Source organism: Tengunoibacter tsumagoiensis (genome assembly GCF_003967535.1).
In the GTDB taxonomy this organism is placed as follows: Bacteria; Chloroflexota; Ktedonobacteria; order Ktedonobacterales; family Ktedonobacteraceae; genus Tengunoibacter; species Tengunoibacter tsumagoiensis.
This window is the reverse complement of record NZ_BIFR01000001.1, coordinates 4,422,447-4,480,117: the sequence shown is the minus strand read 5'-3', so window position 1 is coordinate 4,480,117 and position 57,671 is coordinate 4,422,447. Positions and strand designations below refer to the sequence as shown.

Here is a 57,671-nt window from a genome sequence, read left to right as displayed (position 1 = left end):
AGCGGTCGAATTACCAAAGGAGCACATGGAAGCACCTTTGGTGGAAATCCGCTGGCCTGTGCCGCCTCTCTTGCGACCATTGACATCTTTGAGCGAGAGCAACTGGCTCCGCGAGCAGCAGCTCTGAGCACTCAGGTGTTTGAGCGCCTTCGCTCATGGCGCTCACCGCTTATTCGCGAAGTGCGCGGTCAGGGTCTCCTGATCGGTATTGAGCTCACCAAACGGGTTCAGCCCTATTTAGAGGCGCTCTGCGAGCGTGGAGTCTTAGCCTTACCAGCCGGACCTACCGTTCTGCGCCTGCTTCCCCCTCTGGTTATTAGTGAGGAGCAGATCAACCGAGCTCTAGATATCGTCGCCGACGTGCTGGGAATTCAAGAGACAGTAGAGACCACTCAGATTGATAATCCTGAGAGCGAGAGCATTACCCCCGAGGTCGCGCTTCTACAGAGTATGTTGACGATCTCCAGCCTCTCTGGTCAGGAGCACTCATTGGCCCACTACCTGGCCGAACAGGCTCGTAGTATGGGGTTACATGCCTCCGTCGACGAGGTTGGAAACTTCGTGGCGAGCACGCATGAGGACAGTACGAACACACAACCGGTTGTGCTATTAGGCCATATGGATACCGTCCCTGGTAACATTCCAGTGCGAATTGAGAATGGCATCCTGCATGGACGAGGCGCAGTTGATGCAAAGGGACCATTGGCAGCCTTCATCTGTGCCACGGCCCGGCTTGCTCAACATGGTCTACCTGAGCGACCAGTAGTTGTCGTTGGCGCTGTCGAGGAGGAGGCGGCGACCTCGAAAGGTGCGCGTGGCGTCGTCAATCGTTATCAGCCGAGCGCCTGCATCATTGGCGAGCCCAGTAGTAGCGAGGGAGTCACAATTGGTTATAAAGGTCGCCTGCTCGTTGAGGGCTGCGTCAGTCTCCCTTCGAGCCACAGCGCAGGCCCCGAGCGCAGTAGTAACGAGATCGCCGCGCATTTCTGGGAACAGGTGCGCCAGCACGCAGCCACATGGAATGCTGAGCATGCTGGTAACTCGGCCTTTGCCTCGCTCCAGCCCTCTCTGCGCAGCATCAATAGTACGCAAGATGGCATGGAGAATCAGACCCACTTTCTGATTGGCTATCGGCTGCCGCCCGGCATAGAGATTGCCGAACTACGGCACCAGCTTCAGGCCTGGGCTTACGCCGACGAGATCACACTGACGATCTACGGAGAAGAGCAACCTTTTCAGAGTAATCGAAGCACACCCGTGGCTCGAGCCTTTATGAAAGCCATCCGTGGAACTGGTGGCAAGGTCACCTTTAAAAATAAGACCGGTACTTCCGATATGAACGTGGTGGGACCAGTGTGGGGAGAGAACATCGTCGCTTACGGACCAGGAGACTCGCGCCTGGATCACACACCAGAAGAACAGATCAGCGTCGCCGAGTATACTCACGCTATCGAAGTCCTTGAAGTAGTGTTGAGCGAACTGACAGCGCAAAGGGAGATCACGTTATGAGAAAGCTAGATATTCTGGACTCGACTTTGCGCGAGGGGGAGCAATATATTAAAACCTACTTCACTCAGGAGCAGCGTTTAATGATTGCTCGCCTGTTAGATGCGCTAGGGGTCGCCTTTATTGAAGTTCCATCGCCGATTGCGTCTCCGGAGACACATGAGGCCGTTGAAGCCATCTGTGCACTGAACCTGCGTTCAAAGATTGTGGCTCATGTCCGCTGTGTTGAGGCTGATGTGCAGGCCGCCCTGGAGACCCCAGTCTATGGGCTTAATCTCTTCTACGGAACATCAAGCGAGCTGCGCTCATTCAGTCATGGCCGTCGCATTGACCAGATCAAGCAGGATGCCGTCCCTTTGATCCACGCCATTCGCGCGGCAGGACGGTATGTGCGGTTCTCGGCTGAGGATGCCTTCCGCAGCGATCTTGTTGATCTCCTGACCGTCTTTGACGCAGTTGTAGAAGCGGGTGTTGATCGGATCGGCCTTCCTGATACGGTTGGCATTGCCACTCCACGTCAGGTTGAGAGGCTGCTCCATCTCATCTCCAGCCGCTATCCACATGTGGGCATTGAGTTTCATGGCCACAACGACACCGGCTGTGCAATTGCCAACACTATTGGCGCCTTCGAAGGCGGAGCCGATTGTCTGGATGTCACCGTTCTGGGCATTGGAGAGCGGAACGGCATTGCATCCCTGAGTGGAATTATTGCGCAACTATATATTCACTATCCTGACCTGTTGGCTGGTTATGATCTGACACGCTTAGCTGAGATTGATGAATACGTCTCACAAACATTAGGAGTGCCAATCCCCTTTAACATGCCCATCACGGCTCCTAATGCCTTTACGCATCGAGCAGGCGTGCATACCAAAGCGGTCCTTCAGAATCCGCGCGCTTATGAAGTCCTCGATCCTGATGACTTTGGGCTGACGCGGCATGTAGATGTGGGATCGCGCTATACAGGTCGGCATGCGGTTGGTCATCGAGCCAGTACCCTGGGACTCCAACTTACAAACGAAGAACTTGTACAGTTGACTCAGGCCCTGAAAAAGCATGCCGAACGTGGGGCATTAAAAAGTGAAGAAGTTGATATGTTTATTCATACATGGTACCAAGAGAAAGGATCACTGGTATGGGAACGCTAGCTGAAGAGATTTTTAGTCACAAATTGGGGCGTCCAGTCAAGGCAGGTGATACAGTCGTTGTCGAAGTTGATCATGTGATGAGCCACGATACCACGACTCCGCTTGCTATTCAAGCCTTCCGCAAACTGGCGCAGAAGAATGGCGGCAAGGTCTTTGATCGCTCGCGTGCTCATCTGGTCTTCGACCATATCGTACCAGCTTCAACGATTGCTGCTGCCAGCCTTCAGCGCGAGGTACGGACTTTCGCCAAAGAGCAGGACCTGCCAATCTTACAAGAGGGCATCTGCCATCAGGTTATGCCAGAGAAAGGCTTTGTGCTTCCAGGTACCGTCATCGTTGGAGCCGATAGCCACTCCTGTACCTACGGAGCCTTTGGGGCCTTTGGAACAGGGATGGGCTCGACAGACATCGCCGTTGCTTATGCCACAGGTCGCAGCTGGTTCCGCATTCCTGAGACCATCAATGTTCACCTGACGGGAACCTTGCAACCAGGTGTGTATGCCAAAGACGTCTCTTTGGAGATTGTCCGCCGCCTGGGTGTCGATGGAGCCAACTATCGGGCGATCGAATACACAGGAGAAGTCATCGAACGGTTCTCAATGAGCGAACGTATGACCTTCAGCAATATGGCGATCGAGATGGGAGGCAAAGCTGGTCTGATTGCTGCCGATGAGACCACACGTGAATGGTTGCGTGGCCGTACCGATAAAGAGTACACCATTGTTAAAGCCCACAATCCACGTTATGAGCAGGTGCTTGAGATTGATGTCACAGACCTGAAACCGCTTGTTGCCTGCCCACCCGATGTGAATATCGTCCATCCAGCTGAAGAGGTTGAGAACATTCAGATCGATCAGGTTTTCCTGGGAACCTGCACCAATGGTCGTCTGGACGATCTAGAGATTGCAGCCAATATGTTGCGTGGACGAAAGATCAGCCCGAATCTGCGTATGGTCGTTATTCCGGCCTCGCGTGAGATCTATCTTGAAGCGATGCGCCGTGGCTATCTGGAGATCTTTGCTGAGGCTGGCGCTTCCGTAGGTACTCCTGGCTGTGGACCCTGCATTGGCCGCCACTTTGGTGTGCTGGCTCCTGGTGAGCGTGCTTTGACAACCATGAACCGCAACTTTACCGGTCGCATGGGCGATCCTACGGCTGAGATCTATCTGGGAAGCCCTGCCACTGTGACCGCTACTGCGTTGACTGGTCATATCACCGATCCTCGTACGATCCTCCAGTCTGAACTGGTATTGAGCGAAGCAAACTAACGAGATACGTGTGAGGAACCTGCACAACGAGGTTCCTCTCTACGATAAGCAAGTATTGAAAGGACCAGAACGACCATGGGACGTGTTTGGAAACTTGGCGATAATATCAACACTGATGTCATTATTCCTGGACGCTACAATGTCACAACCGATCGAACGCAGCTTGCAAAATATTGTCTGTGCGAGGTCTACCCTGATTTTTCCTCTCAGTCCAAGCCTGGGGATATCTTGATGGGTGGCCATAACTTTGGCTGTGGTTCATCACGTGAGCATGCGCCCTCCTCGATCCTTGGAAACGAAGTGAAAGTGGTGATTGCTCGGAGCTTTGCTCGTATCTTTTATCGCAATGCCGTCAACATTGGTCTCCCAGTGTTGATCTGCGAAGAGGCCGTCCTCAACACCGAGAGCGGTCAGGAGCTCGACGTCAATCTGGAGACAGGCGAGATCCGCAATCTGACGACTGGCCGGAGCTTCCAGTCCGAGCCTCTTGATCCCTTTATCGCAAAGATAGTAGCAGCCGGCGGCATCATTAATTATATCGAATCTCAGAATGGACAACTTGTTTACTAAACAGGTCAGATATTCAACACATCATAGTCGGTAACATCAAAAAAAGAGGCAGGCGACTGTCCCCGGTTGATGTTACCGCTCCCATTAAAACAAGCAGTAGAAGCTCGGCTTTTTGTCCTGATTGAGAGGGCTAAAAGCCGTTTTTGACTTTTATTCGCAACGAAAATTCGTGCGAAGATTCCAGAAGACTCCATAGGAAAGTACCAACAATGATAAGAAGAACATTCTCCACACAGCCAACGGTCTGCGTGATTCCTGGTGATGATGCAATGCCCGAAGTTATGGCCCCAACCGTCGCCCTTCTGCGTCGATTAGTGCCAGAGATTCGCTTTGTTGAAGCCATCTGTGGACGAGAGGCTCAGGCTCAGTATGGAACCCCATTCCCGGATGTGACGCGTGAGGCCATTGATAACGCCGATTGCACACTGTTTGGCGCGAGCGGTGGACCCAGCCGGCCAATCTTATGGTATCTCCGCTGGCACAAAGAGACCTTTATCAACGTTCGTCCAGTGCGCTGGTATCCTGGTTATAACAGCCCGCTACGCAATCCTGAACGTGTAGATTATGTCATTGCCCGCGATAACCTCGAAGGCATGTATCCTCCACGCGAGGGGGATATTGCCGAACTGTCAACCCTTGCCAGTAGCAGCTCCTGGTGGCTACCCGTACCAACCGATAAAGCAGGCGCTTATTCATTGAAGGTCAATACCGACGAGCAGATGGAGCGTGTCGCTAATTATGCATGTGAATTGGCTCTTCAGCGTAAGGCCGCTGGTTATCCAGGAAAGGTCACGTTAGGAGCGAAATATTCTATTCAACCGAAGACCGATGGCCGCCTGCGCACCCTGGTCAAAGCGGCTGTAGCGGCTCATCCCGGCCTTAGCTACGAAGAGTATTTGATTGACGATATGGCAAGGCGTCTGGTAGCGGCTCCAGAAGCATTGGATGTCGTACTTCTAGGCAACGAACATGGTGATATTCTGGCGGATGTCTCCAGTGGAACGATCGGTGGATTGGGACTTTCACCCAGTGGCTGCTATGGAGAGAAGTACGCCTACTTCGAGCCAGTGCATGGCTCGGCCCCCGATATTGCAGGCAAAGGGATTATCAATCCAACCGCCATGATCCTTACAGGAGGGTTGCTGCTTGATTACCTGGGGTATAATGAACAGGCAGAGACATTAGCTGGAGCTGTCGCGCAGGTGTATCGTGAGGGGCGTGTTCTCCCAGTTGATCAAGGTGGTCGAGCCAGCACCTCTGAATTTGTATTCGCAGTCCAGGATTACCTGCCAGCTTAAACGGAATCGTCACTATGTAGCAGCGACATCTATCTGAATAGAGATTGCAGCCGCCTCAAACCTGAGCCTTTCAGCCAGTTTGGGGCTATCTGGCTGATTGTTATATCTGTGGAAAGTATTGCTTACCACCTGTGTTATACAATGGAGGGTGGGCAATAGCGCTGACCTGACCTGACCTGACCGTTGCCAGAGCCGATTGCAGTAAAGACAGAACCTTGTTATCGTAGAGATGCGTCATTTTTCACGACAAGTGGGGAGCCCAATAGCAAATATTCCTTGATAGAAAGGACTATTGCCCGCCAAACTGGTACAATAAGCAACGAAATGCATAGACACTCTGCGAGCAATTTTTATTGGAGATTTGAAGATATGAAAGCTGATTGGGTAACAAAGATAGCCGACCGTGTAGAAGAGAATGTTCGACAGAATAAAGGTGAGAATGCCACGGTCGTCTGTGCTTCGGGCATCAGCCCCTCAGGTCCTATCCATCTGGGTAACTTGCGTGAGATTATGACTGTTCATCTGGTTGCTGAAGAGCTCCGTTCCCGTGGTTGGACCGTTGACCATATTCATTCCTGGGATGATTATGATCGCCTGCGGAAAGTACCAAAAGGAGTCTCAGAGGAGTATGCACAATATATTGGCTCACCCTATTCAGATATTCCTGACCCATTTGGGGAATACGATTCTTACGCGACACGCTATATCAGCGATCTTGTCGATAGCCTGACAAAATTAGGTATTCATCCTCGCTATATTCGCCAGTCTGAGGCCTATCGCCGAGGTGATTATGTTGAACAGATCAAGCAGGCCATGCGTAATCGCCTGGACATTTTTGATACGCTGGCCGAATATCAGAATCTCGAGGGGCAGAAACAGACGCTAGAAGAGCGCCGCAATGCGTATTATCCCTTCAAAGTCTATTGCGACCAATGCCATAAAGATATCACTCGCGTGACCGCTTATGAGGATGAGACCGCCCGTATTACCTACACCTGCGATAACTGTGGTCACAATGATTCCTATAGTCTTTATGATAAAGTAGAGGGAAAGCTGGTCTGGAAAGTGGACTGGCCGATGCGTTGGAGCTTTGAGAAGGTAGATTTCGAGCCTGGTGGTGAGGATCATTCTTCTCCGGGGAGTAGTTATACTGTTGGTCAGCGGATCGTGAAAGAGGTCTATGGCTGGCAGGCTCCTTACTTTGTTGGTTACGCCTTCGTTGGCATGGGTGGACGTTCAAAGATCTCGAGCTCAGCAGGGACAAGCGCCACCGTCTCTTCGGCTCTGGCGATTATCGAGCCTGCGATTCTGCGCTGGCTGTATGCTCGTCGTGCGAACAATCAGGCGTTTGATATCGATTATGGGCAGGGGCTGTTGCGTCTGTATGAAGAGTGGGATGGTCTGGTGCGGCAGATCAATAAAGGCGTAGCGAGTGAGGTCAACGCGAAGCTCTTCGAACGTGCCACGCATACGGTAAGCGAAGAGATCTCCTATGCCAAAAATACGATTCCTTTCCCTGTCCTGACCTCTGTATTGGATGTGACTCAGGCCAATGAGGAGCAGCTCCTGCGCATTGCTTCTCAGCAGTTAAATGCTGCCGAGGGTCAAGATGTGACGCGTGAGCAACTGGAGCCACGTTTCACCTGTGCGCTTAATTGGGTCACAAACTACCTGCCTGATGATGAGCGGACACACATCAATAGTGAATTCAATGACGAGGCCTTTGCCAATTTCAATGCAGAGGATCAGGCCAGTATTCAGATGCTGGCTGAGCGTCTTGAGAGTTCCTGGAATCTGGCAGCGATTACAGAATTGATGTACAGTATTCCAAAAATTGTTCGTGGACTTCCTGTAGATGCTGCTCCAACCAATGAACTGAAGCAGGCGCAGCGCTCTTTCTTCATTGCCATCTATATGCTCATCTGTGGTACAGATACAGGACCACGCATTCCCACGCTCCTCCTCTCAATTGGGAAAGAGCGTGCCAGGCTCCTGCTCACTCCTTCCAGGAATGGCGACAATGGTCAGAGTGCGTACGAGTTAACTGCGCACTAGCACATGTTGTCTGCCCTCCATGCAGGCTCTCCATTAGCCGTTGAAATGTTATCAGGGGATGGAGAGCCTGCATGGCGCTATTCAATACAGAGAACTGCCTTGCCTGTAATCTCTCGATTGAGCATCTTTTGAACGACCTCGCTGGTCTGAGTCCAGGAGGTTTCGATCGCAATTTGAGGGAGGAGACGACCATCATCAATCATGCGAGCCAGACTTGCAAGATCCTCAGCTCCAGGACGGCGTGCCAGTTCGTAAAAGATAATCAGTCCATAAAAGGTTGCCCCGCCGACAAGGAAAAACTTTCTGAGATCAAACGTGACCTCAGCTCCTTCAGATGCGCCGAAGTTTACACAGGTTCCACCTGGTGCTAACATACCGAGCGCCTGCCCCAATACCTTTCCTCCAACAGAATCGATAATTAAGTGATACGGACCAAATTGACTGGCAGAAAGAATCTGCTCCCCCACAACAACCTCATGGGCTCCAGCATCGAGCACAAAAGATTCCCCTTCAGGACGGCGAGCCACGCCTACGACACGAGCACCTGCGTGATGGGCTAACTGGACAGCGAGATGGCCTACTCCGCCAGTGGCACCAGTAATTAACACTTTTTTGTCCAGGAGATTGCCCCCTTTTTCTAATGCACGTAAAGCTGTCAGGCCAGCGATAGGAAGTGTAGCTGCCTTGCCAAAGCTCACCTTTTCAGGAATCTCTGCCAGATTCTGGGTTGGAACCGCAACCAGCTCGGCCCAGGCCCCTGAGCGGACCCATCCGACAACACGTTTCCCTGTTTGAGGGCCAGAGCCATCGGCTGCTGACTGTTCCACTACGCCAGATAGATCCCAGCCAGGGCAATAGCCAGCTTGCGCTGTTGTAATCCCACGAACCTCTCCAAGATTTAACGAAAAGGCTGCAACTCGCACGAGAGCTTCTGATGGAGATGGTGTAGGGGCGGAGATCTCTTTTAGTGCTAAACGTGCAGGGGCAGATGGATCAACCACGATGGCGCGAAGCGCATTCATAGACACTCCTTTATATACTACATTTATATATCACCTTACTCGAAGTACTTCTGTAACCTGTTGTTTCTTTCATCTTAATGCTATGATACTACTAGGGACAATGCGTAAGCTGATCCCTAAGAGGGACAGATGCGAATTAATACTGGATATCTATCCAGTCGTTTATGACGGTTACAGACGACAAAAAGGCAGAAGTGAACATAGAAGAAGAGCATAATTGGGAGGATATGAGAGTGAGTCGTGTGTTTGTGAAACGGGATCGTATCGTTCATGCTAGCCCGAATGAGGTCTATAGCATTCTGGCCGATTATAAAAATAAGCGTCCACTAATGTTAACCCCTAATTTTCAAGCATATATGGTTGAGAAGGGAGGGAAAGGCGCAGGAACTGTGGTGCGCTATACTTTGCACGCGGCCAATCGCGTACGCCCTTATCGTCTCACTATTGAAGAGGCGGTTCCTGGAAAGGTTCTCCGTGAGAGAGACAGTAATTCTTCCTTAGTGACCACCTGGACAGTGGCTCCTAAGCAGGATGGGCAGCAGACCCTGGTTCGTATCGCGACCGAGTGGGAGGGTAGCAAAGGGATCGGTGGCTTTTTTGAGCGCACCTTTGCTCCGCTTGGTCTGAGCCGCATCTATGATACTATGTTAGATCTGTTGGGCCGTATTGTTAGTGCTCAAGAGAGCGAGAGGAGTAGCAACGTGGAGGAAGATAGTACCCCCAGTGAACGAGCAGGTGTGTTTTTTCTCATTTTGGGCATTGTTCTGGCCGTAGCCTTTGGTCTGAGCTACCTGCAAAAGCAGAGCCGTCGATAGCCAGTGATGCAACGCGATGGTCGTCATACTATATATCTATGACAACCATCGCGTTAAAACCTTGCTCAAGAATGCAGCCAGATATCTATGACGACCATCGTGTTGAAACCTTGCTCAGGAATGCAGCCAGTCTGCATGAAGCGTCTGCCCACGTAAGCCTGAGACGTGTAAGCGTCTGGGTTGATCTGGGAAGAGATCAAGCATGTTATCGCTCCAGAGGAGATCAGGATTCTGCTCAGCCGTCAGCCAGACACCTTTGGTTGGGCGTTCCACCTGAACGCTAACCGTCTGCTGGCTTACAATCCCTTGTCGATACCCAACTGATCAAGAGAGAATCGGTTATTCCTCATATCTCCTAAATGTTCTTGAGGCGAAGCGGCCTGTCAAGCTACACGGCTACAAGCTTGCTATTTCTTGCCTTTCCTTTTACCCTATAGAGGAAAGTCCCTTTTTGGTGTTGCCCTCTTATGGGAAGAGTGAGCGATAAAAAAAGAAGGAGCCGTTATATGAGCGCATTGGCTGGTCGGAGTGCTCTGGTGACTGGAGCAGGCATTGGCATTGGTCAAGCAATTGCAATTGAATTAGCCCGGCAAGGAGCGGCTGTTGCCCTACACTATGCAAGTAGCGCACAGGGTGCTCAGGAAGCAGTGGCCGAGATCGAACGTTTTGGGGGGAAGGCGATCGCCGTCTCCGGTAAACTGGGAGAAGTCAGTACATGCCGTCGTATTGTTGATGAGGCTGCTGAAGCCTTTGGTGGACTGGATATCCTGGTGAATAATGCGGGTATTACTCATGCAATGAGTTTTTTGAAAACGAGCGAAGAGATCTACAACGAAGTGTTTGATCTCAATATGCGAGGGTATTATTTTTGCACGCAGCAAGCGGTAACCTATATGCTCAAGAGAGGCAGAGGCTCTATCGTCAATATCACTTCTGTTCATGGTGCAGCAGGCTTTCCACGTCATTCTGCCTATGCAGCAACCAAAGGTGCAATTATTGCCTTCACCCGCGAGCTGGCGGTCGAACTTGCGGGTCAGCATATTCGGGTGAACGCGGTTGGTCCAGGTCTGATCGAAGTGCCGCGTTATTTTGATATCCCTGGCTATACCAATGAATTTGGCGGATCGCTGGTCCCCTATGGAAGGGCGGGTCAACCGCAAGATATTGCGCCAGCCGTAGCATTTCTTGCCTCCGATGCCGCCGATTTTATTACTGGTCAGGTACTCTACATCGACGGAGGGACCACAGCAAAAATGGCCCTGGACTGGGACGAAACCGCCCAGGGTGAATAGCAAGCATGAGGATTGCAGCGTCAATCAACCATGAAATGAGCCACTTTCATCTCCATACATTTAAGAGATTGCAACTAATGACGCTTAGTTGCAATCTCTTTTTTGCATGCTAGAGATAGGCTCCTCGTTCGTTACATAAAGTAGATGCTCGTGACATAAAGGAGATCTTCAGGGTTCATTATCTTTTCTGTATTGTCTAAGGTTAGCAACTATCAGCACCAATATATTTTCTTATGCTGAGAAATGAGTGTGTTTTATGCAGCCATCAGCTCTTATCGACCATCTTCGGCAGCCAGAAGCGCTCTGGGAACGGACGATTAAACCCCTGTTCGCTATCTTCGTTGCTGCCAATGCCCCTTTATCATCCAATGCTTTACAACATCTTCTGGCTAACGATCCAACGGTTGAAATTGATGATTATGAATTAGCACTGGCCCTCAATCGTCTGGAGGCACTGCTGGCAGTTGATGCACACCATCGGTATGCTCTCCTCTCGCCCCAGGTGAACGATTATCTCCTGAGCTCTCTCCTGACAGGTGACGAGCTGACTGCTGCTCATCAACATCTGGCAAGGTGGTGTCACGTGGGAGCGGAACAGGAGATCTGGCAAGATCTCGCCAGTGATCCGTTTGAACAAGAACGTCGGGAGTATGCTCGCCGATATTATGTTGCTCACCTGGCTGCACTCCCTGATAAGCAAGCACTCTTTAGCGTTTTAGATGAAGGCTCCTATGGTCGTGAGAAATTACAGTTTGATCCCAGTGCTCATGCCTATATGCTGGATCTGGATCGTGGACGTGAGGCTGTCGCGACCAGTTGTTGTACCGATAGCTCATTGGTAACGTCTCTCTCTCGTTTGTGGTCGTATACGCTGCTCCGGTGTAATCTGGTTGACTATGTCAATAAGTATCCAGAGGAGGCCTTTGCTCTGCTCCTCCAATCAGGTGAGGTTGATAGAGCGTTGACTCTGGCTGAAGCACTGAGCGACGAACTGAAGAAGATTCCGGTCTTTTTGCAGCTGGCAGTCTACTTTGGGCAGCACGAGCGTGTCGCTGAGTCTGCACAGTTGCTGACTCGTGCAGAGGAGCTGGCGGATGCGATTGATAATCAATATATCTGTGACGAAGCCCTTGCCAGCGTCGCCATGGCCCTGATCGAGGTGAAAAACTGGTCAGAAGCTGAGCGGGTCATTGGGAAGATCTCTCTGCCGGATGTACAATCTCTTCCCTATCGCAATCTTGCATCCGGCTTATGTCAGGATCAGCAGTGGGCTGAAGCTGAGCGGATCAGCGTCTGGATTGATGGACCCGATGACCAGGCTCAGGCCTATTATCAACTGGCATCCGGTCTTAGTCAGACGCAACAACAGCGATTCTGGCAAGAGACAGAACGCGTGATTGGAGAGATCTTTGATCCTGTGCTTCAGGCGCAGGCCTATCATCAATTGGCAACGTACTTTCTGGATGCTCACCAAACAGGCGAAGCTGAGCGTATCTGGCAGGTGGCGGTCCAGCGGATCAGCGAACTGCGCGATTCTGAGCAGCAGGTCAAAGTGTATCGCGTGCTTGCAGAAGCTCTTGAGCAGGTGGGTCAACAGGAGAATGCGCAGCTCCTCTGGAAGGCCCTGGAGTCTGTTGCGCGTGAGCTGGCCTCCGAACCGGCCATCCAGGCCCAGGCCTATAGCTGGCTGGCCCGACGTGCACAACAGCAGAAAAAGTGGGCCGTGGCAGAGAAGCTCATTACAGAGATGTCAGACCCTTCTGAGCAAGCCAGCGCTTTTCTGGAACTTGCCGAAGCCTTTCAGCAGGACCAGCAGGCCACTGAAGCAAAGCGTGTGTGGAGCGAAGCCGAGCGCGTTAGTGCCGCGATCCCAGATCCTTTTCAGAAGGCAACGGCCTATGGTCGTCTCGCGCAGAGTCTGAGTCGTTCTCAGCAGGAAGCGGGCCCGATCTGGAGCCAGGTTGAGAGTCTCGTCAGTGAGATTGAAGCACCGGAGTCACAAGTTCAGGTCTACCGCTGGCTCGTTGAAGGGTCAGTTCAAGGGCGACAGTGGCAAGAGGCAGAATGGTTAATTGGGAAGATGAGTGATCCGTTCTGGCAAACCTGGATGTATAGTGATCTTGCTGTAGCTCTTCATCAAAATCAGCAGACAGACGAAGCACAGCGTATCTGGCGGCGAGGGGAGCAGGTTGTTGCGACCATTCCTTCCACTGAGACCAGTTCCCTCTGGCAAGCCAACGCCTATCACCAACTTATTGAAGGTTTATGTCATGAGAAGCAACTGGCTATGGCAGAAAGGCTGATTGGCAAGACCCCATATCCTATTATCGCCGAGCGGCTCACAATAACTGAGGAGCTCACCCAGGAGCTGAGCTGGGATGAAGTCGAGCTCGCTATGAAGTTATTAGCGGACCCGATCGAACCCGTTGAAGTACTGAACCCTTTTGTCACTGGTCTGACGTCTGAGCAAGAGGTGCAAGATTATCTAAAGATTCTGCTCAAGTACTGGCTCAAAGTCGAACGGAAAGAGCAGGCGCGTCGCGTTTTTCAGCTTCATCGACCCTTTATTGCGCTCTATCCTGAATTGAAGGCGGCCCTGTTAGAGGCTTCTACGCACGTTGAAACAGCGTTGCGTAGCTCTTATGCGGGCTAACGCTATGTAGTTCTGGGACATATAGAAACTATGGGAAAGGACCTTCTTTTCATGAAGTTGTCATTGGCGAGGGCGAAGAGACCAGCCAGAATTGTCATGGGCTTCCTTTTTATGGTTGCATCTGTTTTTCATTTTACCGCCTCTGAGGTTGAGCTCAGGCTTATTCCGCCTTTCCTCCCCTGGCGGCGGGCGGCGCTCTACATCACAGGGGTCCTTGAATTTGTAGGAGGCCTGGGTCTTCTTCTCCCGCGCTTTCAAGAAGTAGCTGGTCGAGGTGTGGCTGCTCTGCTCGTAGCTATTTTTCCGGCCAATGTCTACCAGACGTTTACGCGCAAACAATTCACTGGTTTGACCAGTACGCCGCTCTATCATATTGTACGCTGGCCTTTGCAGGGGGTCCTCATCTGGTGGGCATTGTGGTGTAGCAAGAAAAGCTAAATGCGTTTTTCATTAGAGTCGAGAAGCCTTTGCTCTGACCTGAGCAGAGAGTATATACTGGTGTGTAGAGTTGGTAGCGCGTAAATACAGTATAAAAGGAATAGAATATGTCTTTAGAGCTGAATCCACACGTCACAGAGCGATTGCGCTCAGATGAGATTGCCTGGTTGAATACGGTCCGCCCCGATGGGCGGCCACACAGTATTCCCGTCTGGTTCCTCTGGGAGGAAGAGAGTATTCTCATTTTTAGCAAGCCCGATAATCAGAAGATTCGTAACTTGCGCCAGAATCACTTCGTAACTCTGACGCTGGATAATACCAGAGGCGGGGGAGATGTCGTGATTCTTGAAGGGACTGCCGAGCTATTGGAAGTAGGCGCTGCTAACGCATCGATTCCTACATATAACGAGAAATATAGTGATGGGTTGAAACGTATTGGTGTGAGCCCGGAGAATTTTACCAAACTCTATTCACAGCCGATTCGTATCGCCATTACTCGTCTGGTTGGATAGCCAGTCGGGGCTAGCTTTTGTATTTTGTGTTTGCAATTGCTAACACTATCCCACTTCCGATGCAGCCAACCGAAAGGAAGATTGTAAGGAAAATAGTCAATCGAGCAATAACTGTATCGGTATTATGAGGAAGTGTACTTACGAATGAGCAGAGCAGTAGAGCACCAACAACAATAAGGCCAAAAGCTAGAAAATTACGCATGGGAAACCTCCCTCCCTCCATAACTTTGATGAACAGAAGCACCTGCAGCGTTTCCGATTCTAAGAGAAACGCCGCAGGTGCTTCTCGCATTTCCTGCCAGGTATAGGCACCTTTCGGTCAGGTGGAAGGTGCAAGACCAAGTTGTTGGAGTATGCCTAACTGGTCTGAACTGCCCCAGCGCTCAACCAACTTTCCATCGGCAAACTTGCTAATCTGCATGCCCCTTACATTTATTTTTTTGCCTGTAGGTGCAAAGCCCAGCAACTTACCCTGGTGTGTACCCGTCAGGGTATAGGCAAAGGCGATATTGTCGTCATCCATCAGCAGATGTTCGACATTTACTTTCATATCGGGGAAGGCAGCTCGGAGTGAGCTAAAGAATTGATGGTAGCCTTCCGGTCCAGGGCCCTGGCCGGGGGCTGGATCGTGATCGATAGCATTTGGAGCGACTACCTCATTAAAGAGGTTATAGTTTCCTGTATTGACGGCCTCGGCAAATCGGAGCTGGGCAGCCATATTGCTTTCACGAGACATAGACCTCTCCCTGAAATTGACATCCCATCGATAGGTGCTCTAGACTCCTTGTAATACGCTTGCTTTAAAGAGAAGGTAACAGGCGGTCTCTCCCTGCATGCGACTGTGCACCTTCTGTGTTGTAGAATAAGAATATAACATTGTTTCTGAGAAATTCACCAGTAATAACGAAAGGGAACACAAATGGAGCTCAAGAACAAGGGGGTTCTGGTCACAGGCGGAGCCTCAGGACTGGGAGCGGCCTGTGTACGTTTGCTGGCAGAGCAGGGCGCGAAAGTGGTTATCGCCGATCTGAATAGCGAGAGTGGGGAGCGTCTGGCCGCAGAATTGCGTGCCAGTGGAGCGAGCGTCTCCTTTGCGCAAACGGATGTCACCAGCGAAGCATCGCTGCAGGCGGCCATTCAGGTTGCTGGCGAACTCCATATTTTGATTAATTGCGCGGGCATTGCCATCGCTGAGAAAGTCATTGGAAAAAGCACTATCCATAGTCTGGAGAGCTTTCAGAAAGTTATAAACATTAATCTTGTTGGAACATTTAACGCTATCCGTCTGGCATTGGTGGCTATGGCTAAGAATGAGCCAACCTCAGGTGGTGAGCGTGGCGTCATTATTAACACCGCCTCGGTTGCTGCCTTTGAAGGACAGATTGGTCAGGCAGCTTACTCTGCCTCAAAGGGCGGTATCGTTGGGATGACGCTGCCCATTGCTCGCGAAGTTGCACGCCTGGGTATCCGTGTTGTTGCCATTGCCCCAGGAATTTTTGAGACCCCTCTGTTGGGGGCGCTTCCGAAACAAGCACAAGACTCCCTTGGTCAACAAGTTCCTTTTCCTCCACGCCTGGGTCGGCCCTCAGAATATGCCGCATTGGCAAAGCATATTATTGAAAATGAAATGTTAAATGGGGAAGTGATCAGACTAGATGGAGCTCTGAGAATGAGTGCAAAGTAACCATTGAGAGAGACGTGGAATAGCTCTTATTCGTCTGTATTGACGCTCCATGCCTGACATATGTTATTAGTTCGTCTACTGGCTCATAACATATAACCGGCATGGAGCGTCAATGTAAGGACCACTACCTCAACGCTCAACTCTCAAAGCATATAGCTCTAATATGCCATGCGCACAACTGCAATGAAAATAGCCAGGCCCATTCTCTCGAAAGTCCGGTCGCATTGGAAAGATAAGTGACAGGCAGGATAGAATGTACAGGAGAAGAGATGGTTCTGACCGGTCAAAAAGAATATCTGGCGTAAGGCAGTGACCCCAAACGAACGGGGACGCATCGCCATTCGCCATTGACCCCTCGTTTCGCCTGGGGAATACGGAGATCCACCCCAAAAAATAGCAAATATATGCGTCGTCTTCATCGGGTGGACGGCTATAAATATGAACAAAGAAAAGGAGGGGTGGCGCTTCCTCCCCTATGCATACCATGCAAGGGTACCCGCGCCACGAGACTCAGATGGAAGATAAGAGACAAGAACGAATACGTGTGTTGGAAGACCAGATTGCGCGTTTGCAACGACGGATAGCACTCTGGTTGCCGCAAAGTAACCGTTACTCATGGTTGCGTGTGGGGATATTTTTTGTGGGACTGGCCATAAGCGTAGTGGGCTTTATTGGTGTGGGCTGGTGGCTGGGCCTCTCGCTGTTTGCGGCTGCGATGATTGTTTTTGCTGTGCTGGCCCATTTCCAAGGCAAGTTGGATCACAGCATTGCCCGGCATACCCTCTGGTCATACATTCAATCTGCACACCTGGCGCGGATGAAGCTGGACTGGGAACATATTCCACACGTTGAGCTCCCTTCGACGCGAGAAGAGCATCCCTTTGAGTTTGATCTAGATATTACTGGTTCGCGTTCGTTATTGCGATTGGTCAATACCTCCGTCTCGCAGGAGGGGAGCCAGCGTCTGGAGAGATGGTTGCTAAATACCCATCCTGATCTGGCAACAGTACAGAGGCGGCAGGCCCTTGTGCAAGAGCTTACGCCATTGAGCCTGTTTCGCGATAAGCTGTTGCTAAAGTCGCTGATTGCTGCGGGAAAAGGGAAGGAGCAGTTGGAAGGGAAGAGACTGCTCAACTGGTTGAATAAACAGGGGCCAGCCCCTGCATTGCGCTGGCTACTCTGGCTCTCGCTTGGGATCAATCTTCTGACAGTTGTCCTGTTTGTGTTGGGTCTGGTTGTTCCAGGCTTTCCGCAGCTTGGATATTATTCGATTGCTGCCTCTGTCTTATTCTTTTTTAGTACAGGCAATCAGCGTGGAGATATTTTTGAAGATGCCACCTATCTCCGCTTTGGCTTTGCAACCCTGAGCTCTATTTTTACGTTTCTGGAGCGGTACCCCTATGGCCGACATCAGCAGCTTAAAGCGCTCTGTGCACCCTTCTGGGAAGATAAAGCCAATAGCCCTTCGAGCCTGCTCTCAAAAACCGCTCGAATCTCTTCGGCGGCGACGTTGAAGAACAATGGACTCCTCTGGCTGGTCGTGAACGCTTTTATTCCGTGGGATATGTATTGCGCATACCGACTCAATCAGTATAAAGAGCAGATTGCTCAGCGGCTGCCAACCTGGTTGGATACCTGGTATGAGATTGAAGCCACCTGTTCCCTGGCGACGTTTGCCTACCTCCATCCAGGCTATGTTATGCCAGAGGTTCACAGTTCTGGTGAGCGATCCCGTCAGAGTCAGACGATTTTTTCTGGTACAGACATGGGTCATCCACTTATTCCCGTGGAGAAGAAGGTGACGAACTCCTTTACGTTTTCAGCACTGGGCGAAGTCGTGATTCTTACCGGCTCGAATATGGCGGGCAAGAGTACCTTTTTGCGCACCTTAGGTGTGAATCTTTGTCTTGCCTATGCAGGCGCTCCTGTTAATGCCAGTACGTTTGAGACTGAGCTGTTCCGTCTCTTTACCTGTATTCGTGTCACCGATTCAGTCAATGATGGCTATTCGTATTTTTATGCAGAGGTTCGACGCTTACGAGCCCTGTTAACTGCGTTAGCTGAACCCGATCAACTGCCACTCTTCTTTATGGTGGACGAGATCTTTAAGGGCACAAATAACCGTGAGAGGCTGATTGGGAGCCGGTCTTTTGTACGTGCTCTGGTTGGAAAGAACTGTATTGGCCTGATCTCAACGCATGATCTTGAACTGGTCAAATTGGCTGAGATCCTTCCCCAGGTGAAGAATTACCATTTTCGCGAGCATGTGACAGCTGGTCAGCTGGTCTTTGATTATATCCTGCGTACAGGACCTTGTCCGACCACGAACGCTCTGAAGATCATGGAGATTGAGGGACTACCGATTGATGATGTGCTCGTTTAGATCATCTAATTCATCATGGCGATAAATCTGCGGATGGACTTGATCTGGTTGAGAATCTCATAGCGATCACTTGATTGTGGGCTTAATTCAAGATAGGTATTAAGATCGTGAAGGGCTCGTCCATAATGCTTTAATTGCAGATGGATATGCCCTCGATCGCGCAGCTCCAGTGCCGCATCGGGGATAAGCATCAAGATGAAATCGCTGATATTCAGCGCATGAGGAAAATCCTCACGATCGATATAGATCTTTTTCAGATTGTTCAGCAGGCGTAGAAGCAACTGCCGATGGGTTACTGGCTCAAACCAGCGCGGATGGATCTTAATACGGCGTTTGGCAAGGAGCCGAATGCGCTCTAAGCACTGTTGAGCCGTCAGGAAGCTGCTATCGGTATAAGGGTCGAGATAGATCATCTGATCAGGGAGCTTATAACCAACCATAAAGTGGTAAGGGAGTCCGATCCCCTCTAAGCGGATGCCAACACGTTTTCCCACTTCTATATAAAGAAGGGCCAGCGTGACCGGAATGCCAGTATGGTTCTCTAACACCTTATTGAGAAAGCTATTATCGGGCGTATAGTATTCTTCGGGGTTGCCATGAAAGCCCTCTTCTGAGCGAAGAACCTGATTCATGACGGCCAGTACATTGAGAGGATCGACATCAGCAGGAAGATCGGGGAGCTGGTCAGGGGAGGGAAGGGCCAGCATAATCCGTACTCGACGTGCAAGCGCGTCGAGTTGTGCCTGAATGTGTGTTATGTCCAAGCCAGGGTACTCGATGCTTGCAATGAGCAAGGCAGCTTGAGCCAGATCAATGGCTCCATCTTCACCTGCTATCAAGGATTGAAATGCTCGGTACGTACGCTGTTGGTCTGTGTCTTTTGAATATCCGTCTGCCATCCTTTCCGCATTTAATCATAAAACAGCGTTTATATGCAAGTAACAGAGCCGTTTTAGCCCATCTGTCTGCACGTGGGCGGGTTTCTTCGACCTGACACCTGATCTGGTCTGCTTACTGTGGCAACGTTGGATTGTCCGAGCTTTTGTGACGATAGATTGGATTAAGGTAGTGGTCCATGCTCATCCAGACGCTGCGGCTGTGCCAGTAAAAGAGAATGGGCAGGATAAAAGGGAATGGAGCCCCCCAGAGCAGCAAGGGGAGAATGGGGATCGCCTGATTGGCAGCCAGAGGTATCGCAAAGGCCGTTACAATCAGCTCACTCAACACAAGATTGATCGCCATAGCACTACTAAAGTAGCCCTCTTCACGTTCGAATTGAAAATTGCAGACGGGGCAACGTTCGTTCATCTTAAAAAATCCGCAGTACAGTTTGCCCTGTCCACAGACGGGACAACGCAAGAGCAGACCGCGTAATAACAGTTCCCAGAAGCTATGCATAAAATGAAGCGTCCTTAATAAAGCCGTAGCCCTCATGTTTGTATTCAGATACTCTTTTATTGTATCACGATTTTATCGTCGAACAAGTCTTAACAGAACATAGTGGGCGTAAGATTCAAGCCAACAAGTCTGCTACCAGAGTAGGTTGCTAGTCGTATGCTTAGTAAAGGCGATTCAGATAAGCACAAGCAATTTTTACAGAAGATTGGTTGTTTGAAATTGTCTCTTATAATTATTGAGAGGATGAGCAAGATATGAAAGTCGAAAAAAGTATTGTGATTGCCCGGCCAGTCGAGAAAGTATTTGCCTTTGTGACGCAGATGGAGAATGTGAAGCGTTGGCTTCCGGTGACGGAGGTGCAGGCATTATCCAATGGTCCATTGGGGGTGGGCTCGCGGTTTCGGCAGAGTGGCGAATTTATGGGACAACATTTTGAGGGGGCTATTGAAGTGACCCGTTATGAGCCTTCGCATGCATTTTCCTTCAAACTTGTTGATGGTCCATTTCCGTTGTCGAACGATATGACGTTTGACGCTGTCCCTGGTGGAACCCGTTTAACGCTGGTGGGAGAGGCCGATCCTGGCAGTAAACTGAAGTTCGCTGGCCCTTTCCTCATGCCAATGGTGCGCAAGCAATTAGATACGCAGGTAAATACCTTAAAGCGGGTCATTGAATCCGAATAAAGTTTTTATGGTGGAAGGTAGAATTGCTACCTTCCTGCTCAGGCCACTCAGCACAAGTTTCTACAAGGTTGTAGAAAGAAAGGTTGTAGGACTATGCCAGCCGCATTTGAATCTACGAGACCCTTGTGGCAACCTTCCATTATTCAGCAAGAAGCAGCCAATATAACAAAGTATCGTGCATGGTTAGCTCAAGAGAAAGGGCTGGTGTTTGCGAATCGTGAAGAGCTCTGGCTCTGGTCGGTTGAACAGATTGAAGCTTTTTGGGGCTCACTCTGGGATTTCTTTGCCATTCAGGCCTCGCGCCCCTATCAGACCGTTCTGGTGGAGCGCAAGATGCCCGGAGCCATCTGGTTTCCTGGCGCTCAACTAAATTATGCGGAGCATATCTTTCGTCAGACCTCTCCTGAGCGACCTGCGCTTCTGTTTCAGTCGGAAGGGCGACCATTGTGTGAATTGTCCTGGGCTGACCTCAAGAGGAAAGTGGCGGCGATTGCGCAGACATTCCGGACTCTGGGTGTGCAACGTGGTGATCGCGTGGTGGCATATCTCCCTAATATTCCGGAGGCTGTCATTGCCTTTCTGGCCTGCGCCAGCCTGGGTGCTATCTGGTCCAGTTGCTCGCCAGATTTTGGGGCCAGTAGCGTCATTGAACGCTTTCAGCAGATTGAGCCCAGGGTCCTGATTGCTGTTGATGGCTATTCCTATGCTGGTAAGATCTTTGATCGTCGTCCCATCCTGGTAGAGCTTCAGCAGCAACTCCCCACCCTCCAGAAAACGATTCTGATCCCCTATCTGGATACCACCGCGACCACTGCAACGGGCTCTGATCTGACGCAGCTTCTTTTCTGGCAGGAAGCGCTCTTGCCAGAAGCTGAACTCCATTTTGAGCAGGTGCCTTTTGCATACCCGCTCTGGGTGCTCTACTCATCGGGGACAACCGGGCTGCCAAAGGCTATCGTCCAGAGCCAGGGCGGCATCTTAATGGAGCATCTGAAGGTCCTGGCATTGGAATCAGACCTGAAGCCCGGAGACCGTTTCTTCTGGTTCTCGACCACAGGCTGGATGATGTGGAATTTATTGGTGGGGAGCCTTCTTGTGGGGGCAACGGCTTTGCTCTATGATGGCAGCCCCGGTTATCCAGATCTAAACGCCCTCTGGTCCTTTGCACATGAGAGCGGTATGACCTTCTTTGGCACCAGTGCCAGCTATCTTAGCTCCTGCCTCAAAGCTGAAATAGAGCCAGGGCAACGCTATGATCTCAGTCAGTTGCGGGCGCTCGGCTCGACTGGCTCGCCCCTTCCTCCAGAGGGCTTTCTCTGGGTCTATGAGCACGTAAAGAGCGATCTCTGGCTCTGCTCGATCAGTGGGGGGACTGATGTCTGTTCCGCCTTTGTGTGTGGAAGCATTGTCTTGCCAGTCTATGCTGGTGAGCTCCAATGCCGAAGTCTTGGGGCAAAGGTTGAAGCTTTTGATGAGAGCGGACAATCCTTCATTGATGAAGTGGGCGAGTTGGTTCTGACAGAGCCCATGCCGTCGATGCCGCTGTTCTTCTGGAATGACCCCAATAATCGACGCTATCTTGAAAGCTATTTTGCAGTCTATCCAGGGATCTGGCGGCATGGCGACTGGATTCGCATCACCCCGCGTGGTAGCGCAATCATTTATGGGCGTTCCGACTCCACCATTAATCGAATGGGGATTCGGATGGGGAGTAGCGAGATCTATCGTGTCGTGGAGAGCTTTCCCGAGATTGTGGATAGCCTCATCATTGGTGTGGAGCAGGCTCATGGAGGCTACTACCTGCCCCTGTTTGTCGTCCTGCGCCCAGGAGCGGAACTGGATGAAGACCTGAAGCAGCGATTGAGAACCGCCCTGCGCACCCGGATCTCTCCTCATCATATCCCCGATGAGATCCTCTCCATTGCAGAGGTTCCTCGCACACTGAGTGGGAAGAAACTGGAGGTCCCGATCAAAAAAATTCTGTTGGGCTTACCAGTCGAGAAAGCGATCAGTGTAGATGCGCTCAGCAATCCCCAAGCGATCCACTTTTTTCTCGAACTAGCTTCTAAACGTAAGCAAGCGGATGATAAAATAGGTGAAGAATGAAAGAGCCATTGTGCTCTCAATAAAGAGTTTTGAACGGATCTGTTAGCGAAGAAAGAACGATCTGTATGTCTGAAATCACATCTGTGGTTATCAATCAAGTAGCTATTGAAGAAGAAGAGGGGCTCCTGCCAGAGCTCATTCAGTTATTACAAGATACCGTCGAATCGGGGGCCTCGGTTGGCTTTCTGCCGCCCCTCAGCGCAGAAGAGGCTCAGCAGTATTGGCATACGGTCTTTCAGGCAGTAGCGCAGAAAGAATGTTTTCTCCTGGTTGCTCGTGAGGATGGGAAGGTTGTTGGATCGGTCCAGTTGGGTCTGGCGACCAGAGCCAATGCTCTGCATCGTGCCGAGGTCCAGAAGCTCTTTGTCTTGCAGAGTCAGCGGCGGCGTGGGACGGGGAAGCGTTTGATGGAAGCCATTGAAGCAATTGCGCGTGAGAATGGTCGGACCCTGCTCTTCCTGGATACGCGAGAGGGCGATGTCTCTGAGCTCCTGTATCAGAAGATTGGGTATCAGAAGGTGGGCGTTATCCCATTTTACGCACAAAGCGCAAGTGGTCAACTGGATGGCACCGTTTTTTATTATAAGCTGCTTGCATAGCTGAGAGCGTTTGACCAGAACTTTCCAACGATGGCATACACATGGGCCTTGCCGATTCGTATCTGAATGTCAAAAAAAACGACTTCTCTCTCCTTTTGAAGAAGAGGGCATAATTCATCCTTTTGATTCAACAAAGGGGATGAATTGTGCCCTCTTCCTGGTAAATCATGGGAAGAGGGAGTAGAAATAACCCGAAAGAAAGTTTACTGCTTATACTACCTTTAATCAGGAGACATTTGAATTGAAACGACCCATTTTACATCTCCTTCGGCAGTAACGGTAACGTAAACTTGTTCATCTTTTACAGGTGTCCATCGATTACTTTGCGCCTGCGGATCAGCAGTACAGGCACTTTTCTGGTCTCCTATGTTACCCAATGTAACCGTGATACTTCCTGTTCCTTGACAAACGTAGACGACCTGATAATTATGTTTCGTTTCAATGTATCCCTGTTGAGTAGCTCTCATCCCAGTGATATTTCCTAAACGCAAGACTTCTGGCCATCCTGTGGAGTTTGAAAGTGTTTCAAAAGGAAAGGGAGTGATTGTGGTTTCTGGCGTAAGCAGAGAATGTGAAGTTGGTGTGGCATGAGCCTTTTCATTCTGTTGAGGCGGGCTAGAACTCATGCAGGCACTTAATAGGATTAAAAAGAAAAGCAGCAGAAGCAAAGAACTTTTTTTGCCTCTACCTTCACCTTGACTTACATAGGTTAATCGCATAAAAAATCTCTTCCCTTTTGTATTAATTCTCCACTCATCTGGTCGTGTGGATAGCCTTGGCCTTCTTGATGGAGAGCTTAAAAAACCAGAAAATTAAACTCACTTAAAGTAGTTTCGATCATCTGATAAATTTTACCTTGTATGTTTGATAGAATTGTTCACATTGGAAAAGTTGTCAGATCCTATTTGACTAACTTTAAGTTGCGTTTTATCGAGAGCAATCCTATCAAACATATTCACATTATATTAACACTCCATTGGGCAGGAAGCCTAGCTTAGCCTAGCCAAGTCTTCCAGCCAGGATTCTCTGGAGCATAGACAGTTATGGTGCCTTGATCATAAGTTATGTTACAGGAGCTTGTTCGGTAGTAGTAATGTCCTGTCGTGGTTAGAGCCCAAACACCATATTGACCATATCCTGTTGTATAGGGTGGAATATTAATATTAATATTATTCCCTATTGTTGTTGACACGGACAATGAAATAGTAACACTAAAAGATGCTTTTAAGCTAGCAAAAATAGCATTAGCATCCACTGTAACTCCAGCGGTAGTTGATAAGGAAACAGTGCCTGTTGTAGATGCGCTCAACTGTGCTGATGCATTGGATGGAGTGCCATTATAGTCAGCATATGGAGGTGTGACTGGTATATGAGTATTCGCTTGCTGCGAGTAAATCACGTATTCCCAGCCAGGATCGCAATAATTTGACTGCGGTATGCCTCCTAGAGGAGAACTGGCAGCATGAGCAGAAGTAGTAGGGAAAAGAGTGACCAGCCCGATCACTATGATTGGGAATACTATCATGAATTTAAAAAGCGATGATGTTTTCATAACTCGAAAATCCTTTTCGTTAACATGCGTTTATTCGTATAAACGCACATGAGTAGTTTGATATCTAAATTTAGATACCAAAGAAAATTGAAGGAAAATGTTTGAATGATTTGGCCAGAGTGAGAACGTAAAAGTTTTGGTTAAATCTCCTTATACGTGCTCTTCACAAGATACATGACCAGTTGCAAAAGGTATTACCATAACTCTTAGAGAGAGATAATAGTGCAGCTTGTCAGAATACAGGTCACGGTACAATCACTTATGAGATATCCACTAACCTCTCTTGACAGCTCTGCTGCAATAAAATCGGCTACAGATTCCTTAGGCAATCCAGCGGCAACCAGAGCAACTTCAGGGTTTTTTGCGACTTGGGTTTGAAATTGGTATCGCTGCGAATATAATTGACAAGTTCGGCAGCTTTTTTACGAATCTGATTGGTTGCATCTGGCATGTTGAAATCCCCTTTACTGGACAAATAGGTACAACATACGTATTACCAGACTAAAAAGCTCTGCAATGAGAAGATCGAAATAGCGGTTTGAAGCAGACATTTTGGAAACTAGTCTGATCACTTACCGTAGATCTTTCTTGCTTTTCATAGGCAGGAATTTATCTTACGTGAGGAGTATAGAAGATTCTGAGGAGGAAAAGGTTACACCATTGTAACATCCTTGTATCATCTCTGCATCAGCTAAAAAGGTTCCTGTTATTGAAATTGACGTTTTTACGAAAATTCCTAAAAAAATCTTGAAGTTAGGCCACCTCCGTGAGGTTAAAGTAACTGTGACCTTGACCCACTTTTGTGGCTGTTGCTCATCTTCCGTGCAGGAAAATGTGGTATAATAAGAGAAATACTCTTTACGAATATCTCCAGTTTCCCAAGAAAAGAGTCCATGTTTCTCATCGCCTTACTCCCTGATCTTCCTGGTTGCTCCATAGAGCAGGTGAGCAGTACTCAGGAAACTATTGTCATTAATCTCAGCTCAACACGAGAAGGAGCCACCTTCCCTAACTGCGGTAAGTTCTCATCGCGTGTTCACAGTACTTACACCCGTTCGCCCAAGACACTGCCTTCGGGTGCCCGACCCGTTCGCCTTTTGCTCCAGGTGCGAAGGTTTCGCTGTTCTCAGCCAAACTGCCAGCGAAAAACGTTTGCAGAACCATTTCCTGCTATTGTTGCTCCCCATGCTCAACGGACATTTTCCATGCGATATCTCTTGCGGATCATTGGAGAGGCAATGGGGACGAGGCTTGAGCACCTCTGAGCCAGCGATTGGCCATGAAATGGAGTCATGCGACGAGTGTGCCAAAGCTTACTCTCTTCCTCGGCTCTTGTACGTGTCCTGGGAGGAGGTGAGTGGGCTTGGCGCAAAGGTCTGCACTACGGAATACGGAACGTTGCTTGTAGATCTGGAGCGTCATCTCTCTATTGATCTGCTATCCGATGCGACCTCCGAGTCTTTTGCGACGTGGCTTCAAGCTCATCCTTCCGTGGAATTGATCAGTTGCGACCGTGGCACTACCTTTGCTGATGGAGCTAACCGTGGGCCCCGCTGGCGCTTCAGATTGCAGACCGCTGGCACCTTCTGCACAATCTGGATGAGTCGCTGAAGAAAGTTCTCGCGAGGCATCATGCCGATCTAAAGTTGGTCTTCACTCCGTCGGAAGAACAGGGCCAGTTGACCGTAGCACTGTATCAGCAAGCTCTCACGAGCCTCAAGGCTCTGCCACAAGCTGAACAACTACGACAAGCCAGAAGAGAGCAATGCAAAGCGATTTTCATGCGCGTTCAGGAATTGTCTGAACAGGGGTGGCGTGGTGCTTCAATCGCTCGGATGCTTGGCATTCATAAAAAGACGGTTGTGAAATATGCGGTGGCTAAGCACTTTCTCGAACGTCGTGATCTCGGGCACAAGCTAGCTCTCTATCTGCCGTTTTTGCAAACCCAGTGGGCTGCTAGAGAACACAATACCACATCCCTTTACCAAACTATTCGCGATCAGGGGTATTCAGGTTTAGAAACCTGTGTGTGTCAGTACATCACTTTGCTGCGAAAACAAGTTGAACCAGCAAGACGACCACGACAGTAGTATCCTCTCGTCTCTGCAGAGAGTAAAAGAAAGCCTTACATAGCCGTTTCGAGTCGTCACAAGCTACCTGGTTAGTCTTGCGAAGATCTCAGGATCTTTCAGCAGTATTGGCGTACAGTCTTTCAGGCAGTCGCACAGAGAGAATGTTTTCTCCTGGTTGCTCGTGAGGATGGGAAGGTTGTGGGATCGGTCCAGTTGGGTCTGGCGACCAGAGCCAATGCCCTGCATCGTGCCGAGGTCCAGAAGCTCTTTGTCTTGCAGCGTCAGCGGCGACGTGGGACGGGGAAGCGTTTGATGGAAGCCATTGAAGCAATTGCGCGTGAGAACGGTCGAACCCTGCTCTTCCTGGATACGCGACAGGGTGATGTCTCTGAGCTCCTGTATCAGAAGATTGGGTATCAGAAGGCGGGCGTTATCCCATTTTACGCCCAAAGCGCAAGTGGTCAACTGGATGGCACTGTTTTTTATTATAAGGTGCTTGCATAGCTAAGCTCGTTCGGCCAGAACTTTCCAACGATGGCATACACATGGGGACTTGCCGATTCGTATCTGAATGTCAAATAAAACGACTTCTCTCTCCTTTTGAAGAAGAGGTCATCCCCCTCGCTTCAGCAAGGGGGATGAATTGTGCCCTCTTCCTGGTAAATCATGGGAAGAGGGAGTAGAACTAACCCGAAAGAAAGTTTGCTGCTTATACTACCTTTAATCAGGAGACATTTGAATTGAAACAATCCATTTTACATCTCCTTCGGCAGTAACGGTAACGTAAACTTGTTCATCTTTTACAGGTGTCCATCGATTACTTTGCGCCTGCGGATCAGCAGTACAGGCACTTTTCTGGTCTCCTATGTTACCCAATGTAACCGTGATACTTCCTGTTCCTTGACAAACGTAGACGACCTGATAATTATGTTTCGTTTCAATGTATCCCTGTTGAGTAGCTCTCATCCCAGTGATATTTCCTAAACGCAAGACTTCTGGCCATCCTGTGGCGGTTGAAAGTGTTTCAAAAGGAAAGGGAGTGATTGTGGTCTCTGGCGTAAGCAGAGAATGTGAAGTTGGTGTGGCATGAGCCTTTTCATTCTGTTGGGGCGGGCTAGAACTCATGCAGGCACTTAATAGGATTAAAAAGAAAAGCAGCAGAAGCAAAGAACTTTTTTTGCCTCTTCCTTTCCCTTGACTGACATAGGTTAATCGCATAAAAAAATTTCTCCCCTTTGTATCAATTCTCCACTCATCTGGTCGTGTGGATAGCATTGGCCTTCTTTCAGAAAACAAACTCACGTAAAGTATTTTCGATCATACTGGTATAAAAGCAGATTAGTCCTCGTTAAGACGTAGAGCAGTTGCCAGCTTCAGTCGCGAGATGCTAGACGTCAATAGTCCAACAATCAGAAGTGCCAGAATGAGCAATGTTCCTAAGACCAACACCAGATTCAGCGGCACGACTGTATGCACTGGAGGCGTATTCTGGAACGAGAAGAGATCCAGCGTTTGATGGCTACTCTCATTTGAGAAGAAATTGCCGCTGGCACCTGGAATATAGTCGCTCGGAATACTGCTCGTTAAGACCAGTGATGGAAGGGTCAGCAGAGACGTCAGGAGACCAAAGAGCGTCCCCAGGATAAGGCTTGTTCCATACAGAATGGTCTGTTCCCAACCAACCACTCGTGCAAGTTGGGTTGGAGTACTCCCCAGAGCACGTAAAATGCCAAACTGGAGACGGCGTTGGCGAGCCGTATTCCAGGATGAGAGCAGACAAGCGATCCATGTGAGAAGAAGAGGCAGCAGAGCCCCTAAAGCCAGAATGCCCACAAGGTTACGATTGAGTGGATCATGTTGGAGCGTTTCTGCGGTGGTACGGCGGTCATAGATCTCGCTCAAGCGTAAGGTACTAGAGCTCAGAGCCTGTCGGACACTGCTCAAACTTTGTGAATCATTTCTGGAATTGATCCAGGCATAATTCGGAGCTAATTGCGGCACCCGCTGGACAAAGGGGCCATAGCGTGGAGAGAGCGCCAGGCGTTGGAGCTCATAATTGTAGGCAATGGAATAGCTCTGATAGTCCACCAGCACTCCGTTGGAGACACTCGTGTCACTATTGTCCAGGACCTGAGTAGTATTATGGAGGCTTGGAATATGAGAGACCTTGCTCTGTGCAACCAGGAAGAGATCCCCAAAAAAGTTATGAATGACAAAACTTTTTCCTGGCGAAAGCTGGAGAGCATTCCAGGTCTGTTCATCCACGATCGCGGGCAACGAATATGTCACAGGAGGAGCATAGGGAGAAGCCGATTGTTGTGTCAGAGAGTGTTGCAATTGCGTGCGTTGATTCGTCAGACTCTCGATAAGCGTTTGTTTCTGCGCAGCGGTTGTGATCTCTGGCCAGGAGACCGTCTTCAGGAAGCTTTCTGGCTCAATGGCCACCAGTTGCGTCTCCTGTGCAGTTGTCGTATCGGTGATCGTTGTCAGATAGCCAGTAGTAGCTGAGGTAACTCCACGCACATGGATATAGTCGCTCTGTCCAGTTGGTGTGAGTGTAGGGGCTTGAGTAACAGCCAGTGGACCGCTAAAATCAGCCCCCGTCCAATAGCTAGCCACATCGGTAATATGCTGGTTTTGAGAAGCCGTAAAGATAGTAACAAAGACCACAAAGGTCACTGTAAAGACCAGCAGGAGCAGAATGCGCAGACTCTGGCGTGGCGAGCGAGACATCTGAGCCAGAGCCAGGAGCGGAGATGCATTATTATTGCGTGTTGCCAGAGAGGTACCTACCCGTAACAACCATGGAAAGATTCGCAAGAACAGAAACGTGCCTGCCAGAATCAGACAGATCGTCTCCACCAGAACAAGAGGTGATCTGACCACCACATTAACCTGCGGATTCAGAATTCCCGCATTGGTTAGATAGATTGAGAAACCATAGGCCAGGAGTGCCACCATGATTCCAACAACATCGAGATAAAAGCGTTGCCAGATGGGGCGGCTTGTTGAGCGAGCCTGCTCGCGACGAAAACTTAACAGATCGTTGCCCGTTGCCAGGTAGAGAGCCAGAAGCACCGTCGCAAAAGTAATTGCCAGACAGCCCAAAGGATAAAGAGCCTGTTGCCAGAGCGCCTGAAGCGGTTGCGCAAAGATCACATCGAGAGCCGTCTGATCAGTACTCACAAGCGTAAGATGAGTAAGCAGGTAGACAGCAGGGATGGCCAGCGCAATTCCAAGGAGAAATCCGAGTCCAGTGATGATAATGAGACGAGAGAGGAACGCCGGGAAGATCTGCCGCCTTGTCGCACCCCGACTGCGTAGAATCGCCATCGTGGCATTTTCTCGTTCCACCAGGAGCTCGACCATAAAACTTAAAAACACCAGGAGGAGCATAAAGATCAGCGCCCCCATCGTGACCAGAGGAATATTGGCGACCTGTACTCCAGATTGAAATTGAGTCAACGCCTCTAACGGAACCGAGCTTGAGCCCAGAGAAAAGCTATCGATATATGATCTGCCCCAATAACCCTGAAGCGTTGATAAGGCAGATTGAAAGCTCTCCAATTGGTTGCTATTCAGTTGTCCACTGGCGATAGGATAAGACCAGGTGAAGGACCCATCTAAGTGATAGCTATCAGCCGGTTGTGTCTGCATAAAGGCCTCAGTTGCAGCGATAAAGTCCTCGTTTGCAACCAGAGCGGTCACCAGACCTTTGTGTTTTTGTGCATTCTGGATAGTTAAGAATGAAGATTGTAAGAAAGGATCAGACGGGGACTGTGGTTGAAACAGCCCTACAACCTGAACAGGAAAAGGCGAGCCAGGCTGGATGGGAAGCGTATCTCCCACATGGACTCCCAGAAACGTCGCAGCCTCAGGCGTCAATAAAACCTGTAGCATCGCAGCTGAGTGAGGAAGTTGTCCCTGAAGCAGCGTCGTGTGGCTGGCCAGTGTCTCTCTCTGTAGACCATAGAAGTACAGGTTTGAACTGCTTTGCTGACTCGCTGTCTGGCCGGGTACAATATCTGTATTTTCAATGATAAGCTGAGGTTGGGTTTTAAAGTAGGTGGCGTACTGTTTGAGAAAGACAGGATCAAGCTGTTGACGAATGTCTTTGAGCTGTTTAGAGAGTTGCGTTGCAGATTGCGTCCCTCGTCCAGTACTGACCGTTACTGCTTGATTACCAGGCTGTTTGAAGACATCCTGAAGGCTGGCAGTGGCAGCTACCTGGCTATAGAGAGGGAGTAGGCAGGCAAGAAGAACTGCAATACAGATCCCACTTCCTGTAAGGAAGAGGGGAATCCAGGATTGGCGCAGCGGAGCCAGGGTACGCGTTATCATACCAGGCGTCAGGGAAGGGAACGCAAAGGAGATTGAGCGCCTCTTGCTCGGGGTATTTTTCTGTGTGTTGGCCTCTTTTTTCTCATCAGGACGAGCCACAAAGAGTGGGACCTCTTCTTGATAATCTTCGCCCAGGCGCAGTGTCTGTGCCAGAGAGGGTCGCGAAATGGTATACATGGTAATAGCAAGCACCAGTAAACAGAGCAGGAGTAGCGCTCCCAGCGCAATAAGCAAAGAGTTGGGAACGACGACATGGAGTGGTGGTACAGATTGGAGTAGAAAGATACTTTCAGAAGCGCTTGAACTCAATCCTCCATTTGTCGCAATCCCAGAAAAGATCAGACTGGAGAGTGTGAGGGCTGTAAAGAACGAACCAAAGAGCACCCCAAGCACAATCGCCATTAGATAGACAAGTCCTTGTTCCCACCCTAACAGTGCAGCCAGTTGTCCAGGTGGAGTCCCAAAGGCGCGGAGCACAGCGAGACTACGGAGACGATTGCGCACATTGAGCCAGGAAGACGTAATATTTCCCAGCAGAGCCAGCAGCACCGATAATCCGATCCCTAACGCCAGAGCGCACACCAGATTAAGATAGAGCGGATCATGTTGCAGGGATGAGAGGAGAGCCTGTCGATCAATAACATGACCATCGACGAGCGTACTGCTCAGCGTATGACGAATAGTCGTGAGCGTCGTCGTATCTTGCTGAGTATGAAGCCAGACGAAATGGCGACTGAGATCAGCATCAGCAGTATGTGCTATTTTGGGGTAGGTCTGTGTATAACTGGCGTAATCAACAATCATTCCAGGCGTACCAGTGCTATCAAGCGGAGCCAGATCGTTGAGGGCTGGAATGTGATTCACCTCACCAATCGCCACAAATTGCATCTTGCCACTTCCAGTATCCAGCAGAAATGGTTTGCCAATGCTTAGATGAAGAAGATTTTTTGTCGTCGTATCGACAATAGTGGGCATAGCCAGAGAGGCGAGATCGCTCGCGTTTGCGTTTGAGTTTGCGTTCGTAAAAATTTCGCGCTTTGCAATAAGTTGCTGCATAAACTGTTGATAGGTCTGGCTATTCTGATGTGCATCTTCCTGCGACCAGATCACTGAAGATGCATAGCTCTCGCTTTCAACGGCGAGCACCTCAATGGAATGAGATGCGTTGAGATACCCATTGGCTCCAAACGATCCTGAGATAACGCCAGGGATTTTGCGATAATTGGCAACCTGTTGTGCTGGTAGAAGATCGCCTTGCGTTGAAAGCTCGCCGCTAAAATCAGCCCCAACACGATAATCTGACAGATCGTACTCGCGTTGCGCTTGCGTCGCCAGTAAGACGAGAGAGAAGAGCGCAAACGTGATCGTAAAGACCAGCAGCAGAGCCGTTCGCATCGTCTGACGTGGAGAACGGGCCATAATCACCAGAGAGAGCAAAGGGACGACCCCACGACCACGGCTTGCTAAACGAGCTCCCCATTGCAACAAGATTGGAAAGCACCGCAGATAAAGCAACGTCCCACCCAGGGTCCAGATGGTTGCCGCTACCAGCATGGTTGGTCCGGCAAAGAGCACCTGGCGCTGTGCATCGATAGTTCCAGTGGTTGCTAGATAGCTATAGAAACCATAGACCAGTCCACCCAGGAGAAGCAGACCCAGATCGAGGTAGAAGCGCTGCCAGAACGGGCGATGTTGAGCGTTACTGCGCCCCAGTGTACTGCGACGTAATGTGCCCCAGACCGCCAGAACCATCGTGAGAATAGCGACTCCCACAGATGAGAATAGATACCAACGAACCGCCATTATGACATGCCATGGATTATCTGGTAAGGCATTGAGCGCCCCCAGATCAGAAGAAGGCAGAAATTGTTGGAGCAGACCCAGGGCCAGAGGTCTGAGCAAAAGAGGGCTAATTACAAGAGCAAGGAGCGCAATCAGGAGACTCTGAACGACGAACGTCAATACAATCTGGAAGAAACTGGCTCCTCGACTGCTGCTAAGGACAATGGCCTCTGCCTGACGATTGACGAGCAGCTCCGTCATAACCGTCAAGAAGAAGAGGCTCAGTCCAAGCATCAGCAGTGTAAGCAGAACCACCGAGATCTGTGAGGTAGAGTTCTGGTCCAATGCATCCTGAAGGACTGCGAGAAGACCATTATTATTGATAGAGACATTGTTCACGAAAGGAGTTTGTGTTACTTGATCGGGCAGGGTAGCAGAGATCGCATGAAGCTGTTCCTGAAAGGCTGCTGTATTGGCACTGACAATGGCATTCACATGAAGAGGATAATACCAGGACAGGCTTAATGTGAACGCCGTATGCTGATCAGGGTGCGACTTCTGCACACTGTCCAGCGTATTCAGCAGATCATCATTGGCAACCAGGGCATTATTGGCCGTGATGTTTGTGAGTGAATCAGTGGTGGAGGCAAAAGAAACACCATGCCAGAAAACATCAAATTCCGAGTTGACATCATAGATCCCTACAATGATCAGTGGAATAGTCAGTGGTTGACTGCCAGCAATTGGCGTTGTCTGAATGCTTAAAATAGCACCAGGATGTACATTAAGCATATTGGCATTATCGCTGGTCAGAGCTATCTCCAGACCCTGGCTATCTGGTTGAGGAAGTCGACCTTCGCGCAATTTCAGATGAGCATCGATGTGGGTAAAATCGAACCCATGGAGCTGCATAACATTCCTGGGAAGAGGCGTTCCGTTTTGATAGATGGTCAGACCACTGTTACTATGAAAGTAACGTTCAGGGGTACCTGCAAAATAAGAAGGATCGGCAATTGTCTGAAAGCCAGCAGTTAATTTTTGAGTCGCTTGCGTAATAGCCTGTTTTGATGGGATCTCTGTCTCGGCCTGTACCGAGGAATCCAAGAGTATATTGCTATTGTTGAATGTATTGCGAAGACCCGCCGTCTTTGTCACTTCAGAAAAAAGTGGAAGTGTGCAGACAAGTACAATTGCAACCAGCGCTCCAATAGTAATCAGCAGGAAGAGCCGCCAGACATGGCGGATCTGCCAGAGGGCCAGCGTCATAGAGGCTGCCAGAGGTGAGGTGCCGCGCTTACGTGTCTGCCTGGTTCGAACCGTCTCCATATAAATCCTTCTTTTCTATCATTGTCGATGATCATTTTCGCCCGTGAAAAAGATGCTGGAGGAGCTAGAGGTCAGAACGTTGTACGTTTAAACTCCTGCTTTAAGAGAGAAACAATATACGTATTTTCCTTCTTTTTGAGAAGTATTTGTATATTTAAAGGTAGCAGAAGCGTTTGTGAATGTCAAGAACAAGTTCCTCAAGAGCCAGGATATTCCTGTTTCGGGTTTGTTCTCTGAGGGGGTCGCATAAGGAGTCAGGATCAAAAAAAAGCAAAGAACCTTTTTTTGCCTCTTTCTTTACCTTGACTTAAATAATGTAATCGCAGACAGAACTCCTCTCTTTTTTATAAATTCTACACTCATCTGGTCGTAAGCGCGATGGACGTGTGTGTGTGCATGTTTATGAGCAATGGAGTAGGAAATAGGAGTAGAGTCGAGAAGGTTAAATGTATAATCAATAGGCCATGATAATGGTATAATACCAGGTAAACTTCTAAAAAATGAGTATGCATCTTTAATTTGAGAAGGTGGAGCATTAGAATGAGCAGATGGCTTGGGCAACAAGGGTGTTTAGGACGACATGCCATTGTTATTGGTGCAAGCATTACCGGGCTATTAGTCGGACAGTTGCTCTCTTCGTATTTTGAGCAGGTGACAATTATTGAGCGCGATAATCTAAGTCAGACGGCAAGTGGCCGAAAAGGCGTGCCTCAGGGCGCACATCCACACCTGTTACTCTACAAAGGAGTAACAATTGTCGAAGAGCTCTTTCCAGATCTTTTTCCTGCTCTGGTCGCGCAAGGAGCTCTTAAGATAGATCTGATGGAGAACCTGCACTGGTTCCAGAGTGGGCGTTGGAAGCTGCGCCAGCCCAGCCCGTTTAAAGGCTATCTTCAGAGCCGCCCCCTCTTTGAGTCTCAGATGAGAGCCTGTCTTCTCGCCAATGATACTGTCCAGATATTGGATAGCTGTAGTGTTATTGGCTTAAGGGCCTCAGAAGATGGGCAGGGTATCAATGGTGTGGTGGTGCAACGTACATCAGGAGATCGGGAGGCCAAACTCCTGGAGGCCGATCTGGTTGTCGATGCATCTGGACGGGGATCACAGGCACCGCGCTGGTTGAGTACGTTGGGATATGATCAGGTGAATGAGACAACTATTAAGATCGATCTAGGGTATACCACACGCATCTATCGCCGTCCGCCCACAGCCTCTCCTCATCGGATGCTGGTAATCTATCCAGACATTCCCACAAGTAAACGGGCAGGATATGTGATACCAATTGAGGGGGAGCGCTGGCTTGTGATGTTAGCTGGCTGGCTGAATGATCATGCCCCTGTGGATGAAGATGGTTTTCAGGCCTTTGCCCGCAGCTTGCCTGTGCCAGATCTTTCTCATGCGATTCAATCTACGACCCCGTTGAGTCAGCCAATGACCTATAAATTTTCTGCCAATCGTTGGCGGCATTATGAGAAACTTTCGCGTTGGCCTGCTGGTTTTCTTGTGTTGGGAGATGCCGTCTGTAGCTTTAATCCGGTCTATGGTCAGGGGATGACGGTGGCAGCTCTGGAAGTTCAATTGCTCCAAAAACTCTTACGGTCTGAGCGAGAGCGGAAGAAACCGGATCTACGGGCCGTGACAAAAACGTTTCATAAGGAAGTAGCAAAAGTCGTCAGTCTCCCCTGGCTCATGGCAACTGGCGAGGATCTGCAATATCCCGAAGTGCAGGGTGCGCGTTTTCCAGGCTTCTCCCTTTTCGGTTGGTATTTTGGCAAGGTCCTGGCCCTTACCTCCTCCAACTCAACCGTCTATCAACATTTTGGGGCTGTGCTCAATATGGAAGAGTCACCTCTGGGCCTGATCTCTCCCCCTGTTTTAATGAGAGTCTTATTTGGTAAAGTCCCTGAGCCAGCGAGCGATTCGATCTCTGTTAACGAGCCTGAAATGACGGCTCAGAGTGAAGGAGATGAAGCCAGCTCAACTGCTCATATCTAACAGGTGACCAGAAGGCAATAGAAGAGTCTATCGCCTTCTGAAACGGATCATTCAACCAGATCATGGCGATGATGGAAGCGTTGAATCTGTTCCCCATGTTCCTGAAGATGGCGGGCAAGTTTATTGAGTAGCTCCTCGAGGCTGATTTCAGTTTTGAACCAGGGTAAGGTTCCCGGTTGTTGAAGACTTGCAGGAGAGAACTGCTGTAACAGAGAGGTAACTTGTAGTTGTCCTTCTTGAAACTCATTCAGTACCTGTTGTGCAGTGTGGTAGCGCCGCGTTGCTACTGTCTCCTGATTAAATTCTTGAGAATTCACCTTGCCATCTGGCCGGAATAATTTTAAGACATATGGGCCGGGTTGAGAATCGTGAAAGGTCTTAAGGATATCAATTATGACCAGATCATAGGCAGCGAGATGGGCTACAATATCCTTTATGCTCCAATCTCCATCGGCTCCGGGGATCTCCCATTCTGATTCCGGGAGATCGTTAAGTGCTGTTAAGACGGATTGATGACCATTCTCTAATGCTTCTGCTGCTGACATAGAAAATTTTCCCCTTTCTTTTTATAATACTCTCTTACATGTGAACTCGTTTCCATGGAAAGAGGCCCGGGATCTCTGTCGTCAGCGTCTATCTACTGCATTGGGAATAGGTGAACCTATAGCGATTGTTCTTTTCTGTAGAGAAGTTATTCATGAGCAGAATGTCGAAAGGGGCTATAATATATGGCTATTGAAAAGGCAACATTTGCTGCGGGCTGTTTCTGGGGCGTCGAGGCGGCATTTCGGCAGATTAAAGGTGTGAAGGCTACCGCAGTTGGATATGAAGGTGGCAGTTATCCCGATCCAACCTATCGCGATGTATGCACTGATAAGACCGGGCATGCAGAGGTTGTAGAGGTAGAGTATGATCCTGCCGAGGTCTCCTATGAGCAGCTCTTACAAGTTTTCTGGGAGAACCACAATCCTACCACGCTCAATCGCCAGGGGTTTGATATTGGCACGCAGTATCGTTCGGGCATCTTTTATCATAGCCCCGAGCAGAAGGCGGTGGCAGAAGCCTCGAAAGCGACTTTGCAGAGTTCGGGCAAGTTCCGCAAACCAATTGTGACCGAGATTGTTCCCGCCAGCACATTTTATCGCGCCGAGGAGTACCACCAGCAATATCTGGAGAAGCGCGGCCAGTCAAGCTGTCACTTCTAAATGGTTCTCTTTGCCAGAGAGAAAAACAGGCGAGCTTGAAGAGGTTTCAGGCTCGCTTGATCTTTGTGTTTAGCTGGCGATATCTTTCTGGAAGAGGGCTTTTGTGAGCTTGATCTTTACCAGAAGTTCTCCAGCCACGCCATTGCGTTTGCCATACGCCTCTGCCTGATCCTCACCCATATAGCGACCACCGATTCTTGCAGCCCATTTCGTGAGCTGAGCCAGATCTTCGGAGAAAGTGGCCGTCCCCTCAAGGATTGCAAATGTGAATGGCGGTCTCTCGTCATCAACGCAGATGCAGACGCGGGCATCACGTTGCATATTGAGCGCTTTCACAGATGCATGCCAGGTGGTAAAGATGAGTGTGTCATCTTCGAGATCGAACCAGATGGGAACCACATGGGGCCGCCCATCTGCTCGTACCGTTGCAATCTTTCCTGTACGTGCCTGTGCTAAAAGAAAATCACGGCATTCGGGTGTAAGAATTGACATACATGCTCCTTGTTGGTCTGGTTTCTCTCTATTATATGCACCTCTTTCTGTGATAACAACCTGACGCGGCTACTATCTTTCCGTTTCACTTCTGCCCCGTCAGCTCTGTACGATCTGCCTCGATATCCGCGTATTCTGTGCATTCATCTGGATGTTCGGCATTCCACCAGGGAGCAGCATTGACATGTAAACGAATAAAAACACCTGCGGTAGGACATGCTGCTAAGATGCCGCGCACTTGACGTTGGGCCAGCGTGATATCGAGTGTGTCATCAGGAGCAAAGAGCTGTTCAAGCCACAGATCAACCTGAAAAAGCGTGACTCCCTGGTTAGCAAAGTGCTGGATATTGCGCTGAGGAATCTCTTCCCACGACCAGCGTCCGCCAGGGCAATCAGTGAGCGAATACAGCATTGGATAGAATGGTTGTTCATTGATCCAGAGGGTTGGTTTGCCAAGATGCTTACGCACCTCGGCCTTGAGGGGGGAGGGATACGTGATCGGCATAAGCTTTCCTTCTCTATTAAAAATGGTTGTCCAGATTGTTGGACGTCTATTGATAGAACCCTGAAAAAGAAAGATATGTTAGGGTCTCCCGCTTCTGCATACACTACTATACAATCAGAAACAATAAAGTTCCTGGTGCAAATTTACGCGTATACTTACTATTTTTTTATCGAACAGGTATTATGAAAATAGCTATAGAATGCAAATGGTATTGTGCGACAATAAACATTTTCCTATAGCTTTATGTGCTTTCTCGCTGTTATTTTGTGTGTATGTTGCCTGAGAGAAGGGAAGCAGAAGGAGTCATTGTGAAGACATACCCTCAATTTGCCCCGGTTGTGCTGCGGCTCATGCTCGCCATTATTTTTCTCGTCCATGGCGTGATGAAGTTTCAACATCTTGCGGGTACAGCTCAGTTTTTTGAGCACATTGGCATACCAGCTCCTGTGTTGATGGTACCAACGATCGGGCTCCTGGAGATTATTGGTGGTATTGCCTTATTACTGGGGATTGGGAGCCGGATCTTTGCCTTTCTCCTGGCTGTAGATATGCTCGTAGCTATCCTGACGGCTAAAATTCTGCTGGGATTTTATAACGGCTATGAATATGAAGTGCTCTTAATTGCCTGTCTGATCTCCCTTGTCTTAAGTGGCCCTGGAACTCTCTCACTCATCAAAAACAGAGATTCCCTGTTTGCTTAATGGCTAAAGGATGGTGCCTTCTCTTCTTTTTGGAACTGCAAATTGTCCTGTTGGGAGATAGAAGAGGAGACTGGCCCTGTGCACATTCAGGGCCAGTCTCCTCTCACCAGGCAGTACTGAAATTAGCAATACTGAAATTAGAAGAAGACGCTAATCTGATTATAGATAGACTGAATATTCTGGGGATTGCCATCATATTCCTGTCCGCCAGTAGCAGTTGCAATCTTCGTTAGATCGGCTTTATTGGCCTGATCGCCATAAGCAATGGTGAAAATTTTAATACTGGTTCCCGCATCTTCGCCTGTCGCGGCCACTTTTTGAATTAATTGATCGACACTTAGCTGACTGAGATTATCATCGCCATCGGTAAGTACAACTACGGCTTTGATATGTTTGGAAGGCAATGTCTGTAGCGCGGCTGTCTGTTTAGCAATGGTATCAAAGAGAAGCGTTCCGCCTTCAGCGACAATACTGTCAATGCGTGTCAGTGTATCCTGTCGTTTGGGGCCCAATTGGGAGATCGGCGTAATCTCATCGCTTGCATTGCTAAAGATAGTCAGGCCGAGCTGATCATCATCACTTAAGAGATTGACAAACTCTTTCAGCCCCTGTTTTGCGCCTTCAATCTTGGTTGTGCCACCAATGGGATCGTTCATACTGCCTGAACGGTCCAGGATAAGTTCTACATCAACGCGGCGGCGCTGTTGACCCCAGTTTGTAAGGATAGTCTGTATCACATCGGCATTAGGAACCTGAAGTAACGTCTGGGGTTGACTGGGATCGACACCATGATCACTATCAAAGGGGGTTGCTAACTTCGTCGTGACATTCGATGGTCTGAAGCCATACTGTTGGGCCTTACTCTGCTGAGGGGCAGCCAGCAAGAAATTACGAAAAGTCAGAGCGGCTGCTTTTTTCGCTGGCGTCATCCAACTACCATTGAGAACTGCAAAGGGATGATCACTATAAAAAGTTCCTTCTTTGGGATAGATCGCCACGACTGGATAGGCCAGATTGGGATACTTGATTTTATTGTTGGCTTCAATGACCAGGCTCTCATACATAACTGTCGCGCTGAGATAGCCTGGTCCATTGCTGAACATCTTATCGGCAAAGAACCCTGTGCTATCCCCATAATGAATGACAGAGCTCTCGACGCTAGAGACAAAATCTTTTGTCTTCTGATTATTCACATCATCAGTAGTGATTGTTCGTGTTTTGTTGACGGCGGCATAATTCATGGCGATCACCGCATCCAACCCTGAATTTGAATAATCTGGATGTGTATGACCGAACTTAAATGTGCCAAATTCGGGGTGACCATAGGCGGCCCAGCCCTTTGGATCTTGACTGAGTTGAGCAATGTCGGACCAGCCAATCGCTTTCTGGGGCCAGCCCAGCGCCTCCGCCTGTGGTTTCCACATTGCGATCACAACGGGGCTACTCACCAGCGAAGGTGTATCAGTAGCTCCAGTCCCAATCAGATTCTGGCCATTCTTATTCTGCCACTTCTGATTTAAGAGCGTTAACCAGACGCTACCAGCGGGGCTCCAGATATCTGGTTTAAGTGATCCATCAATAATCTGCTGCATTGATTGCCCGGAGCCCATAGGCGTGGCCGTCACAGTAATCGTGCCATCACAGGCACTCTGTTTCTGGCTATTGAAATCCTTGACAACATCTTCAATCCAGGCCTGTTTCTCACTGCCATAGGCAAAGGAGAGCGAGACAGGATTGGATGAGTGAGCTGCACATTGAAACGCGGTCCCACCAGGATTGGTTGGTGTTTGTGTAGTCGGCTTTGACGTTGTTTGATCGTTACAGGCGCTCAGAATAAGGACAAGGAGCAGGCTCCAGATCGCTGGCGAGAAGAGCCAGGCTCCTTTTGCATTATGCTTAGACAATACGTTCATAGACCTGTGATCCTTTATCAAGTGCCGGGGCCTGGGATAGAGCAGTTGCTGCGCTATTATACTTATCTGTCCAGAGTTTTAAAAGCGCGTCCACTACATCACCATTTGGCGGCTGAGCCTGATTGCTAATATCTGTTGGTACAGACACATCTTTATTCGTGAAAGGATTATTCGCGATGGAATCAGTTAATTTGATACTCTGGTTGGCCGGGCGGAAGCCACTAAGCAGGGCCTGACGCTGCTGATTATCCGACAGGAGGAAATCACGAAAGATCTTTGCCGCCTGTTTCTGCTCGTCAGTGACCCAATCGCCATTGAGAATAGCAAAGGGATGATCGCTAATGATATTGACATCAGGATAGAAGGGTTGTAGAAGTTGCCCCTGTAAGCTTTGAGATTGCTTTATATTGGTAATGACGAGATTTTCATAGATTGGAATGATATCGTAGACGGCTGGTCCTCTTTGAATGACCTCATTTTGTAGGTAGGTGCCACTACTCCGTCCAAAGCTCAGGACAGCATCCTCGATCTCCTGAAAATATTTGATGAAGCCCGGGTCTTGAATATTATCAGTGGTGAGCGAACGCGTGCGATTATAGTAGGAATAGGCAATTAAGGTAATGCTAAGGAGCCCACTATTGGACTGATCCGGGCGCGTCTGACCCAGCTTGACCTGTCCCCAACTGGTCTGTCCGCCATCGATACTCCCCCAACTTGGAAGCTGGAGAGCATCATGAATACTCTTCCAATCGAGAGAAGTGTATTTCCGCTTGAGCAACTGTGCTCGATCATGCCAGATGGCAAAGACAAGGGGGCTATAGACCAGCTGCCTTGGATAGTAATCTCCTGAGGAGATCGTAAGTTCATTTGTATGTTGCGTTTTCCAATGAAGATTGAGCTGATTGATCTCCAGGGTACTGGCTGGACTCCAGATGATTGGCTTGAGGCTCCCATTGAGAATCTGATTTTTTGCATCGCCAGAGCCCTGCTGATCCCCCATAATCTCGATAGTTTTGCCTTGCAACTGTGTATTACTTTGATTAAATGTCGTGATAGCCTGACTTATCCAGTCTTTTTTCTCCGTACTATACGTAAACTGAAGTTTTATTGTGGTTCCAGACCCATTTTGTGTCTGTTTGTTTTTACTATTTGCCAGATAGATGGCTGTTCCACCCACAGCAGCGGCTCCAACGACAACTGCACCGCCAATTAAGAATGCGCGGCGGCTTACAGATGAGCCTGTGGTTGAAGGAGGAGGGGCCATCATCTGACCCTGAGCGGGCCCGGTGACTTTCTGAGGCTGAGCCGATGGGCCAGAAGGAATATGAGAAGCCGTTGCCACCTGCGTACCCGTTGTTGTGCGTGTATTGCCAGCCAGGATCGTAGGCATATTGGGTCCAGTATTGCCGCGAGAGAGAAGCGTATGACTCGTTGTGGTGATGCCACTATCGGCAATAGCCTCATACATTTCAGCGGCTGATTGATAGCGATCCTGTGGATCTTCCGCCATAGCCTTCAACACAATTGCTTCAGTAGGTTGTGAGAGCTGTGGGTTAATCTGGCGTGGAGGCACAAAAAATGCTGGCTGAACGCGCCGTGAGGGGGAATCAGCCGGAACCTCTTTCGTTAAGAGATCGTAGAGGGTTGCGCCCAGGGCATAGATATCGGAGCGAGCATCGCTCTGTCCACGACCATATTGCTCTAGAGGAGCATAGCCCTGTGAACCCAGGAGGGTCGTATCCTTGGTGCCAGCCGCTTTAAAAATGCGAGCAATACCAAAGTCAATCAGCTTAATCTGCCCATCGTTTGTCACCATCACATTGGCAGGCTTCATATCGCGGAAAATGATGGGACGTGGTCGGGTATGGAGATAGTGCAACACGCCACAAAGTTGTAGAGCCCAGCCCATCACCAACTGCTCATTGAGTGGAGCATTTGCTTCTGCCTGCTTTGCCTCGAGGGTCTTGCCCTCGACAAACTCCATCACCAGATAGGCTTTGCCTGCCTCTTCAAAAAAGTCACTGACATTGGGCAGGTTTGGGTGATTGAGTTCGACCAGCAGTTCGGCCTCGTTCCGGAAATCTTGAATGGCTCTCGCTTTTTCGTTCGCACTAAGTTGGGCATCGCTCATCTCTTTGATGGCAACGACACGCTTCGACTGGAAACGCTCATCGCGAGCCTGATAGACCGCACCAAAGCCGCCTTTTCCAATCATCTGGACAACCCGATAGCGACCACCTAGCATATTTCCGGGCAAAAATGCACCGGTAATCCGCCGCCCACCACTGGCTCCACTATTGGAAGAAGTTGCTTGAATTGTGGGCTGGTTGAAAGGATTACTGGCGGGTCCCTGAATGGTTGGATAACTGGTTGGCACACTATCGAGTGCATAGCCGCAATTCGAGCAAAATTGATCTGCGGCTGCGTTACTTGTTCCACAGTTCCCACAAATGCGTGGGCCTCCTGCTTGTCCCATATTTTAATCTGCGGCAACATGGCGACTGACGCTCACATGCAAGCCGCCCTCCTTCCGATTAGAGGCTATTACGCCAACCTTATTATCAGGCAAAAAAGTTATAGTATTGTTAAGGATTTATTAAGAGCGTATTAAGACAATCTTTAAGATAAGATAGAATCACTCTACAAAGAGGTAAACGCTGATTGGTTTAAAAAATCAAACGTGGTTGTGGTCTGGTAGAGCTACCTGATGCTCGAGCCGTGGTCGTGATACATCACGACCACGAGACAGGGGGCCCTATGCTAATGGTGGTTGTGCTAAAGATGATCAGAACGGAAACGAGTCAGAGAAGCGACGTTATTGGCGTCCAGATGACAGGTACAATCCTGCTTTTCCCAACAGTCCACATGGCTGAGCATTGTCCGGTTGCAAGAGGTTGGCCGCTGTATTACTTATCAGCACACGAATCTCGTTCTCCCCGCCATGAAGCAGTCCACTCAGATCAAACTCGAACGGCCCCCAGGCGCGGACGCCCACACGCACACCATTCACCCATACCTCAGCAGTTTCTCGCAGAGCTTCAAAGGTGAGGGTATACGATTGCGGTTGCGGTCTCACCTCCTCTATATGGAAGAGGTGGTGATACTCCATAAACCCGATGTAGTGAGGGAATCCTTGCGTGTGCCAGCTCCCACTGGCAATTTCTGAAGAGAGTACTCTGAGCTTTCCCTCACTGAAGCGGAATGAACCATAAATCACCACTGGCTCCAGGGTCGCGTACGGAGGATGAAAACCACCCAGGTAGTCAGGCCAGCGTTGCTCAATGAGGAGATGATTGAGACCTGGGCGGACTCTGGCTGTAAGCCCATAGGCAATATTACTTTCATCCCACAGCCATTCCTTCAGTTCACTGCGTTCAAGCTCTTGCTCATTGAGCCAGACACGGAGATCTCGTTCTTGCTCCAGAACGAGCTGTAAATCAGTGGGAATAGACGTTCCTTCCCAGGTGAAGCTTGTTTTGAACTGGCAAAGGGCACCGGGGATCATTACTTCACGCACCAGTTGAGGCTTTGGCCAGAAGTCTCTAGTAACAGGGAAGGGGGTCCAATCTGAACCATTTTCGACCAGACGCGCCTCCCAGGTATCTGGAGCATACATATTGCCTCTGAGTGGTCTCACTGTCCATCCTTCACTCAGATCAACAATACGTTGCCGGTTTTCCAGACCACTTTTTAGCAGCGCTGGCGTCAGTGGCTCCTGGACTGTTTGAGCTGTTACAGGCCGAACGAAACAGCGAACCTCGCCAGCATAGAGCACCAGGTCAACTGCCTGTGGGCACGCACCTTGAGGCGGCAACGGAATCCGATACTGCTCACCATTCTCTGGATTCCACATTTCCCAGGCACCATCCTTCAGGAGTTCGATGCTCCCTTGCAGTCTGTGCTCACCGACATTGGCTATGTACACAAGTTCATAATCACTTCCCTGCCGATGCATCATAATACAATCCTCGCGCTGATCCGCTACGATTCTTGCTGGCAAAGGATGCGTTCTTTCCAGGAGATCTATCACTTGCTGAACCACACGGGGCCATTCATCAATAGGGGCGATGCACTGAACCTGGGTCTCTGAGAAGAGGAGCAATTCCTGCCCAAGAGCGATCATGCGCGGATCATTGACCTGTTCTTCTGAAGTAACAGGCCATGAGCCTATGAGCACAACGCGTCCTCCACTACGCGCATACGCGACGATGGCGGAAGCAACCTGGAGTGGCAGGGACTCCACAGGAGGAATCACCAGCAGCCGATAGGTCGCTCCTGGAGCGATCAATTGCCCATCTCGTATCTCTAGCAAGCCTTCTTTCCATTGTTCATCAAAGACAAAATCGAAATCATGCTGGTGTCGTAAAAAGGCGATTATCAAAGAGACAAAGCGTTGATGTTCTTCCTGTCTGGGATCACGTTGTTGTTGATCCAGGCTATAGCGCATCCACTGGTTGCCGAAAGAGTAGAGAATCGCAATATCGCCCTGGTAAGCTCCATACGTGGTTAACAAGCCTGTTCGATTGCAATACTGGCTAAACTGTTCATAATAGCGCCACCAGGGTTCATGCGGCGAGTGTGAGGGTGGGTAATCGCGCTTGCGCATGCCCTGGATTGACAGAAAATGCCCATGGGTGGAGAGTAAAGAGATACCCGTTGCCATAATCCAGTTCAGCGTCTTCCGACAGTCTGCCAATGAGGTTTGCCAGCCCGAGGCTCCGAAGATTTCACACATGACACGCTCTCTCCCCAAAGCGTGAGCAATACTCGATACGAGTTTGGCACTAAAATTCAACACCGGGAATTTATAGCCCGGCTGCTGGGCGAGAAAGTCATAGCCAGGAATCTGCATATCACGTAAATTGTTGAAGATACCAGTCTCGTAGCGAATCAACGTCTCAGGCGTCTCTTCCATATTCAGATGTCCAGTAAACGCGATGCCTTTCTCCTCACACCACCTGGCAATTGGCTGGAAGTAGGCTTCGCGGTACATCTCATTTGCCAGTTGCCAGAAAGCGTGACGTGTTTTTTTCGCAGCAGGCGCATCAAAAACAAGCTCTGGTAGATGCTCAACCAGCGTATAGCCATAGCGCTCTTGAAAGCGCTCCAGCAGATGCTGCGACCAGACAAATGAAGATTGCCTGACCGGCGCAAAAAAATCAAAGTGATTAGGAAATGCCCAGGCTGCTGGCTCGTCTGTGAAGATACCCACGATGGTGGTGCCAAAATACTCTCCGAGCCGCTCATAATAGGCTTCGTGTGTCATGTTGATAAACGTTTGCACGGCCTCAGGGTTCAGTTTGTCGATAAAACCTGCTTGCAAGGGAGTATGCTGGTGTGTCGTATGCGCCCAGCTGGTACGATTCATTTCAACGGAGAAGACGAGGATACGGCCTGGAGGGGTCGTGGTCACAAATTGTTGGCGATAGAGATTGTCAGGCTGGCCTCCAAAGACGGCGATTTCGGCGGCATTTTGCCCGGGGAAAAAGGCTTCTGACGCCGGACGAAAGTCTGTCTCTGGAGCCCCTTCTACCCTGGGTAGCACGTTGCCCTCGAGAGGACGATAGGTTCCGTTCTCTTCATCTAACAGGAACGCGGCTAAGAACTGGCCAGGGAAAGGGATCGTTACTTCTTGCTGAAACGCTACTGTCAGCGACTCGACATTTAACAGACGCATCATATACTGAGGATGGGCGGCTAATAATTGACCACCAACAGCACCTGAAGGCCAGTTAAACTCGTCGTAAAGCCAGACCTTCATACCACGTGCGGCGGCCTCTTTCACGGCAAAACTCACCCGTTCCCAGAAAAGATCCGAGAAATAGTCGACGCTCATCCCTGTACGAGGGTGAATCAGTACCTCACGTATGCCTTTGGCAAAGAGCTCATTAAGACTGGACAAAATAGATGTTTCTGAAAGGTCATTGTTCCAGAACCAGAATGGAATAGGACGGAAATCAGCGGTTCCTGCTTGAAATTGGTGTCGCAACTGGTCGTGCATTCTTTCTTACCCCTTTTTACCCCTGTATTAACAGCAAGGAATGTATAGCGTAATTTGCTCTTTTTTATCAACTGTTGTAAGCCTACCAGCAGGGCTTTTTGGTCGTCCCGAAAGTCCTGTGAGAGTAAAAAAAGAAGCTAAACCTTGCCGAAATAGAAAAATATTAAAGTACCTATGAAGACAAGGAATAGCGCAGATGTAGCTTACCATCTTGCCAGACCGAGCGCAAATCAGCGCTGAATACTCGAGCCGTGGTCGTGATACATCACGACCACGAGACAGGCGGGGCCCTATGCTAATGGTGGTTGTGCTAACCAGCGCGTGCGGGCCTGCACGACCAGGTAGGTTATCAATCCTCCACTGGTCAGGGCAACCGCTGTCCAGCTATAGACGCTACTATAGGTTGAGCTGGTTAATCCCAGCCCAAAAAGCGGAAACAGCACGATCATTGCCAGGCTAAAGAGCCCGGTCTCAAAAGACAGAACCGTTGCCCGTTGCTTCTCTGGAGCCCTTTCATTAATCTTTGTGCTTATCGTTGGATACAGAATGGCCGTTGAGGCCTGAAAAAGCACGAGAAAGCCAGACAGGTTCAGCGTTGACTGCGGAACAATCATCAGAAGCAGACCACTTAGCTGAGCGAGAAAGCAGATCGGCAGGAGGACTTTCCCTCGTATCCGGCGCAACAGATAGGGAGCGAGCGCTGTAAATCCAAACTGGCTCAGGCTGGCCAGGGCCATAATGATCCCGACGCTACTCAGAGAGAAGCCTGCATCGTGAAACTGCAACTGCACAAAGAAGTAGATGGTCGTGCCACAGCTCTCGGTCAGGCCCGAGATACAGATAAGTCCCAACAACTGGGGCGACTGCCAGACGATCTTTAGTCCGGCCAGCAGGTGAGTCAATGGATTTGGATGGTCATGTCTCTCCTGCTGGGGATCTGTAACCTGAACAGGAAGGAGCAGCAAGGGGATAATCGCGAGGAGACAGACCACGCCTCGACAGAGAAATGGTAGAACCTCCATCATCGTACCCAGATAGCCTCCCAGACTGGTGCCCAACATCTCAAAAACAATGCTGAACATCAGACTCAGACTAAAGAAGCGGCTATAAAGTGTCGTGTGTCGTTCAGGAGTTTCAGAGGTCGCATGACCTGTCAATGTCCAGAGAATGGCATCGCTGGCACCACCCAGGAAGGCATAAGAGATACCTGAGAGGGCAAAGCCACAGAAGAGGAGCGGAAGCGTAGGGTGCAGATAGACAAGTGTATCAATCGCACTCAGCAGACAGTACATCATCAGACTGCGCCGACGCCCCAGCAGATCAGCAAAGATCCCTGTAGGCACCTCAGCGGCAAATTTTGCAACATGGAACGTCATCTCCAATAAACCAATGGTAAATGGTGAATAGCCATGTTGCTTCAGATAGATCATCCAGATCGCGCTTGTGAATAACAGGCGCATCAATGAGGTATGGCAAAAAAAGGTTGCTAGCCATCTACGCCAGGGCTGGTGTACCTGTATAGATGAAGTCGTAGCTTCGCATAAAGAATCTTTCATGGTCGTGGCTCTTTCATAGTAAAGTCAGGCATAAACAGTGGATAATGCGTGAGGAAAGAGCCTGGCGTGAACACTGTCACAAGCGAGAAGTGGCGCAGGAGCAGTTCTTCTAAAACGATAACACCACGTTTTTATCCATGCCAAAGAACGCAGGCATGGTATGGTTGAGCCAGAAGAACGAAGAGAGGGGAGGAGGAAGCGAAGTCCCATACCAGATGCGACATGCCCTCTTTATCAGAAGCATGCCTCGAGTGGTATTCAGGTCCGCGCAACGATCCGCCGCACAAGCATTTCAGCGCCAGGCTGCTTATGCGGCAAAGGAATGTGACACACGAACCGGGTTCAGATAGTGATCGGCCATCCGTAGAATGGTAGTGATTGCCGATACATGTGTAAGCTGTAGCGTTGTCATAGTTATGATGATAATGGATCGCTAGAAGGTCTGTCAAGCCTGAAGGTCTTGTGCTCTACAGACCTCAAATGGGCATGAAGAGCTCTCCATCCGATGGAGAGCCCTTCGTGCTCATACGTTCAAGGAATCTTCACCCACCCGCTGATTTTTTTGAGTGAATCTTGAGAGTTCGCCCCCCTTCTCAGAACGTTTGTTGAGCAGAATTTCCTTATAGTTTTGTCTGATAAAACAATCTCAGACGCTCTGTTTCCCTTTTTTATCTTTGTTCGAGCAACAGAGCAGGAAAACAGACGAGAAAAGGATCTTCTGCTATGCAGTCCATGTCAGCTGTCACCAAAATGAAGAGGATGCAGAGCCACTCCTGGTCGCGCTATCTGTTTGAGAGCATATTGGCAATGTTGGGATCACTGGGGGTTACTGGGATTATCGTCATCTTTCACCTCTATCCGCGCATTCCCAATATCTCCATTATCTATCTACTCGTCGTCCTGACCTTTGCCGTTACGTGTGGACGTTATGCTGCCATCGTTACATCGCTGATAGCTTCACTCGCGTTTGATTTCTTTGTTGTACCCCCTTTCTTTACCTTTGTCATGTACGATCCCAGTGAATGGGTTGCACTCTTTATCTTTCTGGTGGTCGCTCTGGTGACGGCCCAGTTAGCCTCTTCATTGCGCGTACAGGTGCAGAGTACTGTATTGCAAGAACATGAGACACATGCCCTCTACGATCTCATCCGCGAGACCACGCGACCGGAGGCATTGCAGAAGCCATCGCAGGTGATCGTGCAAGCCATCGTGAAGGTCTTTGCTGCTCGAGGTGTGAGAGATTGTCTTCTCCTCCAACCTGATGAACAGGGAAGATTGCAGGTACAAGCCAGTGCCAGACAGGCTCTTCTTGATGTGCAGATAGCGGAGTCCGAGCTTATGCTGGCACATAAAGTTCTGCTGCAAGAGCAACGGTTATGCTGGCTAGAAACAGGTGAGAGCACAAAAAAATCTGGGACTCATCGTCTCTATGATCCTTTCATCGGACGCCATTCGGAGCGTATCTGCCCATCAATCTGCTGGCTCCCATTGAGGCTAGGTGAGCAGATCATCGGAGTTATACGGCTGCAAATTCAGAGCTCGGCCAGATCAAAGCCATTGGAAGATCTTTTGCGAGCAGATCCTCAGACCGGCAATCCATTTTTCTGGACCTTTCTGGATCAGGCCGCATCGCTCATTGAACGAGCTCGTCTGCAAAGTGAGAATCTGAGCATCGAGATCTTACAACGGACAGATGCCCTGCGTTCAACGCTCCTCTCCTCCGTCTCACACGATCTCCGTACCCCACTGACCGTCATTAAGGCAGCGGCAACAAGCCTGCTCCAGGAGGAGATTGAGTGGGGCGAACAGGAGCGTAGAAGCTTTATCCTTTCAATTGAGAAAGAGGCGGATCGTTTGAATCATCTCGTGGGAAACCTGTTAGATATGTCGAGAATTGAGCATGGAGCGATTCAGCCTGATAAAGATTGGTATAACATCAACGCGCTGATTGCAGATGTCGTAACGCGGCTCCAGCCACTGCTCAAAGAGCGAGAAGTGCATCTTTTTCTCCCGGAAGAAATTTCATTAGTAGAGCTTGATTACCTTCATATCGATCAAGTTGTCAGCAATCTCCTGGAGAATGCTGTGCGCTATACTCCTCCGGATTCGCCAATTGATGTGCGCGTTGAGGATCAGAAGCAGATGATACAGATCACCGTGGCAGATCGGGGGCCTGGTATCGCCCTTGAGGACCTTGAACATATCTTTGACAAATTCTATCGCGTCCTGACGCCACGTCCCGAGCAGCAAAATGAAGAGCAGTCCACTGGCTCTGGTCTTGGCCTGGCTGTCTGCAAAGGCCTGGTTGAAGCCCATCATGGACGTATCTGGGCGGAGCCACGGCCAGGTGGAGGCGTCATCTTTTTTGTGACCCTCCCCACCGGGACGTTTGATCCAGATACCTTATGAGTAAATGATGAGTAAATGGCATGGAGAGCACTATATGTACCAGCTGAAGAAGGAAATAATGCTCAAGAAGCGGATTGGGAATGGAGAAGAACTATGAATAAGCCTGGAGCCCACATTCTCGTGGTTGATGATGAAATTGAAATTTTACGGGCCCTTCGCCGCAGCCTGATGGCGCATGGGTATCGCGTGTTGACGGCTCGAACTGGCGAGGAGGCGCTTAAAATCACGTTTCAGCAGCGTCCAGATGTCATTCTCCTGGATCTTGTACTGCCGGGAATAAGTGGATTAGAGGTCTGTCGCCGTATTCGTGCTGAAGCAAATGTGGCAATCATCGTGCTGTCGGCCAAGGGGGCGGAGCGCGATAAAGTGGAGGCTCTCGATCTGGGTGCAGATGATTATATTCAGAAGCCCTTCGGCATTGAAGAGGTGCTGGCGCGTGTGCGTGCAGCTCTTCGGCATACAGCGGGGCTTCAAGCGGGAACGGACCCGACGCTTCAGATTGGACCATTGCGGGTGGATTTTGCGCGCCGCGATGTGCAGGTAGATAGTCAAGAGATTAATCTTACGCCGACCGAATACGACCTGCTCAAAGTCTTTCTCACCCATCGGGGAAAGATCTTAACGCGTCAGATGTTATTGCAACTGGTCTGGGGTCCAGAGGCCAGGTCGCGAACGCACAGTCTGCATGTCTATGTCGCGCAGGTGCGCCAGAAAATTGAGCCAGATCCCTTGCACCCACAATTTATTTTAACTGTACCAGGGGTTGGCTACCGTTTTCCTGAAGAGCTATAGTCCATAGCTTGCAAGCTATGAAAAAGAAATCTAGAGAAAATATTGAGAGATCAAAACATTCTTTGGAACGCATATTGACCTCTGTTCAGCTAGAATTTTCTTGACACCGAGAGATGCCGAGACATTTCAGACATTTCCAATGAGCGTGTCTTCATCTTTTACGCATCGTCCTGAGGAGGTCCAAGTCGATGAACCCGATTCTTCTTGATGTCATCGCAATCCTTGCTAGCATTGTTTCTTTTGCGCTATTGATCGCTTTCGCCGAGGGGTGTGAGCGTCTCTAGCCATTGTGTTCCTGAGAGTGTTCCTGGAGGAGAGACATGAATACCCCCCTTGAGTACATCCTGGTGGGAATTGTGACCCTGTTTGTCACAATTTATCTCGTCATTGCTCTGCTCGCGCCAGAGCGTTTCTGATCGAACGTTTGTGATTTTTACTATCATTCATTTTTTCATTGAGGTAACAGTATTATGCCTATAACCCTCAATAGCCTGATCCAGATTGCGGTTTTTGTGCTCCTGGTAGCGCTGGTTACGAAGCCCATTGGTCTGTATATGACCAATGTGTTTAGTGGAGAACGCAGCTGGTTATCGCCTGTGCTTGTCCCAGTGGAGAAATTTTTCTATCGCATCGCTGGCGTCAAGGCAGAGGAAGAGCAGACCTGGTTGGGCTATACCATTGCAATGTTGCTGTTTAGCATTGTGGGCCTTCTGCTGACATTTGTTATTTTAGAGACGCAGCAATGGCATGGATCTTTGTTTAACCCGCAGAATCTTGTCAACGTAGAGCCAGCTCTGGCCTGGAATACAGCCGTGAGCTTTACCACCAATACGAACTGGCAGAACTATGGCGGCGAGCAGACGATGACCTATCTGAGCCAGATGGTTGGTCTTGCCTTCCATAATTTCGCGTCGGCAGCGACGGGTATTGCACTGGCAGTGGCCGTCATGCGCGGCTTCACCCGCCGGAGCGCTCAGCATCTGGGCAATTTCTGGGTGGATTTCACCCGCTGCGTGCTCTATATCCTGCTCCCAATCTCTATTGTTGGTGCACTTATTCTTGTCTCTCAAGGCGTCATCCAGAACTTTTCGCCTTATTTGACCATTCATACCCTGGATGGGCAGACACAGATTCTCGCCCAGGGCCCGGTGGCCTCGCAGGAATTTATCAAAAACTTTGGAACCAACGGTGGCGGCTTCTTTAACGCCAACTCCGCTCACCCATTTGAAAATCCTAACGCCTTTACAAATATCTTAACCATTCTCTCGATCATCTCCATTCCGGCTGGACTCTTCTATATGTTTGGGAAGATGGCGGGGGATACGCGTCAGGGCTGGGTACTCTGGATTGCATCGCTGATTCTGGTCCTAGTAGGTATCTTTGTTATGCTCCCTCTAGAGCAATCTGGCAATCCTCTTTTCCCCAAATCTGTGGATCAGACGGCAACTTCGACGCAGTCGGGTGGCAACATGGAAGGGAAAGAGGTGCGCTTTGGCATCACAGATTCGGTGCTCTTCGCTGATATCACAACCGTTACCTCTTGTGGTGCTGTGAATAGTATGCATGATAGTTATATTCCGATCGCCGGGATGATCCCGCTGCTGAATATCGCGTTGGGTGAGATCGTCTTTGGTGGTGTTGGCTCGGGCCATTATGGTATGGTCGTCTTTGCCATCCTGTCAGTCTTTATTGCAGGCCTGATGGTTGGTCGTACGCCCGAATATCTGGGGAAAAAGATTGAGCGAAAAGAGATTATGATGGCCTCACTGGCTATTCTCATCTTGCCAGCCTCGATATTGGGTTTTACCGCAGTGGCATCAGTGTTGCCGATGGGAACAAGCTCGATTGCCAATGCAGGCCCTCATGGACTCTCCGAAATCCTGTATGCCTATACCTCAACGAATGGCAATAATGGATCTGCCTTTGGCGGATTGACTGGCAATACGCCCTTCTATAACTGGACCCTGGGGGCTGCGATGCTTATTGGTCGCTTCGCCTTCCTGATACCAGTCATGGCATTAGCGGGCTCGCTGGTGCGTAAAAGAGTCGTCACAGCAGGGCTGGGGACCTTCCCAACGACTGGACCTCTCTTTATCTCGCTACTGATCGGCATTATTCTGATCGTTGGTGCGCTTACCTACTTCCCTGCCTACTCACTGGGGCCCATTGTTGAGCACTTGCTGATGAATGCGGGTAAAACTTTCTAGTTTTGTTTTGCATGTTCACCTGACCTTGTTCAACACGGCAGAGCAGTATTGAACGGCAGTCTGTATCGATAAGAAGGTATGCAAACGATGAGTACCAACTCACTTGAAACGCAAGATGTGAAGAGTCACCGCAAAAAGGACCTCTCTATCTTTGATCCAACCATTATTCGTCGCGCGACCATTGATTCACTGAAAAAATTAGACCCACGCTGGCAGTTAAAGAATCCTGTTATGTTTGTTGTAGAGATCGGAAGCGTGGTCACCACGATTGAGTTTTTCCGTCTCTGGTTGTTTACACAGCCCACCAGAGAGCTGCCCCAGGGCGATCTGAACAACGAGATTATCTTTGTGCTGGGCGTCACGATCTGGCTCTGGTTTACCGTCATCTTTGCGAACTTCGCAGAGGCAATGGCAGAGGGGCGCGGAAAAGCTCAGGCTGATACCCTGCGCAAAGCGCGTACAACCACCATCGCAAAACGTCTCTCAGGGAGCGACCGGACAAGTAAGGTTGAACAGGTCTCGGCCCCTGAACTGCGCAAGGGAGATCTTGTACTGGTTGAGGCCGGAGATGTCATCCCAAGCGATGGAGAGATTGTGGATGGAGTGGCCTCCGTTGATGAATCGGCCATTACAGGCGAATCTGCTCCAGTGATTCGTGAAAGCGGCGGCGATCGTAGCGCTGTCACTGGCGGTACTACCGTCCTGTCAGACTGGATCGTCGTCAAGATCAGCGCCAATCCAGGCGAGACCTTCCTGGATCGTATGATTGCCCTGGTTGAAGGGGCCGCTCGCCAGAAGACGCCGAACGAGATTGCCCTCAATATCTTGTTGGCAAGCTTAACGATCATCTTCGTCCTGGTCTGTGTCTCCCTTGAGCCCTTTGCGATCTATTCGGGCAAAGCCGTCTCAATCACGACCTTGATCGCCTTGCTTATCTGTCTGATCCCCACGACGATTGGTGGTCTGCTTTCAGCGATTGGTATTGCAGGAATGGACCGCATGGTGCAGCGTAATGTCTTAGCCATGAGTGGACGTGCGGTCGAGGCAGCCGGTGACGTGGATGTCCTCTTGTTAGATAAGACTGGCACGATCACGCTGGGAAATCGTCGTGCAAGCCGCTTTGTACCATTGAGCGGTGTAGATGAGAAAGAACTGGCCCAGGCTGCCCTGCTTTCGAGCCTCTCCGACGAGACGCCAGAAGGGCGCTCCATTGTTGAACTGGCTCGTGAGCGCTATGGATTGCAGGTTGAGCCTCAACCGACAGCGACCTTTGTGCCCTTCACCGCGCAGACGCGTATGAGTGGCGTTGATCTGGGGAGCGGTGCCGGGGGAGTGGGAACCTTGACCGCGACCCGCTCGATCCGCAAAGGTGCATCGGATTCAGTAATCGCCTACGTCTCCGAACTGGGTGGAGCACAGAGCGAAGAGCTCAAGCAGACCGTTGACGAGATCGCTCGTGCTGGTAGCACTCCTCTTGCCGTTGCAGAGACTGGAGCGGATGGGAAAGCGCGTCTACTGGGAGTCATTGAGCTCAAAGATATCGTCAAATCTGGGATGCGTGAGCGCTTTGATCAGTTGCGTAAGATGGGCATTCGCACGATTATGATCACGGGCGATAATCCATTGACCGCTGCAGCGATCTCGCAAGAAGCAGGTGTTGACGATTTCCTGGCCCAGGCCACACCTGAGACCAAGATGAAGCTCATTAAAGAGCAGCAGGTAGGTGGCCGTCTGGTGGCAATGACCGGAGATGGTACCAACGATGCTCCAGCTCTGGCTCAGGCAGATGTTGGCGTAGCCATGAATACAGGGACACAGGCAGCGAAAGAGGCCGCCAACATGATCGACCTGGACTCTAACCCCACAAAGTTGATCGAAGTTGTGGAGGTTGGCAAGCAGCTGCTGATCACCCGTGGAGCGCTCACCACTTTTAGCATTGCCAATGACGTGGCCAAGTACTTTGCAATCATTCCAGCGATGTTTATGTCGACATTTCCAGAACTGAATGCCCTCAACATCATGCATCTGGCAACACCACATAGCGCCGTTCTGTCAGCCGTGATCTTCAATGCCTTGATCATCATCGCTCTGGTCCCACTGGCTCTGCGTGGAGTAAAGTATCGTCCAATTGGTGCCGGGCCGTTACTCCGTAATAACCTCTTGATCTATGGAGTAGGTGGTATCATCATCCCATTCATCGGTATTAAGCTCATTGATGTCATCCTTCAGGTGCTCCACCTGACACTCTAGTGTTGTAGAAACACTTTATGGCGTAGGGCACATGGTTGCCATGTGCTCTACGTGGGAAAAGGAACAAAGGGAATGAAACATCTTCGTCCGGCTCTAATGATCACAGTCATTTTTGTGATAGTGACCGGTTTTATCTATCCTGCTATCGTAACTGGCCTGGGCCAGCTCCTGTTTCATAATCAGGCAAATGGAAGTATTCACATGGTCAATGGCAAGGCAGTTGGCTCCGATCTGATTGGCCAGCAGTGGAGCTCGGCCAAATACTTTCATGGGCGACCTTCGGTAACGATCAACGCATCAACGGGCACACCTCAGCCCTATTCGGCGGATAACTCATCTGGCTCGAATCTTGGACCGACGAACGGCTCTCTGCTCAATGGCAATGGAAGCCAGGTCACCATTGCTGATGGAACCCCTGTCCCCGCCAACGCTACCCCTGTTGCAGGGCAGAAAAATACCTATACCATTCCAGGCAGCTATGCTGGTGTGAATAACTATGCTGATCAGTTCCGTAAAGAGAATCATCTCTCAGCAGATACAAAGGTGCCCTCGGATATGGTAACCGCCTCAGCCTCTGGCCTGGACCCCGACATCTCTCCCGAGTCGGCCTACCTGCAGGTAGATCGCGTGGCTCAGGAGCGCGGGCTGGACCCGGCAAAGGTCAAACAACTGGTCACTGATCATATCGATGGCCGTTTCCTGTGGATCTTTGGCGAGCCCCATGTTAATGTCTTAAACCTGAATATTGCTCTGGATCAATTACAATAAGATCTTTCTTCTTCTGAATGCCCCACAGAAAGATAAGGATCACATATGAATGATGGGCCCACCCCCTCATGCAATAAATTGCACCCCAAAAGCGATTTATCGCATAAACGAGAAGGGCCCATCATTCATGATGGCCGCAGGAACCCACGCCGCCCCGGTTCCACCCCCTCCCCATACCCCCCATTGCGCCCCAAAATCGATTTATCGCTCAAGAATGTAAGGGCCCATCATTCATGATGGCCGCAGGAACCCACGCCGCCCGATTTCCACCCCCTCCCCATACCCCCCCATCACACCCCATCAGCGATTATCGCCCAAGGACGTCGGCATGATGGTCGCCCATTTATGTCAATGACTGATGACATTGCCACAGG

General features: G+C 49.8%; 48 protein-coding genes (2 of these 48 cut by a window edge). 29 read left to right on the top strand and 19 right to left on the bottom strand.

Annotation, left to right across the window (positions count from 1 at the left end; translation table 11 throughout):
* From EL628_RS30360 to lysS, 6 genes are all read left to right on the top strand, one after another.
* On the top strand, positions 1-1,509 hold the 3' portion of the coding sequence (locus tag EL628_RS30360; protein WP_126581216.1) for a [LysW]-lysine hydrolase. 795 nt of this gene lie to the left of the window's left edge; the window shows 1,509 of its 2,304 coding nt (coding positions 796-2,304); the start codon falls outside the window, past its left edge; its stop codon occupies positions 1,507-1,509.
* Positions 1,506-2,654, top strand: a complete 1,149-nt coding sequence (locus tag EL628_RS17555; protein WP_126581215.1) for a LeuA family protein — start codon at positions 1,506-1,508, stop codon at positions 2,652-2,654. Before EL628_RS30360 ends, EL628_RS17555 begins: the two co-directional genes overlap by 4 nt.
* Positions 2,642-3,922: a 3-isopropylmalate dehydratase large subunit gene (locus EL628_RS17550; protein ID WP_126581214.1), complete on the top strand. Its 1,281-nt coding sequence runs from the start codon at positions 2,642-2,644 to the stop codon at positions 3,920-3,922. The genes EL628_RS17555 and EL628_RS17550 overlap by 13 nt, the downstream gene beginning before the upstream one ends.
* A 75-nt stretch (positions 3,923-3,997) precedes the next feature.
* Positions 3,998-4,492, top strand: a complete 495-nt coding sequence (locus EL628_RS17545) for a 3-isopropylmalate dehydratase small subunit (RefSeq protein ID WP_126581213.1) — start codon at positions 3,998-4,000, stop codon at positions 4,490-4,492.
* 209 nt (positions 4,493-4,701) lie between these two features.
* Positions 4,702-5,790: an isocitrate/isopropylmalate family dehydrogenase gene (locus EL628_RS17540; RefSeq protein ID WP_126581212.1), complete on the top strand. Its 1,089-nt coding sequence runs from the start codon at positions 4,702-4,704 to the stop codon at positions 5,788-5,790.
* Positions 5,791-6,159: 369 nt separating this feature from the next.
* Entirely contained in the window at positions 6,160-7,845 is a 1,686-nt protein-coding gene (gene lysS / locus EL628_RS17535) for a lysine--tRNA ligase (protein ID WP_161975575.1), read from the top strand.
* A 77-nt stretch (positions 7,846-7,922) separates the two neighbouring features.
* Here lysS and EL628_RS17530 read toward each other — a convergent pair whose 3' ends face one another.
* Positions 7,923-8,867: a zinc-binding dehydrogenase gene (locus EL628_RS17530; protein WP_126581210.1), complete on the bottom strand. Its 945-nt coding sequence runs from the start codon at positions 8,865-8,867 to the stop codon at positions 7,923-7,925.
* Positions 8,868-9,100: 233 nt separating this feature from the next.
* On the opposite strand from EL628_RS17530, the gene EL628_RS17525 reads away from it, so the two are divergent.
* A complete protein-coding gene (locus tag EL628_RS17525) occupies positions 9,101-9,682 on the top strand; it encodes an SRPBCC family protein (protein ID WP_126581209.1) in 582 nt (193 codons plus the stop codon).
* Between the two features lie 114 nt (positions 9,683-9,796).
* On the opposite strand, the gene EL628_RS29865 is transcribed toward EL628_RS17525, so the two are convergent.
* Positions 9,797-9,985 carry a glycoside hydrolase family 2 protein gene (locus EL628_RS29865; RefSeq protein ID WP_281276557.1) on the bottom strand — a complete coding sequence of 63 codons (189 nt, stop codon included), beginning with the start codon at positions 9,983-9,985 and terminating at the stop codon, positions 9,797-9,799.
* Positions 9,986-10,188: 203 nt separating this feature from the next.
* Between EL628_RS29865 and EL628_RS17520 the strand changes: the two genes are divergently transcribed.
* The 4 genes from EL628_RS17520 (at position 10,189) to EL628_RS17505 (ending at position 14,577) form a co-directional block, all read left to right on the top strand.
* Positions 10,189-10,974 carry an SDR family NAD(P)-dependent oxidoreductase gene (locus tag EL628_RS17520; protein WP_126581208.1) on the top strand — a complete coding sequence of 262 codons (786 nt, stop codon included), beginning with the start codon at positions 10,189-10,191 and terminating at the stop codon, positions 10,972-10,974.
* A gap of 256 nt (positions 10,975-11,230) precedes the next feature.
* On the top strand, positions 11,231-13,627 hold the full coding sequence (locus tag EL628_RS17515) for a tetratricopeptide repeat protein (protein WP_126581207.1): 2,397 nt from the start codon (positions 11,231-11,233) through the stop codon (positions 13,625-13,627).
* A 51-nt stretch (positions 13,628-13,678) separates the two neighbouring features.
* Entirely contained in the window at positions 13,679-14,065 is a 387-nt protein-coding gene (locus tag EL628_RS17510; protein WP_126581206.1) for a DoxX family protein, read from the top strand.
* Positions 14,066-14,172: 107 nt separating this feature from the next.
* Positions 14,173-14,577, top strand: a complete 405-nt coding sequence (locus EL628_RS17505) for a TIGR03667 family PPOX class F420-dependent oxidoreductase (protein ID WP_126581205.1) — start codon at positions 14,173-14,175, stop codon at positions 14,575-14,577.
* Positions 14,578-14,587: 10 nt separating this feature from the next.
* On the opposite strand, the gene EL628_RS17500 is transcribed toward EL628_RS17505, so the two are convergent.
* Together EL628_RS17500 and EL628_RS17495 are read right to left on the bottom strand one after the other, a co-directional pair.
* On the bottom strand, positions 14,588-14,779 hold the full coding sequence (locus tag EL628_RS17500; RefSeq protein ID WP_126581204.1) for a hypothetical protein: 192 nt from the start codon (positions 14,777-14,779) through the stop codon (positions 14,588-14,590).
* Between the two features lie 117 nt (positions 14,780-14,896).
* Complete coding sequence (locus EL628_RS17495) at positions 14,897-15,313, bottom strand: ester cyclase (RefSeq protein ID WP_126581203.1); 417 nt, start codon at positions 15,311-15,313, stop codon at positions 14,897-14,899.
* A gap of 183 nt (positions 15,314-15,496) precedes the next feature.
* On the opposite strand from EL628_RS17495, the gene EL628_RS17490 reads away from it, so the two are divergent.
* Both EL628_RS17490 and EL628_RS17485 read left to right on the top strand, forming a co-directional pair.
* Entirely contained in the window at positions 15,497-16,261 is a 765-nt protein-coding gene (locus EL628_RS17490; RefSeq protein WP_126581202.1) for a 3-hydroxyacyl-CoA dehydrogenase, read from the top strand.
* Positions 16,262-16,775: 514 nt separating this feature from the next.
* Entirely contained in the window at positions 16,776-18,644 is a 1,869-nt protein-coding gene (locus tag EL628_RS17485) for a MutS family DNA mismatch repair protein (RefSeq protein WP_161975573.1), read from the top strand.
* Positions 18,645-18,649: 5 nt separating this feature from the next.
* Here the strand turns inward: EL628_RS17485 and EL628_RS17480 are convergent, their stop codons facing one another.
* Entirely contained in the window at positions 18,650-19,543 is an 894-nt protein-coding gene (locus tag EL628_RS17480; RefSeq protein ID WP_126581200.1) for a SirB1 family protein, read from the bottom strand.
* Positions 19,544-19,655: 112 nt separating this feature from the next.
* Positions 19,656-20,042: a DUF983 domain-containing protein gene (locus EL628_RS17475; protein ID WP_161975572.1), complete on the bottom strand. Its 387-nt coding sequence runs from the start codon at positions 20,040-20,042 to the stop codon at positions 19,656-19,658.
* A 254-nt stretch (positions 20,043-20,296) separates the two neighbouring features.
* Between EL628_RS17475 and EL628_RS17470 the strand changes: the two genes are divergently transcribed.
* The 3 genes from EL628_RS17470 to EL628_RS17460 all read left to right on the top strand — a co-directional run bounded on the left by EL628_RS17470 (position 20,297) and on the right by EL628_RS17460 (position 23,430).
* A complete protein-coding gene (locus tag EL628_RS17470) occupies positions 20,297-20,725 on the top strand; it encodes an SRPBCC family protein (RefSeq protein ID WP_126581198.1) in 429 nt (142 codons plus the stop codon).
* 93 nt (positions 20,726-20,818) lie between these two features.
* Positions 20,819-22,831 carry an acetoacetate--CoA ligase gene (locus tag EL628_RS17465; RefSeq protein WP_126581197.1) on the top strand — a complete coding sequence of 671 codons (2,013 nt, stop codon included), beginning with the start codon at positions 20,819-20,821 and terminating at the stop codon, positions 22,829-22,831.
* Positions 22,832-22,896: 65 nt separating this feature from the next.
* Positions 22,897-23,430 (top strand): GNAT family N-acetyltransferase, encoded by a 534-nt coding sequence (locus tag EL628_RS17460; RefSeq protein WP_126581196.1) that lies wholly within the window; start codon positions 22,897-22,899, stop codon positions 23,428-23,430.
* Between the two features lie 221 nt (positions 23,431-23,651).
* Here the strand turns inward: EL628_RS17460 and EL628_RS17455 are convergent, their stop codons facing one another.
* The 3 genes from EL628_RS17455 to EL628_RS29860 form a co-directional block, all read right to left on the bottom strand.
* Positions 23,652-24,149, bottom strand: coding sequence for a hypothetical protein (locus EL628_RS17455; protein WP_126581195.1), 498 nt, complete (start codon positions 24,147-24,149; stop codon positions 23,652-23,654).
* Between the two features lie 275 nt (positions 24,150-24,424).
* Positions 24,425-24,982 (bottom strand): hypothetical protein, encoded by a 558-nt coding sequence (locus tag EL628_RS17450; protein WP_126581194.1) that lies wholly within the window; start codon positions 24,980-24,982, stop codon positions 24,425-24,427.
* A gap of 310 nt (positions 24,983-25,292) precedes the next feature.
* On the bottom strand, positions 25,293-25,433 hold the full coding sequence (locus EL628_RS29860; RefSeq protein ID WP_161975571.1) for a hypothetical protein: 141 nt from the start codon (positions 25,431-25,433) through the stop codon (positions 25,293-25,295).
* A gap of 442 nt (positions 25,434-25,875) precedes the next feature.
* Here EL628_RS29860 and EL628_RS31015 point away from each other — a divergent pair, with 442 nt between their 5' ends.
* The 4 genes from EL628_RS31015 (at position 25,876) to EL628_RS17430 (ending at position 27,558) form a co-directional block, all read left to right on the top strand.
* Positions 25,876-26,247, top strand: coding sequence for a transposase family protein (locus tag EL628_RS31015; RefSeq protein WP_126581193.1), 372 nt, complete (start codon positions 25,876-25,878; stop codon positions 26,245-26,247).
* Positions 26,234-26,593: a hypothetical protein gene (locus tag EL628_RS17440; protein ID WP_126581192.1), complete on the top strand. Its 360-nt coding sequence runs from the start codon at positions 26,234-26,236 to the stop codon at positions 26,591-26,593. The genes EL628_RS31015 and EL628_RS17440 overlap by 14 nt, the downstream gene beginning before the upstream one ends.
* A gap of 68 nt (positions 26,594-26,661) precedes the next feature.
* Entirely contained in the window at positions 26,662-27,072 is a 411-nt protein-coding gene (locus tag EL628_RS17435; protein ID WP_126581191.1) for a terminase gpP N-terminus-related DNA-binding protein, read from the top strand.
* 93 nt (positions 27,073-27,165) lie between these two features.
* Positions 27,166-27,558, top strand: coding sequence for a GNAT family N-acetyltransferase (locus EL628_RS17430; RefSeq protein ID WP_126581190.1), 393 nt, complete (start codon positions 27,166-27,168; stop codon positions 27,556-27,558).
* Between the two features lie 216 nt (positions 27,559-27,774).
* Here the strand turns inward: EL628_RS17430 and EL628_RS17425 are convergent, their stop codons facing one another.
* Positions 27,775-28,272 carry a hypothetical protein gene (locus EL628_RS17425; protein WP_126581189.1) on the bottom strand — a complete coding sequence of 166 codons (498 nt, stop codon included), beginning with the start codon at positions 28,270-28,272 and terminating at the stop codon, positions 27,775-27,777.
* Positions 28,273-28,392: 120 nt separating this feature from the next.
* Entirely contained in the window at positions 28,393-34,503 is a 6,111-nt protein-coding gene (locus EL628_RS17420) for an FtsX-like permease family protein (protein WP_126581188.1), read from the bottom strand.
* A gap of 540 nt (positions 34,504-35,043) precedes the next feature.
* On the opposite strand from EL628_RS17420, the gene EL628_RS17415 reads away from it, so the two are divergent.
* The gene (locus tag EL628_RS17415) at positions 35,044-36,498 is read left to right on the top strand and encodes an FAD-dependent oxidoreductase (RefSeq protein ID WP_126581187.1); all 1,455 of its coding nucleotides are present in this window, start codon (positions 35,044-35,046) and stop codon (positions 36,496-36,498) included.
* 47 nt (positions 36,499-36,545) lie between these two features.
* Here EL628_RS17415 and EL628_RS17410 read toward each other — a convergent pair whose 3' ends face one another.
* On the bottom strand, positions 36,546-37,043 hold the full coding sequence (locus EL628_RS17410) for a DinB family protein (RefSeq protein WP_126581186.1): 498 nt from the start codon (positions 37,041-37,043) through the stop codon (positions 36,546-36,548).
* A 183-nt stretch (positions 37,044-37,226) separates the two neighbouring features.
* On the opposite strand from EL628_RS17410, the gene msrA reads away from it, so the two are divergent.
* Positions 37,227-37,703: a peptide-methionine (S)-S-oxide reductase MsrA gene (gene msrA / locus EL628_RS17405; protein WP_174719963.1), complete on the top strand. Its 477-nt coding sequence runs from the start codon at positions 37,227-37,229 to the stop codon at positions 37,701-37,703.
* 69 nt (positions 37,704-37,772) lie between these two features.
* On the opposite strand, the gene EL628_RS17400 is transcribed toward msrA, so the two are convergent.
* Both EL628_RS17400 and EL628_RS17395 read right to left on the bottom strand, forming a co-directional pair.
* Positions 37,773-38,195 carry a PPOX class F420-dependent oxidoreductase gene (locus tag EL628_RS17400; RefSeq protein WP_126581185.1) on the bottom strand — a complete coding sequence of 141 codons (423 nt, stop codon included), beginning with the start codon at positions 38,193-38,195 and terminating at the stop codon, positions 37,773-37,775.
* 85 nt (positions 38,196-38,280) lie between these two features.
* Entirely contained in the window at positions 38,281-38,700 is a 420-nt protein-coding gene (locus EL628_RS17395) for a hypothetical protein (RefSeq protein ID WP_126581184.1), read from the bottom strand.
* Positions 38,701-39,008: 308 nt separating this feature from the next.
* On the opposite strand from EL628_RS17395, the gene EL628_RS17390 reads away from it, so the two are divergent.
* Positions 39,009-39,401 carry a DoxX family protein gene (locus EL628_RS17390; protein WP_161975570.1) on the top strand — a complete coding sequence of 131 codons (393 nt, stop codon included), beginning with the start codon at positions 39,009-39,011 and terminating at the stop codon, positions 39,399-39,401.
* A gap of 137 nt (positions 39,402-39,538) precedes the next feature.
* Here EL628_RS17390 and EL628_RS17385 read toward each other — a convergent pair whose 3' ends face one another.
* The 4 genes from EL628_RS17385 to EL628_RS17370 form a co-directional block, all read right to left on the bottom strand.
* Positions 39,539-41,314 (bottom strand): substrate-binding and vWA domain-containing protein, encoded by a 1,776-nt coding sequence (locus EL628_RS17385; protein WP_126581182.1) that lies wholly within the window; start codon positions 41,312-41,314, stop codon positions 39,539-39,541.
* Positions 41,298-43,790 (bottom strand): protein kinase domain-containing protein, encoded by a 2,493-nt coding sequence (locus EL628_RS17380; protein WP_126581181.1) that lies wholly within the window; start codon positions 43,788-43,790, stop codon positions 41,298-41,300. The genes EL628_RS17385 and EL628_RS17380 overlap by 17 nt, the downstream gene beginning before the upstream one ends.
* A gap of 339 nt (positions 43,791-44,129) precedes the next feature.
* On the bottom strand, positions 44,130-47,315 hold the full coding sequence (locus tag EL628_RS17375; protein WP_126581180.1) for a glycosyl hydrolase: 3,186 nt from the start codon (positions 47,313-47,315) through the stop codon (positions 44,130-44,132).
* A gap of 290 nt (positions 47,316-47,605) precedes the next feature.
* A complete protein-coding gene (locus EL628_RS17370) occupies positions 47,606-48,871 on the bottom strand; it encodes an MFS transporter (RefSeq protein ID WP_126581179.1) in 1,266 nt (421 codons plus the stop codon).
* Between the two features lie 723 nt (positions 48,872-49,594).
* Between EL628_RS17370 and EL628_RS17365 the strand changes: the two genes are divergently transcribed.
* The 6 genes from EL628_RS17365 to EL628_RS17340 all read left to right on the top strand — a co-directional run bounded on the left by EL628_RS17365 (position 49,595) and on the right by EL628_RS17340 (position 57,297).
* Positions 49,595-51,280, top strand: a complete 1,686-nt coding sequence (locus EL628_RS17365) for an ATP-binding protein (RefSeq protein WP_126581178.1) — start codon at positions 49,595-49,597, stop codon at positions 51,278-51,280.
* A gap of 93 nt (positions 51,281-51,373) precedes the next feature.
* Positions 51,374-52,072, top strand: coding sequence for a response regulator transcription factor (locus EL628_RS17360; RefSeq protein WP_126581177.1), 699 nt, complete (start codon positions 51,374-51,376; stop codon positions 52,070-52,072).
* 320 nt (positions 52,073-52,392) lie between these two features.
* The gene (locus EL628_RS17355; protein WP_126581176.1) at positions 52,393-52,488 is read left to right on the top strand and encodes a potassium-transporting ATPase subunit F; all 96 of its coding nucleotides are present in this window, start codon (positions 52,393-52,395) and stop codon (positions 52,486-52,488) included.
* A gap of 54 nt (positions 52,489-52,542) precedes the next feature.
* Positions 52,543-54,279 (top strand): potassium-transporting ATPase subunit KdpA, encoded by a 1,737-nt coding sequence (gene kdpA / locus EL628_RS17350; RefSeq protein WP_174719962.1) that lies wholly within the window; start codon positions 52,543-52,545, stop codon positions 54,277-54,279.
* An 87-nt stretch (positions 54,280-54,366) separates the two neighbouring features.
* Positions 54,367-56,529: a potassium-transporting ATPase subunit KdpB gene (gene kdpB / locus EL628_RS17345; RefSeq protein ID WP_126581175.1), complete on the top strand. Its 2,163-nt coding sequence runs from the start codon at positions 54,367-54,369 to the stop codon at positions 56,527-56,529.
* Between the two features lie 72 nt (positions 56,530-56,601).
* Positions 56,602-57,297 carry a potassium-transporting ATPase subunit C gene (locus EL628_RS17340; RefSeq protein WP_126581174.1) on the top strand — a complete coding sequence of 232 codons (696 nt, stop codon included), beginning with the start codon at positions 56,602-56,604 and terminating at the stop codon, positions 57,295-57,297.
* Positions 57,298-57,645: 348 nt separating this feature from the next.
* On the opposite strand, the gene EL628_RS17335 is transcribed toward EL628_RS17340, so the two are convergent.
* Positions 57,646-57,671, bottom strand: partial view of a CHRD domain-containing protein gene (locus EL628_RS17335; protein WP_126581173.1) — the 3' portion only. It continues 826 nt past the right edge of the window; only the last 26 of its 852 coding nucleotides appear in the window; its start codon lies beyond the right edge, outside the window; the stop codon is at positions 57,646-57,648.

Excerpts from the sequence above, each read along its gene's own strand:
- EL628_RS17520 (WP_126581208.1), top strand. The coding sequence starts at position 10,189 with ATGAGCGCATTGGCTGGTCGGAGTGCTCTGGTGACTGGAGCAGGCATT.
- EL628_RS17410 (WP_126581186.1), bottom strand. The coding sequence starts at position 37,043 with ATGTCAGCAGCAGAAGCATTAGAGAATGGTCATCAATCCGTCTTAACA.
- EL628_RS17395 (WP_126581184.1), bottom strand. The coding sequence starts at position 38,700 with ATGCCGATCACGTATCCCTCCCCCCTCAAGGCCGAGGTGCGTAAGCAT.
- EL628_RS17360 (WP_126581177.1), top strand. The coding sequence starts at position 51,374 with ATGAATAAGCCTGGAGCCCACATTCTCGTGGTTGATGATGAAATTGAA.
- EL628_RS17495 (WP_126581203.1), bottom strand. The coding sequence starts at position 15,313 with ATGTCTCGTGAAAGCAATATGGCTGCCCAGCTCCGATTTGCCGAGGCC.
- EL628_RS17475 (WP_161975572.1), bottom strand. The coding sequence starts at position 20,042 with ATGCATAGCTTCTGGGAACTGTTATTACGCGGTCTGCTCTTGCGTTGT.
- EL628_RS17385 (WP_126581182.1), bottom strand. The coding sequence starts at position 41,314 with ATGAACGTATTGTCTAAGCATAATGCAAAAGGAGCCTGGCTCTTCTCG.
- EL628_RS17465 (WP_126581197.1), top strand. The coding sequence starts at position 20,819 with ATGCCAGCCGCATTTGAATCTACGAGACCCTTGTGGCAACCTTCCATT.
- EL628_RS17415 (WP_126581187.1), top strand. The coding sequence starts at position 35,044 with ATGAGCAGATGGCTTGGGCAACAAGGGTGTTTAGGACGACATGCCATT.
- EL628_RS17425 (WP_126581189.1), bottom strand. The coding sequence starts at position 28,272 with ATGCGATTAACCTATGTCAGTCAAGGGAAAGGAAGAGGCAAAAAAAGT.
- EL628_RS17540 (WP_126581212.1), top strand. The coding sequence starts at position 4,702 with ATGATAAGAAGAACATTCTCCACACAGCCAACGGTCTGCGTGATTCCT.
- EL628_RS17550 (WP_126581214.1), top strand. The coding sequence starts at position 2,642 with ATGGGAACGCTAGCTGAAGAGATTTTTAGTCACAAATTGGGGCGTCCA.
- EL628_RS17510 (WP_126581206.1), top strand. The coding sequence starts at position 13,679 with ATGAAGTTGTCATTGGCGAGGGCGAAGAGACCAGCCAGAATTGTCATG.
- EL628_RS17545 (WP_126581213.1), top strand. The coding sequence starts at position 3,998 with ATGGGACGTGTTTGGAAACTTGGCGATAATATCAACACTGATGTCATT.
- EL628_RS17490 (WP_126581202.1), top strand. The coding sequence starts at position 15,497 with ATGGAGCTCAAGAACAAGGGGGTTCTGGTCACAGGCGGAGCCTCAGGA.
- EL628_RS17455 (WP_126581195.1), bottom strand. The coding sequence starts at position 24,149 with ATGCGATTAACCTATGTAAGTCAAGGTGAAGGTAGAGGCAAAAAAAGT.
- EL628_RS17340 (WP_126581174.1), top strand. The coding sequence starts at position 56,602 with ATGAAACATCTTCGTCCGGCTCTAATGATCACAGTCATTTTTGTGATA.
- EL628_RS17555 (WP_126581215.1), top strand. The coding sequence starts at position 1,506 with ATGAGAAAGCTAGATATTCTGGACTCGACTTTGCGCGAGGGGGAGCAA.
- kdpA (WP_174719962.1), top strand. The coding sequence starts at position 52,543 with ATGCCTATAACCCTCAATAGCCTGATCCAGATTGCGGTTTTTGTGCTC.
- EL628_RS17470 (WP_126581198.1), top strand. The coding sequence starts at position 20,297 with ATGAAAGTCGAAAAAAGTATTGTGATTGCCCGGCCAGTCGAGAAAGTA.
- EL628_RS17530 (WP_126581210.1), bottom strand. The coding sequence starts at position 8,867 with ATGAATGCGCTTCGCGCCATCGTGGTTGATCCATCTGCCCCTGCACGT.
- EL628_RS29860 (WP_161975571.1), bottom strand. The coding sequence starts at position 25,433 with ATGCCAGATGCAACCAATCAGATTCGTAAAAAAGCTGCCGAACTTGTC.
- EL628_RS17365 (WP_126581178.1), top strand. The coding sequence starts at position 49,595 with ATGCAGTCCATGTCAGCTGTCACCAAAATGAAGAGGATGCAGAGCCAC.
- msrA (WP_174719963.1), top strand. The coding sequence starts at position 37,227 with ATGGCTATTGAAAAGGCAACATTTGCTGCGGGCTGTTTCTGGGGCGTC.
- EL628_RS17375 (WP_126581180.1), bottom strand. The coding sequence starts at position 47,315 with ATGCACGACCAGTTGCGACACCAATTTCAAGCAGGAACCGCTGATTTC.
- EL628_RS17485 (WP_161975573.1), top strand. The coding sequence starts at position 16,776 with ATGGAAGATAAGAGACAAGAACGAATACGTGTGTTGGAAGACCAGATT.
- EL628_RS17400 (WP_126581185.1), bottom strand. The coding sequence starts at position 38,195 with ATGTCAATTCTTACACCCGAATGCCGTGATTTTCTTTTAGCACAGGCA.
- EL628_RS17480 (WP_126581200.1), bottom strand. The coding sequence starts at position 19,543 with ATGGCAGACGGATATTCAAAAGACACAGACCAACAGCGTACGTACCGA.
- EL628_RS17460 (WP_126581196.1), top strand. The coding sequence starts at position 22,897 with ATGTCTGAAATCACATCTGTGGTTATCAATCAAGTAGCTATTGAAGAA.
- EL628_RS31015 (WP_126581193.1), top strand. The coding sequence starts at position 25,876 with ATGTTTCTCATCGCCTTACTCCCTGATCTTCCTGGTTGCTCCATAGAG.
- lysS (WP_161975575.1), top strand. The coding sequence starts at position 6,160 with ATGAAAGCTGATTGGGTAACAAAGATAGCCGACCGTGTAGAAGAGAAT.
- EL628_RS17420 (WP_126581188.1), bottom strand. The coding sequence starts at position 34,503 with ATGGAGACGGTTCGAACCAGGCAGACACGTAAGCGCGGCACCTCACCT.
- EL628_RS17355 (WP_126581176.1), top strand. The coding sequence starts at position 52,393 with ATGAATACCCCCCTTGAGTACATCCTGGTGGGAATTGTGACCCTGTTT.
- kdpB (WP_126581175.1), top strand. The coding sequence starts at position 54,367 with ATGAGTACCAACTCACTTGAAACGCAAGATGTGAAGAGTCACCGCAAA.
- EL628_RS17380 (WP_126581181.1), bottom strand. The coding sequence starts at position 43,790 with ATGGGACAAGCAGGAGGCCCACGCATTTGTGGGAACTGTGGAACAAGT.
- EL628_RS17505 (WP_126581205.1), top strand. The coding sequence starts at position 14,173 with ATGTCTTTAGAGCTGAATCCACACGTCACAGAGCGATTGCGCTCAGAT.
- EL628_RS17515 (WP_126581207.1), top strand. The coding sequence starts at position 11,231 with ATGCAGCCATCAGCTCTTATCGACCATCTTCGGCAGCCAGAAGCGCTC.
- EL628_RS17500 (WP_126581204.1), bottom strand. The coding sequence starts at position 14,779 with ATGCGTAATTTTCTAGCTTTTGGCCTTATTGTTGTTGGTGCTCTACTG.
- EL628_RS17450 (WP_126581194.1), bottom strand. The coding sequence starts at position 24,982 with ATGAAAACATCATCGCTTTTTAAATTCATGATAGTATTCCCAATCATA.
- EL628_RS17370 (WP_126581179.1), bottom strand. The coding sequence starts at position 48,871 with ATGAAAGATTCTTTATGCGAAGCTACGACTTCATCTATACAGGTACAC.